Origin of the sequence: Streptomyces sp. NPDC046870 (assembly GCF_040704595.1) — a bacterium.
Taxonomy (GTDB): Bacteria; Actinomycetota; Actinomycetes; order Streptomycetales; family Streptomycetaceae; genus Streptomyces; species Streptomyces argyrophylli.
In genome coordinates, this window is the sequence record NZ_JBEYXM010000001.1 from 683,201 (window position 1) to 739,858 (window position 56,658).

A 56,658-nucleotide genomic window follows, 5' to 3' on the forward strand; every position below is an offset into this window, starting at 1 on the left:
CGGCGCGGCGAGCAGATAGCGCAGCGAGGACCAGCTCGCCTCCGAGGCGACCGTGTCCCCGCAGAACAGGGCGACCGGGATCACCAGCAGGAAGCCCGCCGAGACGAACAGGTTGACGGCGGCGAAGTTGGCCCCGGAGGCGGTGGCCGTGTCCATCAGGGTGACCTGGTTGTTGCGGCCGCCCGGGTCGCCGCCGATCGCGAAGGCGATCAGCAGCACGAACGGCAGTACGGCCAGGACGGCGCCCATGACCAGCGTGCGGCGCCGCTTGAGCTGGCGGGCCAGCTCGACCCGCAGCGGCAGGGTGCGCCCCGCCTGATAGCCGGAGGCGACCTCGGTGAGCGTGCTCATGCGGAACCTCCGATCAGGGTGAGGAAGGCGTCTTCCAGGCGCCGGTGCGGGCCGACGGAGGTGACCGGCACCTCCAGCCGCACCAGCTCCACGACCAGCCGCTCGGCGGTGCCGCCGGGGTCCAGCCGGATGAGCAGCCCGTCGTCGGTGCGCACGGCGGAGGCGACGCCGTCCAGCGCGCCCACCTTCTCCACCACCGGCTCCTGCACCGGTACGGCGGTGCCGACCAGCAGGGTGTCGCCGGAGCCGACGATCTCCCGGACCGGGCCCGCCTGCACCAGCCGGCCGCGGTCCATCACGACCAGGTGGGTGCAGGACTGCTCCACCTCGGCGAGGAGATGGCTGGAGACGATCACCGTGCGGCCGCCGGCCGCGTAGCGGATCATCACCTCGCGCATCTCGCGGATCTGGGGCGGGTCCAGGCCGTTGGTGGGCTCGTCGAGGATGAGCAGGTCGGGCAGGCCCAGCATGGCCTGTGCGATGGCGAGGCGCTGCCGCATGCCCTGCGAGTACGTGCGGACCGCGCGGGCGAGCGCGTCGCCGAGTCCGGCGATCTCCAGGGCCTCGTCCAGGTGGGCGTCCTCGGGCGGGCGGCCGGTGGCCCGCCAGTACAGCTCCAGGTTCTCCCGGCCGGACAGGTGGGGCAGGAAGCCGGCGCCCTCGACGAACGCGCCGACGCGGGAGAGCACGGACGCGCCGGGCCGGATGGTGTGGCCGAAGACGCGGATCTCGCCGGCGTCCGGCCGGATGAGGCCCATCAGCATGCGCAGGGTGGTGGTCTTGCCCGCGCCGTTCGGTCCGAGCAGACCGAGGACCTGGCCCTTCTCCACGCGGAAGGAGAGGTCCCGGACGGCGTACCGGTCGGTGGCCCCGGCGTACCGCTTGCTCAGACCGGTGATCATCAGCGGGACCTCGGCCAGCCCGGGGTCGGGAGCGGGGGCGGACGTCCGGCGGCGGGTGGTGAGCAGCAGGGCGAGGGCGGCGACCGCGCCGGCCGCGGGCAGCCACCAGACCCAGGCCGGCAGGGCCGCGGCGGCGGTGGTGACGGAGGGGGCCGTCGGCACGCTCAGGCTCCCCTTCAGGGAGACGGTGTAGGTGGCCGGGGCGGCCGGGGAGGCGTAGCCGAGGTCGGTGGAGGCGAGGACCAGGCGGAGCCGGTGGCCCTTCTGCACCTCGTGGTCGATCGCCGGGAGCGTGACGGTGACGTCCTTGCCCGCCTTGGCGCCGGTCACCCGGAAGGGGGCGACGAGCCGGGCGGGCAGCACCTGCCGCCTTCCGTCGGGGCCGACGTCGTAGACCTTGCCGAACAGGACGGCGTCGTCGCGGGTGGAGGTGATGTGCACGGTGGCGGTCGGGGTGCCGGTGACGCGCAGGTCGCGGGTGAGGGGCGCGGAGTCGAACCGGGCGTACTGGCCGGGGAAGTCCAGGGAGACGCCGACGCCGAGCGCGGAGAGCTGCGCGAGGCCGCCGGAGCCGCCGAGGCCGGGCAGCGCGGAGACGCCGGGCGGGCTGGCCCCGGCCGGGTTGGCGACGCGCTGGGTGCCGCCGGTGAGGGCGACGGGGCGCGGATGGTCGCGCAGGCCGGGGTAGGCGGCGGCACTCGCGCCGCGCAGTCGGGCGGTGCCGTCGGTGGAGTCGACGCCGCCGGTGCGGGTGACGCGGAAGGCCGGGCCGGTTTCGGTGCCCTCGTCGCCCTTCAGGTAGCGGTCGAACCACGCACGCACGCGTGCCTCGATCCGGCTCGTCTCCATGTCGCCGCCGTCGTGCCCGCCGGCGATCCAGTCGACGTCGACGGGGGCGCCGTTCGCGCGGATCGCCTTCGCGGCGGCGTCGGCCTGGCCGAGGGGGAACAGGGAGTCCGTCTGCCCCTGCACCAGCAGCGTGGGCACCTTGATCCGGTCGCCGACGGCGGACGGTGAGCGTTCCTCCAGCAGCTTCCGGGCGGCGGGGTCCGGGGTGCCGGACTCGGCGACCCGCTCGTACATCCGGCACAGCGTGGGCTGGAACCTCGCGCAGCCCCCGCCGGTGTTGACGAAGACGCCGGCCCACAGCTTCTTGAACACGCCGTCCGGGAACAGGGCGTCCGCGAGGTTCCAGTAGGTGATGGCCGGGGCGATGGCGTCGACCCGGTGGTCGTACCCGGCGGCGAGCAGGGAGATCGCGCCGCCGTAGGAGCCGCCGGCCACGCCGACGCGCGGGTCGCCCGGCTTGTCGAGCCGCACCTGGGGCTGCCGGGCCAGCCAGTCGATGAGCCGGGAGACGTCGGCGACCTCGCCCTGGGGGTCGTTGAGGCCGATCTTCCCGGTCGAGCCGCCGAAACCTCGCGCGGACCAGGTCAGGACCGCGTACCCGTCCCGGGCCAGGTCCTCGGCCTGCCGGCGCATGTCGTCCTTGCTGCCGCCGAAGCCGTGCGCGAGCAGGACGGCGGGGTGCCGGCCGGAGCCGGCCGGGGTGAAGTACGAGGTGTCCAGGCGCACCCCGTCGACCGCCATGACCTGGTCGCTGCGGCGCACGGCCCGCGGGTCGTCGGAGGCGACGGCCGCCGTCCACGTCCCGGCGCCGGCGAGCACCACGACGGCGGCCCCGGCGGCCAGGAGCCGACGGGGCCGCCGCAGCAGGCCGCGCAGGGCGGGCAGTCGAAGATCCATGCGTCAACGGTACGGGGCGGTGCCGACAGCCGCTGCCGACCTGGGGTTGAACGGCGGACCCTCCCCGGGGAGTACGGGTCCGCCGTCTCCTACCGCGACCGTGGTACGCGCGGCGGCCGGGTCGCTCCGGTCCTCGGCGCGCGTGATCAGGCCTGCGCGTCCTCCGGGATCGACACCAGCCAGTGGGTGTCGCGGCGCGGACGCAGGTACAGGGCCCAGTAGAGGGTGGCCGCGGCGGTGATGCCGCCGGTCCACAGGAGGTAGCTCGTCTCCTGCTGGGTCAGGATGTAGGCCAGGACGGCGATGAGCAGGACCGGCACCGCGGGCCACAGCGGCATCCGCCAGGCGGGGGTGTGCTGGTGGGAGCCGCGGCGGGCGAGCAGGGCGGCGACCGCGACGAGCAGGTACATGCCGGTCACCGAGACGCCGGTGACGCCGTACAGGGTGTCGAGGTTGACGAAGCAGAGCACCGCGCCGGGGACGCCGACCGCGAGGGTGGCGACCCAGGGGGAGCCGAAGCGGCCGAGCTTGGAGAAGACGGCGTTGACCGGGCCGGGCCAGGCCTTGTCGCGGGCCGAGGCGAACAGGACGCGGGAGTTCTGGATGACCATGACGATGCCCGCGTTGATGATCGCGAGGGCCACGCACAGGCTGACGAAGGTGCCGACCGCGGAGTTGGACCAGGCGGTGACCATGGAGCTGATGTCGCCGCCGGTCAGTTCCTTGAGGTCGGAGGCGCCCATGGTGATGGCGGCGACCGGCACCAGGATGACCACGGTGGAGATGGCGAGGGTGGCGAGGACCGTCCGGGCGACGTTGCGGCGCGGGTTCTCCAGTTCCTCGGAGAGGTAGACGGCGGTGGAGAAGCCCTGGGTGACGAAGAGGGCGATGGCGAGGCCGGAGACCACCAGCATGGCCGTCACGGTGTCGGTGTGGCCGTTCGCGCCCGCCACCTGCATCGAGACGAGGCTGCCCACCCCGCGGTGGCTGTGCGAGAAGCCCAGCAGGGCGACGACCCCGGCGGCGATGACCTCCAGGACGAGGAAGATGCCGGTGATCCAGGCGTTGGCGCGCAGGTCCAGCAGGCCGGCGAGGGTGGCCAGCAGCATCACTCCGGCGCCCGTCAGGGACGGGTCCAGGTGGACGATGGGGGCGAGGTAGTCCGCGGTGCCCATCGCGATCACCGGGGGCACGATCATCACGACCAGCAGGGAGAGCACGAAGACCAGCCAGCCCGCCAGCCGTCCGGCCATCGTGGAGACCATGGCGTACTCGCCGCCCGCGCTGGGGATCAGGGTGCCCAGCTCGGAGTAGCAGAACGCCACGGCGATACAGAGGAGGGAGCCGATGGCGATCGTCAGGGCGGTGGCGGTGCCGAGGGAACCGAACAGGTCGGGGACGACGACGAAGAGCGTGGAGGCGGGCGTGACGCACGACAGCGTCAGCAGCGTGCCGCCGACGACACCGATGGAACGCTTCAGCCCCGGTGCGGGGGCCGTCGCGGTGTCTACCACGGACTTCTGGAGCGTGTCGGTCATACGGCGGTTCCGTTCGACGTGAGCGGCTGGGTGGGGGTCGGGAGCGCTATCGCCTCCGGCGGATCGTCGTACGTTCGTCTCGTCCGCTCCCGGCGCTGCATAGCGAACCCCGACGAAAACCACCACGTCAATGGCCGTTTACCTTCGGAATCCGCACCTCCGGACGACTGTGCGCCGCATCACTTTCCCAGGCTGTGACGCCCGGTAGATGCATCCATCAAGCCTGTAGCCCATATGACCTTGCTTTCGAAGGCCATCTTGTGGCAACCCCTTCGCCACCCGTTTCGTCCGACCTGAACGGGAACCGCAGCCAAGGTTTCAAAAAAATGTCAGCCGTCCGGTATCCGGACCGGTAAACCGGTCGCGTCCATGTCAGAGGTGGCCGATAGAGTGCGCCCCGCACGACAGACATACTGCTTGGGGTGGGGACATGAGGAAGAGGCACACCGCCGCCTGGGTGGCGTTCACGGCGGCGGCGCTGGTGGCGGCCTCCGGCTGCGGCACGGAGAGCGCCAGGACGGCCGTCAAGGCGGTCGACAGGGCCGACCAGGCGATGGCCGCGCTGACCAGGGCGACGGACCGGACGGAACAGCTGGGCTCCGCCGAGGTGCGGATGACGACCGATACCGGCACCAGCGGCCCGATCTCCATGAAGGGCACCTACTCCTGGGGCGGCTCGTACGCCTTCGACGTGGAGATGGACACCAAGGCCGCGAACATGCAGGCCATGAACCACTCCCCCACGACGCACGTCCTGTTCGTCGACGGCGTCTACTACTACGACGTCGACCCCTTCCGCTCCGGCCCGTACCAGGGCAAGGACTGGATCAGGATCGACAGCTCGGTCCTCTTCGGGGAGAAGGGCGCCCAGGCCCTCAGCGGGGACAACGGCAGCCCCTCCGCCTCCATGAAGGGCCTGAAGTACGCCAAGGACGCGCAGAACCTCGGCACGCAGACCGTGAACGGCAAGCGCACCACGCACTACCGGGGCGTCATCGACAGCGCGCGCATGGGCAAGCTCAAGGACGTCTACGGCGAGGGCAGCCCCATGAGCAAGGTGACCGGCGCGAAGTCGATCCTCATGGACGTGTGGGTCGGCCCCGACGACCTGCCGGTCAGGCTCAGGGAGAAGATCGGCGTCATGACCATCAGCATGGACTTCGACAAGTTCGGCAGGACGGCCACCGTGAAGGCCCCGCCCGCCGGGCGCGTCGCCGACCTCACCGACGTGGTCCGCAAGCAGCAGAGCCGGCGGAGCTGAACGCACCGGTGCCCCGCCCTCCCGCACGGGGGCGGGGCACCGTGCCGTCCGGCTCAGTGGTTGCGCGGGAAGCCCAGGTCCACGCCCGCCGGGGCGTCGGCCGGGTCGGGCCAGCGCGTGGTGACGACCTTGCCGCGGGTGTAGAAGTGCGTGCCGTCGTTGCCGTAGACGTGGTGGTCGCCGAAGAGCGAGTCCTTCCAGCCGCCGAAGGAGTGGTAGCCCACCGGCACCGGGATCGGCACGTTCACACCGACCATGCCGGCCTCGATCTCCAGCTGGAAGCGGCGGGCGGCGCCCCCGTCCCGGGTGAAGATCGCGGTGCCGTTGCCGAACGGCGAGGCGTTGATGAGCGCCACGCCCTCCTCGTAGGTCTCGGCGCGCAGCACGCACAGCACCGGGCCGAAGATCTCGTCCTGGTACGCCTTCGCGCCGGTCGGCACCTTGTCCAGCAGCGAGATCCCGATCCAGTGGCCGTCCTCGAAGCCCTCGACGGTGTAGCCGGTGCCGTCGAGCACCACCTCGGCGCCCTCGGCGGCGGCGCCCTCCACGTACGAGGCCACCTTGTCGCGGTGCGCCTTGGTGATCAGCGGGCCCATCTCGGACGCCGGGTCGTTGCCCGGACCGATCTTGATCTTCTCGGCGCGCTCGCGGATCTTCTCCACCAGCGTGTCGCCGATGGCGCCCACCGCCACGACCGCCGAGATGGCCATGCAGCGCTCGCCCGCGGAGCCGTAGGCGGCGCTGACCGCCGCGTCGGCCGCCGCGTCCAGGTCGGCGTCCGGCAGCACCAGCATGTGGTTCTTGGCGCCGCCGAGGGCCTGCACGCGCTTGCCGTTGGCGGAGGCGGTGGCGTGGATGTAGCGGGCGATCGGGGTCGAGCCGACGAAGGAGACGGCCTTGACGTCCGGGTGCTCCAGCAGGCGGTCGACGGCCACCTTGTCGCCGTGCACGACGTTGAAGACACCGTCGGGCAGGCCGGCCTCGGCCAGCAGCTCGGCGAGGCGGACGGACGCCGACGGGTCCTTCTCGCTCGGCTTCAGCACGAAGGTGTTGCCGCACGCGATGGCGATCGGGAACATCCACATCGGGACCATCGCCGGGAAGTTGAACGGCGTGATGCCGGCGACGACACCGAGCGGCTGGCGGATCGCGGCCACGTCCACCCGGCTCGCGACCTGCGTGGACAGCTCGCCCTTCAGCTGGACGTTGATCCCGCAGGCCAGGTCCACGATCTCCAGGCCGCGCGCGACCTCGCCGAGCGCGTCCGAGTGCACCTTGCCGTGCTCGGCGGTGATCAGCTCGGCGATCTCGTCCCGGTGCGCGTCGAGCAGCGCCCGGAACCTGAACAGGATGGACGTGCGCTGCGCCAGCGAGGACTGGCCCCAGGTCAGGTAGGCGTCCTTGGCCGCCGCGACGGCCGCGTCCACCTCCTCCACCGACGCGAACGCGACCTTCGTGGTGACCGCGCCGGTCGCCGGGTCGGTGACCGGCCCGAACTCACCCGACGCGCCTTCGACGGTCTTCCCGCCGATCCAGTGGTTGACGATCTTCGTCATGTCCGGGGACTCCTTCTCACAGATGGCGGCGTCGGGTCGAGACGTGCCGTTCGTACAGCTCACGTGCCTTGACCGCGGGAGGTCGGGTCGCGGTCTCGGCCACAGGAACATCCCACCAGGCCTGCGCCGGAGGCGCCCCCGACACAGTGTCGGACGTTTCCGTCTCCACGTAGACACATGTGGGTGTGTCGGCCGCACGCGCCTCCGCGAGCGCCGCGCGCAGGTCCCGTACCGTCTTCGCGCGCAGCACCCGCATGCCGAGGCTGGCCGCGTTGGCGGCGAGGTCGACCGGGAGCGGGGCGCCGGTGAAGGTGCCGTCCTCGGCGGTGTAGCGGTAGGCCGTGCCGAACCGCTCGCCGCCCACCGAGTCGGAGAGCCCGCCGATCGAGGCGTACCCGTGGTTCTGCACCAGCAGGACCTTGATCGCGATGCCCTCCTGCACCGCGGTCACGATCTCCGTCGGCATCATCAGGTAGGTGCCGTCGCCGACCAGTGCCCACACGTTCCGCTCGGGCGCGGCGAGCTTCACCCCCAGGGCGGCCGGGATCTCGTAGCCCATGCAGGAGTAGCCGTACTCCAGGTGGTACTGGTCGCAGGACCGCGCCCGCCACAGCTTGTGCAGGTCGCCCGGGAGCGAGCCGGCCGCGTTGATGATGACGTCCGACTCGTCCACCAGCGCGTCCAGGGCGCCGATGACCTGGGTCTGGCTCGGCCGTGCGTCCGTCTCGCCGGCCTCGAAGCAGGCGTCGACGCGCTGCTCCCAGCGCTCCTTGTCCTCGGTGTACTCGCGGACGTAGGAGTCGGCGACGCGGTGGCCGTGCATGGCCAGTGCCTCGGTCAGCTCGCCCAGACCGCTGCGGGCGTCGGCGACCAGCGGCAGCCCGGCCAGCTTGTGACCGTCGAAGGGCGCGATGTTGAGGTTCAGGAAGCGGACGGCCGGATTCTCGAAGAGGGTGCCGGAGGCCGTGGTGAAGTCGGTGTACCGGGTGCCGACACCGATGACGAGGTCGGCGGTGCGGGCCAGCTCGTCGGCGGTCGCGGTGCCGGTGTGGCCGACCCCGCCGACGTCCTGCGGATGGTCGTACCGCAGTGAGCCCTTCCCGGCCTGGGTGGAGGCGACCGGGATGCGCGTCGCCGCCGCGAACTCGGCGAGGGCCTCCTCCGCGCGGCTGTGGTGGACCCCGCCGCCGGCGATGACGAGGGGCCGGGCGGCGGAGCGGATCGCCCGGACCGCCTCCGCCAGCTCGGTCGGGTCCGCTCCCGGCCGCCGTACGGTCCACACCCGCGTCGAGAAGAACTCCTCCGGCCAGTCGAAGGCCTCCGCCTGCACGTCCTGCGGCAGGGCGAGCGTGACCGCGCCGGTCTCGACGGGGTCGGTGAGGACCCGCACGGCCTGGAGGGCGCTCGGGATCAGGGCTTCCGGGCGGGTGACGCGGTCGAAGTACTTCGACACCGGGCGCAGGGTGTCGTTGACCGACACATCGCCCGCGTACGGCAGCTCCAGCTGCTGGAGGACCGGGTCGGCGGGGCGGGTGGCGAAGACGTCACCGGGCAGGAGCAGCACCGGGAGGTGGTTGATGGTCGCGAGGGCGGCGCCGGTGACGAGGTTCGTGGCGCCGGGGCCGATCGACGTCGTGACCGCGTGCGTGGACAGGCGGTTCGACTGGCGGGCGTAGCCGACCGCCGCGTGCACCATGGACTGCTCGTTGCGGCCCTGGTGATACGGCATCACGTCCGCGTACTCGACCAGCGCCTGGCCGATGCCGGCGACGTTGCCGTGTCCGAAGATGCCCCAGGTGGCGCCGATCAGCCGCTGCCGCCGGCCGTCCCGCTCGGTGTACTGGGCGGCGAGGAAGCGGACGAGTGCCTGGGCGACGGTCAGCCGGATCGTCATCGGTAGCCCCCTGTGCTCTCTACGTGGTCGGGGTGGAAACAGATCCGCCATTCCCGGGTCTGCCCCGGGCCCGCCATGACGTTCAGGTAGTACATGTCGTGGCCGGGCTGGGCGATGGACGGGCCGTGCCAGCCGTCGGGGACGAGGACGGCGTCGCCGGAGCGCACCTCGGCGAGGACGTCCGAACCGCCCGCCCGCGAGGGGAACACCCGCTGGTAGCCGAGCCCGTTCGGGCCGTCGATCTCGAAGTAGTAGATCTCCTCCAGCTCGGACTCCTCGCCCGGCCGGTGCTCGTCGTGCTTGTGCGGCGGGTACGAGGACCAGTGGCCGCCCGGCGTGATCACCTCTACGGCGATCAGCTTGTCGCAGGCGAAGGAGTCGGCGGAGGCGAAGTTGCGCACCCGGCGGGCGCAGGTGCCGCTGCCGCGCTCCTCGACGGGGACCTCCGGCGCGGGGCCGTAGCGGGCGGGGAGTCGTCGCTCGCACTTCGCTCCTGCCAGGGCGAAGCGGCCTCCCGCGCCGGAGGCGATCAGGACCTGGGCGTCCCGGGGCACGTACGCGAAGTCGGAGACGTCCGCGAACACGCTTTCCCGGCCCAGGAGTTGGAACTCGTTCTGCTCCATATGTACGGTACATCCGCCTTCCAGCGGAAGCACGATCCACTCACTGTCCCCGGTGCTGAACGTATGGCTGCCACCGGGACCCAGCTCGACGACACGCAGACTGCTGTGCGTCCAGCCGGCCGACTTGGGACCGATGTCGACGGCGTAGTCGGCGTTCGCGGCGGCGCCCCGGGGAAGATGCAGGTCGATGCTGGTCATGCGGCCCTCACAGCAGTCCTACGGCGGTGTCCACGGCGGCGGCCACATCGCCGTCCGCCGGGTACAGCAGCGAGCGGCCTACCACCAGGCCGCGCACGGTGGGGAGTCGGAGCGCGCCGCGCCACTTCTCGTACGCGGCGACCTGGTCCTCGGGCGAGTCGCCGATGTCCCCGCCGAGCAGCACGGCGGGCAGGGTGGAGGTCTCCATGACCCGGGCCATGTCGTCGGGGTTCTCGGTGACCGGCACCTTCAGCCAGGTGTAGGCGGAGGAGCCGCCGAGGCCGGAGGCGATGGCGATGGACCGGGTGACCGCTTCGGCGGACAGGTCGTTCTTCACCTTCCCCTCGGGGGTACGGCGGCTGATGAACGGCTCCACGAACACCGGCAGCCGGCGCTCGGCCATCGCGTCGATGGCGCGGGCCGTGGACTCCAGGGTGCGCAGGGAGCCGGGGTCGCTGTAGTCGACGCGCAGCAGCAGCTTGCCGGCGTCGAAGCCGAGGCGCTCGATGTCCTGCGGGCGGTGGCCGGTGAACCGGTCGTCCAGCTCGAAGCTGGCCCCTTGCAGACCGCCGCGGTTCATGGAGCCCATGACGACCTTGTGGTCCAGGGCGCCGAGCAGGAGCAGGTCGTCCAGGATGTCGGCGGTGGCGAGGACGCCGTCGACGCCGGGCCGGGACAGCGCGAGGCAGAGGCGTTCGAGCAGGTCGGCACGGTTGGCCATGGCGAGCTTGCGGTCACCGACGCCGAGCGCGCCACGGGCCGGGTGGTCGGCGGCGACGATCATCAGCCGCCCGTTCTCGTTCAGCAGCGGTCTGCGGGCCCGCCGGGCGGCGGCCTCCGCGATCGCCTCGGGATGCCGGGTGCGGGTCCGGACGAGTTCCCCCACGTCGACACCCCGGCGCGGGGTGCCTGCGGCGCCTTCGCGGGAAGCGTCTGCCGGGGTACCGGAGCCGGAGCCGCCCTCGGGGTGCGTGCCTGTGACGCGGCCGGCCCTCACAGCACCGCTCCGGCCTCGAGCGCGGCGGCCACCTCGTCCGGGGTCGGCATCGCGGAGGAGCACTCCAGGCGGGAGGCGACGATGGCGCCGGCCGCGTTGGCGTGCCGCATGATCGTCTCCAGGTCCCAGCCGGCCAGCAGGCCGTGGCAGAGGGAGCCGCCGAAGGCGTCCCCCGCGCCGAGTCCGTTCAGGACGGTGACGGGCAGGGGCGGGACCTCGGCCGACTCGCCCTTCCGGTTGACGGCCAGTACCCCCTTGGGCCCTTGTTTGACGACGGCCAGATCGACCCCGGCGTCCAGCAGGGCGCGGGCGGCGGCGTGCGGCTCGCGCACTCCGGTCGCGACCTCGACCTCGTCCAGGTTGCCGACGGCGACGGTGGCGTGGCGCAGGGCCTCGGCGTAGAAGGGGCGGGCGGCGCCGGGGTCCGACCAGAACATGGGGCGCCAGTCGAGGTCGAAGACGGTGCTGCCCGCCTTGGCGCGGTGGGCGAGGGCCGCCAGGGTCGCCGTACGGCTCGGCTCCTCGCTCAGGCCGGTGCCGGTGACCCAGAAGATCCGGGCCTCGCGGATGGCGTCCAGGTCCAGCTCGTGGGCGTCGATCTCCAGGTCGGGGGCCTTGGGCTGCCGGTAGAAGTAGAGCGGGAAGTCGTCCGGCGGGAAGACCTCGCAGAAGGTGACGGGAGTCGGCAGGCCGGGGACGGGGGTGACCCAGCGGTCGTCGACGCCGAAGCCGCGCAGCGCCTCGTGCAGGTAGGTGCCGAACGGGTCGTCGCCGGTGCGGGTGATCACGGCGGTGCGCCGGCCGAGGCGGGCCGCGGCGACCGCCACGTTCGTCGCCGACCCGCCGAGGAACTTGCCGAAGGACGACACCTGGGCGAGCGGGACACCGGTCTGCAGCGGGTAGAGGTCCACCCCGATCCGCCCCATGGTGATCAGGTCGTAGGCCATCGGCTTCCCTTCGTCATGGCTCTCCCCGGCTTTCTAGTCCCGCAGGCCGAGCCATGTCAATGTTTTGTCCAGACATTCGGACTAGTCCCCGTCCGGGGGCGGCGTCACCGGGGCGCCTTGTGTGGCCGTCGTGTCACAAAGACCGCCCTCCTGTCACACATGTCACGTGCACGCGGGTTCTCGGTCACACCCGGTCGACAGGGAGGCCCCGTCGGTCACGCAGCGTCGTTCACCAGGCGCAGGTTTGTGATCAGCGCAGCGCCCGGTCCCCCCGGTGGCCCTTCCCGGTCGCCGCCGTGGTGCGCGCGGGGAGGTGCAACGCATGGCCGACCGAAGGCTCTGGTCCTACAAGGAGATCGCGGCGCACATCCGGGTGCAGCCGGACACCGTACGGTCCTACCGCAAGCACGGGCTGCTGCCCCCGCCCGACCACGTCGAGGGCGGCAAGCCCTACTGGTACGCCGACACCGTCCGCGCCTGGGTCGCCTCCCGTCCCGGCAACCGCGGCCGCAGAGAGGACTGAGGCGCTCCCGCGGACACGGTGCCGGGCAGCGGTGAAGCCGGGGGCGCCGGGCTCTCAGCTCCAGGGCTCGATGACCGTGACGCCCGCGCCCGGCGCCGTGTCCATCGCCGCGAGCGCCGCCGGAGCCGCGTCGAGAGGGATCCTCCGGGTCACCAGGAGGTCCGGGCGCAGCACGCCGGCGCGCACCAGGTGCAGCATGCCGGGATAGGCGTGGGCGGCCATGCCGTGACTGCCGAGGAGCTCCAGCTCCAGGGCTGTCGCGCGGGCCAGCGGGACCGGGGTGGTGCCGTCGGGCGAGGGCAGCAGGCCGACCTGGACGTGCCGGCCGCGGCGGCGCAGACCGTTCACGGAGGCGGCGCAGGTGGCCGGCGAGCCGAGGGCGTCGAGGGAGAGGTGCGCGCCGCCGCCGGTCAGCTCCCGGACGACGGCGGCCGGGTCGGACACGCCGGTCGCGTCCAGGCACTCGGCGGCGCCGAACGTCCGCGCCAGCTCCAGCGCCCGGGGAGACACGTCGACCGCGACCACCCGGGCCCCCGAGGCCGCCGCGATCATCACCGCCGACAGACCGACCCCGCCGCAGCCGTGCACCGCGACCCACTCCCCCGCCGCCACCCGGCCCTGCTGCACCACGGCCCGGAACGCGGTGGCGAAGCGGCAGCCGAGGGCGGCGGCGGTGGCGTACGCCATGTCGTCCGGCAGCGCGACGAGATTGACGTCGGCGTGGTCGAGCGCGACGTACTCGGCGAAGGAGCCCCAGTGGTGGAACCCGGGCTGGGTCTGGCGCTCGCACACCTGCTGGTCGCCCGCCGCGCAGGACGGGCAGCCGCCGCAGGCGCAGACGAACGGCACGGTGACCCGGTCGCCGGGCCGCCGGCCGGTCACCCGCGCGCCCACCGCCTCGACCACACCGGCGAGTTCGTGCCCCGGCACGTGCGGCAGCGTGATGTCCGGGTCGTGCCCCATCCAGCCGTGCCAGTCGCTGCGGCACAGTCCGGTGGCCTCGACGCGGACGACCACCCCGTGCTCCGCGGGCTCCGGGTCGGGCACCTCCCGCACCTCGGCCGGCTTTCCGAACTCCTCGAACACCACGGCTCGCATACACGCTCCTTCCGGGAACCTGTGCGAAGGCTAGGACGTCCGGCCACCGCCGCTGAAAGTCGCGATGCCGACGGCGAGTTCGCACGACCGCGGTCGCGGACCACGGTTCCGACGGCGAACACCGGTCGCGGGCCGGTCCCCGCCGGGAAGAGGGCTCGCTTCGCCGTTCGAGGCGTCACACATCCCGCTGAAAAGCCCGCGACACAACGGCCACCGCTCGCGCACGGCTCCCCCTTGATCAAGCTGGTGTCTTCTGCGAAGGAGACGCCACTGTGCGAATTTCTGACATCCAGCGCTGCGAGGTCCGGCCCGGACGGCTCGTCGAGTGGACGTTCAGCCCGGCGACCATCACGGCGGCGTCTGCACTGCCCACGGACCCGCGGCCGCCGGCGTACATCCAGGAGTCACACGTCAGGACGGCACGGTCGGTACGCGCGGACGGACTGTTCGTACCGACGTGGCTGGGCACGGCCTTCGACCTGCCGGGCCGGGCCGACCTCGACGTGCTGGAACGGGCGTTGCGTCACTGGACGGTGCGGCACGAGACGCTGCGCAGCGGCTTCCGGTGGGCCGGCGACGAACTGCGCCGGTTCACGCTCGCCGAGAAGGACGTGGCACTGCACCGTGAGGTGATCGGCGACTTCACCGACGCGAACGCGCTGGTCCGGTACATGCAGGACCGGTTCGACGTCGCGGCGGACGCGCTCGGTTGGCCGAACCTCATCTACGCGGCCGTCGTCCGTGACGACGCCACCAGCGTGTACGCGGTCTTCGACCACACCAATGTCGACGCCTACTCCCTCCAGCGCATCCCGGAAGAGATCCACGAACTGTACACAGCGGGCGTCACGGGTCGGCCCACCACCGCTGCGGCTGTGGGGAGTTACGTGGACTTCAGCGAGCAGGAGCGTGCGAACGCGGACGGGATCGACGACACCCACGCGATCGTCGCGCGCTGGCGGGCGTTCATCAGCCGGTGCGACGGAAGGCTGCCGGAGTTCCCCGTCGACCTCGGTCTGCGACCCGGCACCGCACTGCCCGCCCAGAAGCTGATGTGCGAGCCGCTCCTCGACGCGGACGCGGCCGCCGCCTTCGAGAAGCGCTGCCGGCCCCACGGCGGCAGCCTGGTGGGCCTGCTGGCCGCGACCAGCCTGATCGTCCACGAGCTCGGTGGGCACCCGTACTACCGCACGGTCGTCCCGTTCCACACCCGGCTGAAGCGCGCATGGTCGGACTCCGTGGGCTGGTACGTCGGCGGCGCGCCGATCGAGGTGCCTGCCACACGGGACTTCGACGAGGCGCTCACCGCCGTCCGCGCCGAGCTGCGGGCGAACCGGTCGCTCGCGCGCATCCCGCTGGCCCGCGTACTGCGCCTGCTCGGCGCGGACTTCCGCCCCACATCGCCCGACATGTACTCGATCGTGTCGTACGTGGACGCCCGCCCCACTCCCGGCTCGGCCCGCTGGACCGAGAGGAAGGCGTACGGACTGATCCGGGTGTCCTACGGCGACCAGGTGTGCGTCTGGGTCAACCGGCTGCACGAAGGACTGTGGCTCGCCTGCCGTTACCCGGACACCGACGTCGCCCACGAGAACGTACGACGGTATGTCGAGGGGCTGCGGGACCTGATCACCTCCGCGTCGGCACGCGATGACCTGCGCGTCGCGGAGCCGGTGTTCTCCTGACGCAACCACCCGTCGTCCTCCGCGTGTTGACGCGCGCACCGCGTCCCGCCCGTACGGCCCCACGCGGCATGGCGTCTCACCGCGAGCGCCAACGCACTTACGGCTCGGGCATTTGGCGAACACGTCGCCGTCCGGGTCCCCGCCCCCTCGGGACACAGCCGTCCAGCACGGAACAACCCGTTTGTTACTGCTAGTATCTGGACGGTCACACTAGGCAACTTAGCCTCAACGAACAAGCAAAGAACCGAGGGTTCCATGCGCAAGTTTCAGCAGGTCGTGTTCGCAGCAGTGGCGGCCGGCGGCCTGTCGGCCATCGGCGCCGGCACCGCCATTGCCGACACCTCCGGCGGAGGGCTGCAGGTCAACGACCTCTACCGCCCCTACCAGGAGTGCAGCCCGCAGACGGTGTCCGAGAACGACATCCCGGTCGCCGTCCTCGGTCTCGCCGACACCATGGACACCACCTGCGGCCAGTACAACAACGCTTTCACCGGCTGAGCCCGGAGCCATCCGAGCGTCGAAGACAGAACCCGGCGCGGCCGGTGCCCGGGGCCCACGGTGCCCGGCCACCCGGGCACCCTGACAGAGGGAAAACGCATCACATGTTCAGCACGAAGAAGATCGTGGCCGTCTCGGGGCTGCTCGGGGGCCTCGCCCTGACCGTCGCCGGCGCCGCCCAGGCGTACGCCGGGACCGGCCCGGGGACCTGCACGCGGGACCTCCTGGGGACCCTCACCTGCACCCAGCGGATCACCGGCGAGGTCCCCGAGGACGGTGACATCCCCCACCAGGAGAACTGCCAGAAGGTGGAACCCCTGACCCTGCCCGCCGCCCTGGGCAACGGCCAGACGCGGCTCGGACCCGAGGTGACCTGCGACCCCACGACACGGGGAGTGCCCGAGACCGAGAAGACCGACGGCCGGCCGGAGTCGCCCGCCCTGTGGCGCTGACCCCGGAACCCGCCGCTTCCCGGCCGACGCCTCACGGTGCCCCTACGGCATAAGAGGGACTACCGCGACATGTGGAGTGTAGATCCTGAATTACTACTCTGCGTGCGCATAAGCTCACCGCGAGTAGTCAAGCCGGGCATCGTGCCTGGGTCAGAAAGGGTCAAACATGCGTACGTTTCAGCGCGCTGCAATCGTAGCGGCGGCGGTTATGGGACTGTCCACCCTCGGCGCCGGGGTCGGCTTCGCCTACGGCGGCGACGACTCGGCTCCCGAGGTCACCGCCGTGGCCAACTCGTCGGCGAACGCCGTGGCCGTCGGTGGCGGCTACTACGTGCAGCCGCAGGACAAGCAGGAGGCCCAGCCGGAGGAGCAGAGGTACGCCGAGCCCGAGCAGGGCTACGGGGAGCACGAGGGCGACCACGAGGGCGACCACGAGGGCGAGTGAGGACCTAACGGGGCCTGTCGTCTCGGCGCCACGGCAACGGGCGCATCGACCTTCTCCGGAAGCCTGATGCACAACGCACGAACCCGACGTTCCGGTCCTGCACCGGCTCGATCCGTTCGACGGTGTGCCGAGTGACACCCCAGCACCACCTCAGCCCGGACGCGCGGCGAAGCGCGCGTCCGGGCTGCCGCCGTCCCGCCTACGCGTCCGGTTCGCGACGCACCAGGCACAGGGATGGCCTGTTCCGACCTTCTCGGGCCCGGGCGCACGCCGGTGAACGGCACAGGCGCCCGGGCCTCCGTCGTAAAGGAGAACAACACATGTTCAGTCTGCAGAAGATCGCCACCGTCTCCGGGCTCGTCGGCGGTCTCGCCCTGGTGTGCGTCGGCGGCGCACACGCGCACGCGGACGCGCGGCCAGGTGGCTGCGAGACCACCGCGCAGGGGGGCACCGTCTGCGTTCGCAAGAACGAGACCCGGACCGACAAGGACGGCGACCACACCCTCAATCAGGAGCAGAACTGCTCGACGGCCGACCGGCCGCGCGTGGTGTTCCCGGAGGACGAACTGACGAGCGGTGGGTCCGCCAGCGTCGGACAGGTGGTCGACTGCTCCAACAGGGCGGAGCTGCCCAAGGGCTTCAAGAAGCCGCACGTCGAGTTCTGAGGAACGCCGGCGCGTTCCGGGCCGGGAGCGACCCCGGCCCGGCATTTCGGTTTCCGCGGACGTACGTTGTCCGCACCTACGGCCGCACACGCGCCGGACACAGCAGATTCCCGGTACCCCGGCCGATGGCCGGGGCACCGGGAATCGAGGTCCGCTCCACTAACCGCCGAAGCTGTTGTTGCAGCCCATCGTCGAGCCGAGGTGGGTGGCCTGCGCTCCCGGGTTGCCCTCGCCGTTCGCCAGGTTGCCGCCCAGGCCGTTGCCGATGCCGACCTCGCCGAGGATGTCGAGGTTCAGGTCGTGCGACCTACAGGTGCTGCGCTGCTCGACGTCGAACTTGTCGCCGCCCTTGCCCCAGCCCTGGCCTGCGTGGGCGGCGCCGGTGCCCAGGAGCCCGACGCTTCCGATTGCGGCGACCAGGACGGCAGCCATGCGGATCTTGTGCATGTCATCTCCCGTGAAGTGAGGGTGGATCGCGATCTGCGAAAGACCGGCTTTCATGCGTTCGTGAAGACTGGTACGTCGATGGTCCCGGCACCCTGCATGACGCTCGGTTGCCGGGACCATTGATCGTCCGGCGCCTGCCGCGCCGGACAGGCTCTTAGAAGGCGCTGTTGTTGCAGCCCATCGTCGAGCCGATGTTGGTGGCCTGGGCGCCCGGGTTGCCCTCACCGTTCAGCGCGTTGCCCAGGACGCCGTCGAGCAGACCGACCTCACCGAGGACGTCGAGGTTCAGGTCGTGCGACTTGCACTGCGAGCTCTGCGAGATCTTGAACTTGTCGCCGTGGTCACCGCCCTTGCCGCCACCCTCGCCCGCGTGGGCGGTGCCGCTCATGAGTCCGATGGTGCCGAGCGCGGCGACCAGGACGGCAACGTTGCGAAGCTTGCGCATGTCATCTCCGAGTGGATGTGGGTGAGTGCGATCTGCGTTCGATCGACTCGTCTCAGTTACGGGAGACTAATACGAAGTATCCCAAAACGGACATCGACGCGCCGAATTCGCAAGCTCGCAACAGCAATGACCCGAAAGGCCGTACGGGCAGCGCTACTGCCGCATCGCGGTCGCGCTGGCGAGGGAGTTCGCCTGGCTGTTGGCCTGCGTGCAGTCGACGCCGCGCGTCTCGGACGCCGCGAGCAGGGCGACCGGGACGTTCGCGTCGAGCAACGACTGCGGGCTGCACTCCTGGTACGGACGGAACAGGTTGTTCTGGTGTACCGGGGCGCCCTGTTGCGACTGCGGGGCCTGCGGGGTGACTTGCGGACTGATCTGCGGGTTCAGCTGCGGGTTGATCTGCGGGGCGATCTCGGTGCCCCGCTGAGGGGGCGCCTGCCGCTGGGCCGGTGAGCCGTACGTCTGCGCGGTCGCCTGGGACGAGGTGGCCGCGGCGGCCTGGGCGTCCGGCTGCGAAACGGGTGGCGGCGCGGCCCCGTTGTAGGCGGCGGGAGTGGCGGCGGAGCTGGGGCCGGCGCCGACGGCGGACAGACCACCGGCTGCTGCGACGACGAGCGCGACGTGCTGAAGCTTGCGCATGGAATCCTCGGCCCTTCATTGACCTGTGCACGGAACCTGGTGAAATGCCGATACGGCAGCCCAGTTGTCGCTGTTCTTGCTGCCCTCGGTGCGGCGGCGATGGAGCATCCCGCTCGGCGTCTGAGGAACGAGTCGGGAGCGGGCTCAGATACGGCACCCCTTCGGGGGTCACCCGTTTGACCCAAGGCCCGTGGCACTAAGCGCCGCCCGTCGGCGGGCAAACGGGTGACGGCTCTCAAGGCCCGTGACCACAGCGAGGAGTCGTCGTTCCAACGGGGAGAGGGGCAGCGGCCGTCAGCCCGAAGAGGGACGCGGGGATTCGCTGTCGGCTCCGACGCGAAGTCCGCGTGCTGATCAGCATCACCGGCTGACCGTGCAGCGCGAATGCCGCACCCGCCGCACGCGACCGCGCTGAATGCAATGTTTCAGGTATCGAAGGGCCGAGGGTTTCATGCGCAAGCTTCACAAGGCCGCGCTCGTTGTAGCGGCGGCCGGCGGTCTGTCCGCCATCGGCGTCGGCGTCGGCCACGCCGACACGCTCGTCGCGCCTGGCAGTCCGTCTCCGGCGCCGGCTCCCGAGTATCCGGCGTACCAGGCCCCGCCACCGCAGTACGCACAGCCCGCGCCGGCCCCACAGCAGGCCCCGCCTCCCCAGTACGCACAGCCAGCACCGCAGTACGCACAGCCCGCACCCGCACCCCAGCAGGCCCCGCCGCCGCAGTACGCGCAGCCCGCGCCGGCACCCCAGTACGCACCGCCGGCGCCGGCCCCACAGCAGGCCCCGCCTCCCCAGTACGCACAGCCGGCACCGCAGTACGCCCAGCCCGCACCCGCACCCCAGCAGGCCCCGCCTCCCCAGTACGCGCAGCCCGCGCCGGCACCCCAGTACGCGCCGCCGGCGCCGCAGCAGCCGACCGGTTACGCCACGGCCTCGGCCACGTCGCTCGGAACGGCACAGGCTTCCACCACGCCTTACCCGCAGCAGGCCGCTCCCCCGCAGCCGGTCCAAGCCGCTCCCCCGCAGCGGGCGCAGGTGGTGCCCCAGGTCATGCCTCAGGTCATGCCGCAGGTCGCCCCGCAGGTGGCGGTGCCCCAGACGTTCGCCCCGGAGCCTCCGGCCCACGTCGCCCCGCAGGTGAACCCGCAGGTGAACCCTCAGATCAACCCGCTCCTCAACCCGCAGATCACGCCGGGGAGCGTGCCGGAACTGGCTCCGGTCGGCCTCGGGCAGGTCGCGGCGCCACCCGTCGGCCAGCTGGGGCTCCCCCGGCTCGGCTGACAGCCTCACCGAAACCCCGACCCGATCTGGTGCAGATCGCGTCCTCTCAACCAACGGAGAACCCATGCGCACGTTTCACAAGGCGGTCCTCGTGGGCGCCGTCCTCGGCAGTGTCGGCTCCTTCGGCGGCGGCGTCGCCTCCGCCCATGGTGAGCCGGGCCACGACATCGACATCACGCAGGGCGTCGAGTGCCGCTCGCACGACATGAACATCGAGGTGATCGGCAGCATCGGTGCGATCACCGGCCTGGCGGGCAACCTGCTGAACGGTGAAGGCAACCCCGGCGCGCAGCAGAGCCACCTCGGTTCGGACATGGGCTGCAACAACCAGGCGTTCTGACGCCGCGCTCGGCCGCGGGCACGCACGGACCCTTCCGTCGAGACCACGCCCATGCCCTCGCATGCGGCGTGTCTCGGGGTCTGTGCGTGCCCTTTGCCATGCGATGCCGCCGCCGGACGGGGATGCGCCTTCGGGCTCCGTGTGCACCTGGTCACCGGCTGCCTCTCCGCATGACGCGGCGGAGTTCCGCGGTTCCCGGACCGGTCGGAACATGTCACGGGCCCCGGAAGTTCTTCGCCTGACTTCCGGGGCCCTGACCGAAGGGAACGCACTCCTTCAACGACACGGCGCATCCGGAGTCACGCGCCGGTTCTCGCCCGGCCTGCGCGGCCCGCCGGCTGGTGGGCCGGAAGCAGGGACGGCGGATGCTTCGCGAGGGCCGCGTGGGCACACGCGGCCCTCGGTCCCGCGGGACGGGGCCGGTGCGGGACCGACGCGTCGCCGGTCCAGCGCTGCGGGCCCGGAGGAGGACACGGTGGGCCCGCAGCGCCTGTCCGACCGAAGGACACCCGGCGGACGCGTGAGCCGCCTCAGCGGGCGTGGGCCCCGCTGAAGCGGCGGTACAGAATGCCGCCCGTGACGATGAGCGCGACGCCGCCCGCCAGGGCGGGAGCCGTGAGGTCCGCTCCGGTGTGGGCCAGCGAGGACGCCACGGGACGCGGGGCGGGGTGGTACGGGACGGAAGCCGGAGGCTTGTGAGCCCGCGGCTTCGGGACAGCGGTGTGCGGGGTCCGGACGGAGTGATCGCCGGATTCGTTGACCGAGTGGTTGCCGAACACGGGGTTGCCCACACCGACCACGTTGACACTGTTCCCGGAGACGTTCACCGGCACGTCCACCGGAAGCTGCAGGCCGTTGCCCGACAGCAGTCCCGGCGAGTCCGCGGTGCTGCCGTGGGCCCACGCCCCACCGGACGCGACCGATGCGCCGGTGTCGCCCGCCCCGCCGGCTTTCGCCGCGCCACCGGTCCCGGCGGCGCCGGTCTTCGCCGTGCCGCTCTTCCCGGCACCGGCGGCCTTCGCCACGCCGCCGTTCACGCAGGTGTTCCCCGCGGCCGGATTGAGCAGCCCCACTACGTCAACGGTGTTGCCGCAGATGTTCACCGGCACGTGCACCGGGATCTGGACGTTGTTGCCGGAGAGCACCCCGGGCGAGCCGGCCGCCGTTGCCTCGGCACCGGCCCCGTCGGCCGCGAAGGCGGCGGACACCGGGAACGCCACGACCATCGCGCCGGACGCGGCGGCGACGGCGAACACACCGTTTCGGGTAGTCCGTCTCATTGGTTTCCTGCCTTCCTGACATCATCGCGGGCACTTACCCGCACCCACATAAAACGGACGTGCCCCGTGCGGAGTTATGGCGTGCCGCCCGCGAGTTGCTCCGGCCGGGCCCGCGACCCCTCCCGCGCGAAGGGGATGTCACGCTGGCTCCATACCCCCTAGGGGTATACTATGGCCACGCCGGGGAACCCCCCAAGGACCCCACTGGCCCCGAACACCTCGACGAGGAGTAACGACATGACCGCTCAGACCGACATCACGGGCTCCGTCACCACCGTCTACAAGGTGACCGGCATGAGCTGTGGCCACTGCGAGGGCTCCGTGTCCGGCGAGATCTCCCAGATCCCGGGCGTCAGCTCGGTGAAGGCCGTCGCGTCGACCGGCGAGGTGACCGTCGTCTCCGAGGCCCCGCTGGACGAGGAGGCCGTGCGCGCCGCCGTGGACGAGGCCGGTTTCGAGCTGGCCGGCCAGGCCTGAGGAAGACCTTCCCGTTCCCCGACCCGGACCGTGCCGACCAGCTCATACTGGATCCGTACGGTCCGGTCCGATGTCTGGAGTCCGGACATGACCAGCACCACCGCAGAAGCCGCTCGCACAGCCGCGGCCACGGGCACCACCTCCGAGGTCGAGCTGCTCATCGGCGGGATGACCTGTGCCTCCTGCGCCGCCCGGGTGGAGAAGAAGCTCAACCGGATGGACGGCGTCAGCGCCACCGTCAACTTCGCCACCGAGAAGGCCAAGGTCGCCTTCGCCGACGGCGTCCGGGTCGCCGACCTGATCGCCACCGTGGAGAAGACCGGCTACACCGCCGAGGAGCCGCCGCCGCCCCGGCCCGCGCCCGCGACGGAACCGGACACCCCCGCACCGGACGCCGAACCGGGGGCCCTGCGCCACCGCCTGCTCGTCTCCGTGCTGCTCGCCGCCCCCGTGGTCCTGCTCTCGATGATCCCGGCGCTCCAGTTCGACAACTGGCAGTGGCTCTCGCTCACCCTCGCCGCGCCGGTCGTCGTCTGGGGCGGCGCCCCCTTCCACCGGGCCGCCTGGACCAACCTCCGGCACGGCGCCGCCACCATGGACACGCTCGTCTCGGTCGGCACGCTGGCCGCGTTCGGCTGGTCGCTGTGGGCCCTGTTCTTCGGCGACGCCGGCATGCCCGGCATGCACGACGAGTTCCGTCTCACCGTCTCCCGCATGGACGGCGCCTCCACGATCTACCTCGAGGTGGCCGCCGGAGTCGTCGCGCTGATCCTGCTCGGCCGCTATCTGGAGGCCCGCTCCAAGCGCCGCGCCGGCGCCGCCCTGAAGGCGCTGATGGAGCTGGGCGCCAAGGACGTGGCCGTGCTGCGCGAGGGCCGCGAGGTACGGATACCGGTGTCGTCCCTGGCCGTCGGCGACCGGTTCGTCGTCCGCCCCGGCGAGAAGATCGCCACCGACGGCACGGTCGTGGAGGGCGTCTCCGCGGTGGACGCCGCGATGCTGACCGGCGAGTCGGTGCCGGTGGACGTCGGCCCGGGCGACCGGGTCACCGGCGCCACGGTCAACGCGGGCGGCCGGCTGGTCGTGGAGGCCACCCGGGTCGGCGCGGACACCCAGCTCGCCCGGATGGCGAAGCTGGTCGAGGACGCGCAGAACGGCAAGGCCGAGGTGCAGCGGCTCGCCGACCGGATCTCCGCCGTCTTCGTGCCCGTGGTCATCCTCCTCGCGCTCGGCACCTTCGGCGTCTGGCTGGGCGTCACCGGCGACACCGCGGCCGCGTTCACCGCCGCCGTCGCCGTGCTGATCATCGCCTGCCCCTGCGCCCTCGGCCTGGCCACCCCGACCGCGCTGATGGTCGGCACCGGGCGCGGAGCCCAGCTCGGCATCCTCATCAAGGGCCCCGAGGTGCTGGAGTCCACCCGCCGCGTGGACACGGTCGTCCTGGACAAGACCGGCACGGTCACCACCGGCCGGATGCGCCTCCAGGCGGTCTACGTCGCCGAGGGCGAGGACGACAAGGAGCTGCTGCGGCTCGCGGGCGCCCTGGAGCACGCCTCCGAGCACCCCGTGGCCCGTGCCGTAGCCGCCGGCGCCCAGGAACGCGCGGGAGCGCTGCCGCCGGTCGAACACTTCGAGAACGTGCCCGGCCGGGGCGTGCGCGGGCGTGTGGACGGCCGTGAGGTGGCCGTGGGGCGCCTCTACGACGACCTCCCGCAGGAGTTGGCCCGCGCGGCCCGGGAGGCCGAGCAGGAGGGTCGTACGGCCGTCGTGGCGGGCTGGGACGGACGGGCCCGCGGGGTCCTCGCCGTCGCCGACGCGGTCAAGGAGACCAGCGCCGAGGCGATCCGTGAGCTGCGGGCGCTGGGACTGACGCCGGTGCTGCTCACCGGGGACAACCGGACCGTCGCCGAGGCGGTCGCGCGCACGGTCGGCATCGACCCCGCGCACGTCCACGCCGAGGTGCTGCCCGAGGACAAGGTGGACGTCGTACGACGGCTCCAGCGCGAGGGACGGGCCGTGGCCATGGTCGGCGACGGCGTGAACGACGCCGCCGCGCTCGCCACGGCGGACCTGGCCCTGGCCATGGGCACCGGCACGGACGCGGCGATCGAGGCCGGCGACCTGACGCTGGTGCGCGGGGACCTGCGGGTGGCGGCGGACGCGATCCGGCTGTCGAGGCGGACGCTGGCCACCATCAAGGGCAACCTGGTGTGGGCCTTCGGCTACAACGTCGCCGCGTTGCCGCTGGCCGCCGCGGGGCTGCTCAACCCGATGATCGCGGGGGCGGCGATGGCCTTCTCCTCGGTGTTCGTGGTGACCAACAGCCTGCGGCTGCGGGCCTTCCGGTAGGGCGGCGGCAATTGCCGGGGCGGATGTCCCGGTCCCCCTGGAGTCCGGCGCGAGCCTCACATAAGCTCTTCACAAGGCTCGCGCATCATCCTTACGCTTGAGCCCCGATCGCCGTATCGGGGCTCTTGCGCACCTAAAGGACATATGCAAGAGACGCAGATCACAGTGATGCGAACGTAACCCTCGAAGGGGTTCGAGGGTCTAAGTTGGCGGTGTCAGACCAGCGTCTTGGGGGGCGCTGACTGGCATCTGGGGATGTCTTGGGGGACTTCCTCAGAGATGCGTTGCCGGGGCACGTACACCGGGAAGCTTTGAGCGGCCCTTCCGGCGTGCGTTGTCCCGGCAGATCGCACCGCGTCACTGGAGCAGGCCGAGTTGTGCTCGTTCTGCTCACCGACAGCGATTCAGGCGCTGTCCTCTCCAGCGCCCGGCCGGATCCCGTGGGGGGAATCCGCACCGGGACATGGGAAGGCGCCCTGGTCGTCGGCCCGTGGGGGGACCGGCGTCTCAGGGCGCCTTCCGCTTTTGCGCTGTGGCGACTTCGTGCCGACGGCCTCTCGGCGGGCACGGCCCGTCAGGCGGACCAAGGGGCGCGGACAACCGCACGGCCGGCCACCAACCGGCCCACAGCCGCCCCCGGCACCAGGCCGGCAAGGGGACGCCACCACAGCGGCGCCCCTTCACCGGCAGGTGTCAGCGCTCCTCGACCGGAACGAAGTCGCGCTCCACCACGCCCGTGTAGATCTGGCGCGGGCGGCCGATGCGGGAGCCCGGCTCCTTGATCATCTCGGTCCACTGGGCGATCCAGCCCGGCAGCCGGCCGAGGGCGAACAGGACCGTGAACATCTCGGTCGGGAAGCCCATGGCGCGGTAGATCAGGCCGGTGTAGAAGTCCACGTTCGGGTACAGCTTGCGCTCGACGAAGTAGTCGTCGGACAGCGCGTGCTCCTCCAGCTTGAGGGCGATGTCGAGGAGCTCGTCCTCCTTGCCCAGCGCGGAGAGCACGTCGTGCGCGGCGGCCTTGATGATCTTGGCGCGCGGGTCGAAGTTCTTGTAGACCCGGTGGCCGAAGCCCATCAGGCGGACGCCGTCCTCCTTGTTCTTCACCTTGCGGATGAAGGTGTCGACGTCGGAGCCCGAGTCGCGGATGCCCTCCAGCATCTCCAGCACGGACTGGTTGGCACCGCCGTGCAGCGGGCCCCACAGGGCGCTGATGCCCGCCGAGATCGACGCGAACATGTTGGCCTGCGAGGAACCGACCAGGCGGACCGTGGAGGTCGAACAGTTCTGCTCGTGGTCGGCGTGCAGGATCAGCAGCTTGTCCAGCGCCCCGACGACGACCGGGTCCAGCTCGAACTCCTGCGCCGGCACCGAGAAGGTCATGCGCAGGAAGTTCTCGACGTAACCGAGGTCGTTGCGCGGGTAGACGAACGGGTGGCCGATCGACTTCTTGTACGCGTAGGCCGCGATCGTCGGGAGCTTGGCGAGCAGCCGGATCGTGGAGAGGTCGCGCTGCGTCTCGTCGAACGGGTTGTGGCTGTCCTGGTAGAACGTGGACAGCGCCGAGACGACCGACGACAGCATGGCCATCGGGTGCGCGTCGCGCGGGAAGCCCCTGTAGAAGTTCTTGACGTCCTCGTGCAGCAGCGTGTGCCGCGTGATGTCGTTCTGGAACGACGTCAGCTGGTCGACGGTGGGCAGCTCGCCGTTGATCAGCAGGTACGCCACCTCAAGGAAGGTGGAGCGCTCGGCCAGCTGCTCGATGGGGTAGCCGCGGTAGCGGAGGATGCCCGCCTCGCCGTCGAGGTAGGTGATCGCGGATTTGTAGGCGGCGGTGTTGCCGTAACCGCTGTCCAGAGTCACCAGACCGGTCTGGGCGCGGAGCTTCCCGATGTCGAAGCCCTTGTCACCGACGGTGCTGTCGACCACCGGGTAGGTGTACTCGCCGTCGCCGTACCGCAGTACTACAGAGTTGTCGCTCACGTCTTCCCTCACCGACGTAGTGCCTCATCTTCGAGGTGCCCTGACTGTCTCTACCATCCCCCATTTGGCTCAGGAGAGTGCACTCGGGGTCGACCATTGGGCCTATTGGCGGCACTCAGTGCCGTCAACCTGCTCATCCTGCCCCCTCGGAGGGGTAACCGGAAGTGCTCTGTGACCTTCACGACTCGTTTGATCGATCATTTTGGCCGCGAGGCCGGATTCCGTGCCGCCACGGTGACTTCGGGGCCACCGCCCGTGACTTCAGGACCCGCCGCCGAGGGGCCGGGACCCCAGTCTGAAGTCCAGGGCCGTGCAGCGCCGCCCGGCCGACACCGTGCGCACCGCCTGCCCGATCGCCTTGCGTGAACCGACGAGAACGACCAGCTGACGGGCCCGGGTGACCGCCGTGTAGAGCAGGTTCCGCTGGAGCATCATCCATGCTCCCGTGGTGACGGGAATCACCACGGCGGGATATTCACTGCCCTGTGAACGGTGGATGGTCACCGCGTAGGCGTGGGCCAGTTCGTCCAGTTCGTCGAACTCGTACGGAACCTCCTCATCCTCGTCCGTCAGCACGGTCAGGCGCTGGTCGACCGGGTCGAGCGAGGTGACGACACCCACGGTGCCGTTGAACACACCGTTCTTCCCTTTCTCGTAATTGTTACGAATCTGGGTGACCTTGTCGCCGACGCGGAAGACCCGGCCACCGAACCGCTTCTCCGCGAGATCGGGCCGCCCGGGGGTGATGGCCTGCTGGAGCAGCCCGTTGAGCGTGCCCGCACCGGCCGGCCCCCGGTGCATCGGCGCGAGCACCTGCACGTCCCGGCGCGGGTCCAGCCCGAACCTGGCCGGGATCCGCCGCGCGGCCACGTCCACGGTGAGCCGGCCGGCGGCCTCCGTGTCGTCCTCCACGAAGAGGAAGAAGTCCTTCAGCCCGTCGGTGAGCGGATGCTGCCCCGCGTTGATGCGGTGCGCGTTGGTGACGACACCGGACTGCTGGGCCTGCCGGAAGACCCGGGTGAGCCGGACGGCCGGGACGGGGCTGCCGTCGGCGAGGAGATCGCGCAGGACCTCCCCCGCGCCCACGCTGGGCAGCTGGTCCACGTCCCCCACGAAGAGCAGATGGGCCCCCGGCGGTACGGCCTTCACGAGCTTGTTGGCGAGCAGCAGGTCCAGCATGGACGCCTCGTCCACGACCACCAGGTCGGCGTCGAGCGGCCGGTCCCGGTCGTAGGCGGCGTCCCCTCCGGGCTTCAGCTCCAGCAGCCGGTGCACGGTGGACGCCTCGGCTCCGGTCAGCTCGGCCAGCCGCTTGGCGGCCCGGCCGGTCGGGGCGGCGAGCAGCACCTTGGCACGCCGGGCCCGGGCCAGCTCCACGATCGAGCGCACGGTGAACGACTTGCCGCAGCCGGGCCCGCCGGTGAGGACGGCGACCTTCTCGGTCAGCGCGAGCTTCACGGCCGCCTCCTGCTCGGGCGCGAGGTCGGCGCCGGTGCGGGATCCCAGCCACCCGAGCGCCTTGCCCCAGTCGACGTCCCGGAACCCGGGCATCCGGTCCTCGTCCGTGCGCAGGAGCCGCAGCAGCTGGGCGGAGAGGGAGAGTTCGGCGCGGTGGAAGGGGACGAGGTACACGGCGCTGACCGGCTCGTCGCCGCCGCCGTCGGGTCCGGGCACCTTCTCCCGGACGACCCCCGGATCGCCTCCGTCCTCCGGCACCCGGCCCAGCTCGCCCAGACACTCGATGACCAGTCCGGTGTCCACCTGGAGCAGCTTCACGGCATCGGCGATCAGCCGCTCCTCCGGCAGGAAGCAGTGCCCCTGGTCGGCGGACTGCGACAGTGCGTACTGCAGGCCGGCCTTCACGCGCTCGGGACTGTCGTGCGGGATCCCGACCGACTGCGCGATCTTGTCGGCGGTGAGGAAACCGATGCCCCAGACGTCGGCGGCGAGCTGGTAGGGGCGTTCCCTCACGACGGAGATCGACGCGTCACCGTACTTCTTGTAGATCCGCACGGCGATGGAGGTGGACACCTCGACGGTCTGCAGGAAGAGCATGACCTCCTTGATCGCCTTCTGTTCCTCCCAGGCGTCGGCGATCTTCCTGGTGCGTTTGGGGCCGAGTCCGGGGACCTCGACGAGGCGCTTGGGCTCCTCCTCGATGATCCTCAGGGTGTCGACGCCGAAGTGCTGGGTGATGCGGTCGGCGAAGACCGGCCCGATGCCCTTGACCAGGCCGGACCCCAGATAGCGCCGGATGCCCTGGACGGTGGCCGGCAGTACGGTCGTGTAGTTCTCGACGTGGAACTGCTTGCCGTACTGCGGGTGCGACCCCCAGCGGCCCTCCATCCGCAGGGATTCACCGACCTGGGCACCGAGGAGCGCGCCGACCACCGTGAGGAGGTCCCCGGCGCCTCTGCCGGTGTCGACCCGGGCGACCGTGTACCCGTTCTCCTCGTTGGCGTACGTGATCCGCTCCAGCACACCTTCGACCACGGCAAGACGCCGCTCACCGGTCTGGGTCCCCGCCTGTCGAGCCATGATCCGACGGTACCGGGGTGGTCTGACAGAGGCCCACCTGTGTTTGCCCTCAGAGGGGGTTGAGGCGGGCCTTGAGCAGGCAGAACTCATTGCCCTCGGGGTCGGCGAGAACATGCCAGGGCTCGTCGCCGGTCTGACCGATGTCGGCCGGGCGTGCCCCGAGCTTCAACAGGCGTTCCAGCTCGGCGTCCTGATCGCGGTCCGTGGCGTTGACGTCGATGTGCAGCCGCGGCTTCCCCGGCTCCGGCTCGTCCCTGCGGCTGAGGATGAGTGTCGGCTGCGCGCCGCCGAAGCCTTCTCGTGGGCCGATCTCGATGCTGCCGTCCTCTTCGCGCCCGAGCACCACGAAGTCCAGGACCTCGCACCAGAACCGCGCCAGCACCTCGGGTTCGCGGCAACCGAGCACGAGCTCACTGATACGACATGCCATGGGCGCAACCTGCTCTCGACGTGGATCGGCCGGTAGGGCCGCGCGGAGCGGGCGGGCTCCGCGCGGTGGGAACACGCCGGAGACCGTACCGGGCGAAGGGAGCGGGTGCGAAGGGTTTCGGGCGCTGGGGGCGGGCCTGGGGTTCGCAGCTCGCGGGTGGAGCGGATCTGCCTGTCGGTTGTCGGGGGAGTCGCCGGGCCTTTGGTCATCGGCGGTGGCGGGGCTTGTCCTGGCGTGGGGGGAGCGTCAACGTGATCTGACGGACCAGTTGCTGGAAGCACGCCAGGGACGCGCACGCGGGGAGGGCGGCGCCGGCGATTCCGGTGATCGTCCGGTCGGCCTGGGCCACGCACAGCATCATGGCCACGGACGAGAACAGCAGGACGATGAACCACGAGTGCAGGGCCCGGCGCTGGTGCAGGGCGCTTCGTAGGATGGAGAGGGAAGCCACCATCCAGGGGCCGTACACCAGAATGGGCCACCAGGCGAACATCTCGCCGCTCGTGCCCGACGTGATGTTGCGCAGTGGCCCGTAGGCCGCCATTCCGCCGAATACGCTGACCATCGCCACGATGACGGCAACAAATGCGGCGATCACGAAGCTGCTGGTCTGCATCCATTTGACGCGGATTCTTCGGACCCGGCTCTTGCGGTGTCCGGGCCCGGCGGAGGGACGGCGGATGGGCGGCAGTTGCGCGGTGATCCGGGCGAGGTTCTCCATCGGGTCGGCGTAGTCGACGGGAGGTGACGGCTCGTTGCGCGGGGGCGGGACCACGGCCGGCTGCTCGGCCGGGATGGCCTCCTGCAGGAGGTAGGCGAGTTCCTCGGCCGGGTCCCAGCCCGAGTCGGGGGGCACCAGGAGAGCCTCTGCGTCGAGGGCGTCGACGGGGCTGCCGTGCCAGACGGTGCCCACCGTGTAAGGGGGCGTGTCCGCATACCGTTCACGCCGGGCGAAGGAGGAACCCGCATAGTCGTGATTCATGGAGATCCGCCCCCGTCACACGCGATCCGCGCGACAGTCAGAGTTCGCCTGGTCGGTCCACCGTTGATTGAGTTCCTCCTGCACCGCTTCCAATAGCGTGAGGAACTCGCGGAGCAGCGATTCGGTGGCCTGGGGCTCGACGCGTACGCCGTCCCCGCGCAAGGTGCCACGCGCCTCCAGCGAGCGTGCAACACCAGGTGTATAAATATACTTTGCCACCGTCGCCACACGACTCGCAGACAGACTGTCTTTCCTCGCGTCGCGGTGAGGCAAGCCATGGAACCGTGCTGTCGTCATATTCGAGCTAACGCAGCCCCCTCTCCTCCAGATGCGCGGCAAATGAGTGAACATCGCGCAGAGGAAACGTTGGAAGTGCGTTTTTTCATTTGTGTCATTCGCTTTTCAGCGGCCAGTTCGTGGGCCGAGTGGTTTGTATTCTGAGAACCCTCCCGGTCTGATCGTCCGTCCCGCGCCGGGCGGCCCGTCCGGCCCCGGGGGCGGGTCTGCCGGGCCACCCCCGGTCACGATTGGGTCTCGGCCACCCGGCGCCCCTTGTCTCCCGCCCGTGTAATCGATTCCAATCCTCCCTACGGCATCGATGTAATCGATTCCACGAGTCCACGAGGAGGTGGGGCCGGCGATGGCGAGCATCAAGGACGTGGCCGCTGCGGCGGGTGTGTCCGTGGCCACCGTGTCGCGCGTGCTGAACGGGCATCCGTCCGTCAGCGCCGACGCGCGGGCGCGGGTGATGGAGGCCGTGGACGCCCTGGGGTACCGGCCCAACGCCGTCGCCCGGTCCCTGCGGACGGACCAGACCCACACGCTCGGACTGGTCATCAGCGACGTGCTGAACCCCTACTTCACCGAGCTGGCCCGTTCCGTCGAGGAAGAGGCCCGCGCGCTCGGCTACAGCGTGATCATCGGGAACGCCGACGAGCGGCCCGAACTCCAGGACCACCACGTACGGAACCTGCTCGACCGGCGGATCGACGGACTGCTCGTCTCCCCCACCGACGGCGGTTCGCCCCTGATGCTGGACGCCGCCCGGGCGGGGACACCCATGGTGTTCGTCGACCGGTGGATCCCCGGCGTGGACGTGCCGGTCGTGCGCGCCGACGGACAGGCGGCCGTGCGGGATCTCGTCGCCCACCTCCACCGGCTCGGACACCGCCGGCTCGCCATCATCGCCGGGCCCGCCGCCACCACCACCGGCAGTGAGCGCGTGGAGGCGTTCCGGGCCGCGCTCGCCGAGTACGGGCTCCCGCTCCCGGACGCCTACACCGGGCAGGGCGACTTCCAGGCCGAGAGCGGGCGGCGGGTCACCGAGGGGTTCCTCGATCTCCCGCGGCCGCCCGAGGTCGTCTTCGCCGCCGACAACCTGATGGCGCTCGGCGCGCTGGACGCCGTACGCGCGCGCGGGCTGCGGGTGCCCGACGACATCGCGCTGGCCGCGTTCGACGACATCCCGTGGTTCGTGCACACCGATCCGCCGGTCACCGCCATCGCCCAGCCGACCGGTGAGCTGGGGCGAGCCGCCGTACGGGCCCTGGTCGACCGGATCGAGGGGCGCACCCCGCGCTCCGTCACCCTGCCCGCGCGGCTCGTCGTACGCCGCTCCTGCGGAGAGGCGCACGTGCCCTCCCAGACCCCCGCACCCCCCACGCAGTCCCCCTCCCCAGTGCAAAGGAGCACGTCGTGAGCAACCCGGACGAGTTGCTGCGCATCGAGGGCATACGCAAGACCTTCCCCGGCGTGGTCGCGCTCGACGGCGTCGACTTCGACCTGCGCCGGGGCGAGGTCCATGTACTGCTCGGTGAGAACGGCGCCGGCAAGAGCACCCTCATCAAGATGCTCTCCGGTGCCTACACCCCCGATGCCGGCCGGATCCTCGTAGGCGGTGAGGAGGTGCGCATCCACGGTGCGCAGGACTCCGAGCGCCTCGGGATCGCCACCATCTACCAGGAGTTCAACCTGGTTCCCGATCTGACCGTCGCCGAGAACATCTTCCTGGGGCGGCAGCCGCGCCGGCTGGGGATGATCGACCGGAAGCGGATGGAGGCCGAGGCCGCGACGCTGCTGGAGCGTGTCGGGGTCGACGTCTCGCCACGGGCGCGGGTGCGGGAACTCGGCATCGCGCGGCTTCAGATGGTCGAGATCGCCAAGGCGCTCAGCCTGGACGCGCGCGTGCTCATCATGGACGAGCCGACCGCCGTGCTCACCTCGGAGGAGGTGGAGAAGCTCTTCGCCATCGTGCGGTCGCTGCGCGAGGACGGCGTGGGGATCGTCTTCATCACCCACCACCTGGAGGAGATCGCCGCCCTGGGGGACCGGGTGACCGTCATCCGGGACGGGCGGAGCGTCGGGCAGGTGCCCGCCTCGACGCCCGAGGACGAGCTCGTACGGCTGATGGTGGGGCGCTCCATCGAGCAGCAGTACCCGCGGCAGCGGCCGGAGAAGGGTGCCGCGCTGCTGTCCGTCGAGGGGCTCGGCCGTGCCGGCGTGTTCCACGACGTGAGCTTCGAGGTGCACGCCGGCGAGGTCGTCGGTATCGCGGGGCTCGTCGGGGCCGGCCGTACGGAGGTCGTCCGGGCGGTGTTCGGCGCCGACCCGTACGACCACGGGGTCGTGCGGGTCTCGGGTGCCGAACTCAAGCGGCACGACGTGAACGCGGCGATGGCGGCCGGCATCGGGCTGGTGCCGGAGGACCGCAAGGGCCAGGGGCTGGTCCTGGACGCCTCCGTCGCGGAGAACCTGGGGCTGGTGACCCTCCGGTCGGCCACCCGGGCCGGGCTGGTGGACCGCAAGGCGCAGTACTCGGCCGCCGAGCGGATCGCCGGGCAGCTGGGCGTGCGCATGGCGGGCCTCGGGCAGCACGTGCGGACCCTGTCCGGCGGCAACCAGCAGAAGGTCGTCATCGGCAAGTGGCTGCTGGCCGAGACCAAGGTGCTGATCCTGGACGAGCCGACACGCGGTATCGACGTCGGCGCCAAGGTCGAGATCTACCAGCTGATCAACGAGCTGACGGCCGCCGGTGCCGCCGTGCTGATGATCTCCAGCGATCTGCCGGAGGTGCTCGGCATGAGCGACCGGGTGCTGGTGATGGCCCAGGGCCGGATCGCCGGTGAACTCCCGGCCGACGAGGCCACCCAGGACGCCGTCATGGCGCTCGCCGTCTCCACCCCGACCGCCGGCCCGGACTCCGCCGCCGGCTCCACCCCCACCACCGACAAGGAGGCCCCCCGTGGCCACTGACACGCTCAAGAGGCCGGCGGGCGCGAGTGGCGCCCCGGGCGGCCTGCGCCGGCTGCTCCTCGACAACGGCGCGCTCACCGCGCTGATCGTCCTGGTCATCGCCCTGTCGGCGCTGTCCGGCGACTTCCTGACGACGGACAACCTGCTGAACATCGGCGTCCAGGCGGCCGTGACGGCGATCCTCGCCTTCGGTGTGACCTTCGTGATCGTCTCGGCGGGCATCGACCTGTCGGTCGGCTCGGTGGCGGCGCTGTCGGCGACCGTGCTGGCCTGGAGCGCCACCTCCCACGGGGTGCCGGTCGTGCTGGCGGTGCTGATGGCGGTCGCCACCGGCATCGTCGCCGGTCTGGTGAACGGTTTCCTCATCGCCTACGGCAAGCTGCCGCCGTTCATCGCGACGCTGGCCATGCTGTCGGTGGGCCGCGGTCTGGCCCTGGTGATCTCGCAGGGCTCGCCCATCGCCTTCCCGGACTCGGTCTCCCACCTCGGGGACACCCTCGGCGGCTGGCTGCCGGTGCCGGTGCTGGTCATGGTGGTGATGGGGCTGATCGCCGCGTTCGTGCTGGGACGCACGTACATCGGCCGCTCCATGTACGCGATCGGCGGCAACGAGGAGGCCGCGCGGCTGTCCGGTCTCCGGGTGCAGCGCCAGAAGCTCGCGATCTACGCCCTGTCCGGGCTGTTCGCCGCGGCGGCGGGCATCGTGCTCGCGTCCCGGCTGTCCTCGGCGCAGCCGCAGGCCGCCGACGGTTACGAGCTGGACGCCATCGCGGCGGTCGTCATCGGCGGCGCCTCGCTGGCGGGCGGCACCGGCAAGGCGTCCGGCACGCTGATCGGCGCGCTGATCCTGGCGGTGCTCCGCAACGGCCTCAACCTGCTGTCGGTGTCCGCGTTCTGGCAGCAGGTCGTGATCGGTGTCGTGATCGCGCTGGCGGTGCTGCTGGACACCGTGCGCCGCAAGGCCGGCGCGACCCCGGTGGCCGCCGGCACGGGCGGGCCGAAGGGCAAGCAGGCGGCGACGTACGCGCTCGCCGCCGTGGTGACCGTCGCCATCGTCGGCGCGACCTCCTTCCTGCACGGCGGTTCCTCGTCGTCCACCACCCCGAAGATGGGTCTGTCCCTGTCCACGCTCAACAACCCCTTCTTCGTGCAGATCCGGTCGGGTGCCCAGGCCGAGGCGAAGAAGCTGGGCGTGGACCTGACCGTCACCGACGCGCAGAACGACGCCTCGCAGCAGGCCAACCAGCTCCAGAACTTCACCAGTTCGAGCCTGGGCGCGATCATCGTCAACCCGGTGGACTCGGACGCGGCGAGCAACTCGGTGAAGGCCGCCGACAAGGCGAGGATCCCGGTGATCGCCGTGGACCGCGGGGTCAATCACGCCTCCGTGGACGCGCTGGTGGCCTCGGACAACGTCGCCGGTGGTGAGCTGGCCGCGAAGACGATCGCCGAGAAGCTGGGCGGCAAGGGCAGGATCGTCATCCTCCAGGGCCAGGCGGGCACGTCGGCGGCCCGGGAGCGGGCGGCCGGATTCGCCCGGGGACTCAAGGCCTACCCGGGCATCCGGGTGCTGGCGCAGCAGCCCGCGGACTTCGACCGCACCAAGGGCCTCGACGTGATGTCGAACCTGCTCCAGGCCCACCCGGACGTGCAGGGCGTCATCGCCGCCAACGACGAGATGGCCCTGGGCGCGATCAAGGCGCTCGGCTCCAAGGCCGGCAGGTCCGTGCAGGTGGTCGGCTTCGACGGCACCCCGGACGGCCTGACCGCGGTCAAGAACGGCACGCTGTACGCGTCCGTCGCCCAGCAGCCCTCGCAGCTGGGGAAGATCGCCGTGGACAACGCCCTCAAGGCGGTCAGGGGCGACAAGGTGGACCCGACGGTGAAGGTGCCGGTGAAGGTGGTCACGAAGGACAACGTGGCCGGCTTCACGGGCTGACAACAGGCGGCTCGGGCGGGCGGCCCCGGGCACTTCCGGGGCCGCCCGCCCGGCGTCATCTCTCAGGGGAGTCAACTGATGTACGACTACGACCTTCTGGTCGTGGGATCGGCCAACGCCGACCTGGTGATCGGCGTCGAGCGGCGGCCGGCCGCCGGCGAGACGGTGCTCGGCGGTGATCTGGCCGTGCACCCGGGCGGCAAGGGCGCCAACCAGGCGGTCGCGGCGGCCCGGCTCGGTGCCGCCACGGCCCTGCTGGCGCGGGTCGGCGACGACGGCCACGGCCGGCTGCTGCTCGACTCCCTGCGCGCGGCCGGGGTCGACCCGGTGGGCGTGCTGGTGGGCGGGGCCCCGACGGGGGTCGCGCTGATCACCGTCGACCCGTCCGGTGACAACAGCATCGTGGTGTCGCCGGGCGCCAACTCCCGCCTGCTGCCGGCGGACGTCCGGGCGGCGGCGGGCGTGCTGCGCGCCTCCCGGGTGGTGTCGGCGCAGCTGGAGATCCCGCTGGAGACGGTCGTGGAGGTCGTACGGAACCTGGCGCCGGGCAGTCGCTTCGTGCTGAACCCGTCCCCGCCGCGTGAGCTGCCGGCGGAGGTGCTGGCGGCGTGCGACCCGCTGATCCTGAACGAGCACGAGGCACGGGTGGTCCTCGGGGACGCCTGCACGAGCGACGACCCCGAGGACTGGGCCCGGCTGCTGCTGGCCAGGGGCCCCCGCTCGGTGGTGGTGACGCTGGGCGCGGAGGGGGCGCTGGTGGCCGACGGCTCGGGGACGGCCCGGGTGCCGTCGGTGAAGGTGGACGCGGTGGACACCACGGGTGCCGGGGACGCGTTCACCGCGGCCCTCGCCTGGAGGCTGGGGGCCGGTGCGGGCCTGGCGGACGCGGCGGCCTACGCGGCCCGGGTCGGCGCGGCGGCCGTGACCAGGCGGGGCGCGCAGGAGTCGTATCCGACGGCGGAGGAGGTCGAGGCCCTGTGAAGAAGGCGGGGATCCTCAACCGTCATCTCTCGGGTGCCCTGGCCGAGCTGGGCCACGGGCACGGGGTGCTGGTCTGTGACGCGGGCATGCCGATACCCGACGGGCCCCGGGTGGTGGACCTGGCCTTCCGTGCCGGTGTGCCGCCCTTCGCCGAGGTGCTGGACGGCCTGCTGGCCGAGCTGGTGGTGGAGGGCGCCACGGCGGCGCAGGAGGTGGAGGCGGCCAATCCGGCGGCGGCCGGGCTGCTGCGGACCCGTTTCCCGGAGCTGTCCCTCGTCCCGCACGAGCGGCTGAAGGAACTGTCGGCCGGGGCCCGGCTGATCGTCCGCACCGGTGAGGCCCGCCCTTACGCGAACGTCCTGCTGCGCTGCGGGGTGTTCTTCTAGGGTCTTTCGTTCGGATCAGGCCGTATCGGGGAGCGGGGTCCGGTGCCGTGCATCGCAAGGCGACCGGGCCGTCCGGCACGTTTCGAGGGGGCGTCCCCGGCCCGCAGGCCCGGGACGCCCCCTCGGTGTTTCCCCTCCCTCGCCGGAACCCGATTCCCCCCCCGGGGTCCCCCGTGGTTCCGACGACAGGTACGACACGGCGGGCGACGGAATGGTTGCACCCGCTTCTGGAATTCCTCCGCGCGGGTGAGCTAGCGGATCACGTGCTCCACGAACCGCTCCGCCGTCTCCGCCAGCACCTCGCGCCCGTCCCGCGCCCACAGCCGCTCGTTGAACAGCTCGACCTCGATGGGGCCGGAGTACCCGGCGGCCTCCACCCGGCCCTTCCACTCCCGCATGTCGATCGCTCCGTCGCCGAGCTGGCCGCGGCCGTTGAGGACGCCCTCGGGCAGGGGGGTGGTCCAGTCGGCGAGCTGGAAGGCGTGGATGCGGCCCGCCGCGCCCGCGCGGGCGATCTGCGCGGGCGCCTGGTCGTCCCACCAGACGTGGTAGGTGTCCACGGTCACCCCGACCTGGTGTGCGGGGAAGCGTTCGGCGAGGTCCAGGGCCTGGGCGAGGGTGGAGACCACACAGCGGTCGGACGCGTACATCGGGTGCAGCGGCTCGACGGCGAGACGTACGCCGCGTTCGGCCGCGTAGGGGGCGAGGACGGCCAGGGCGTCGGCGATGCGCTCGCGGGCGCCGCGCAGGTCCTTGCTGCCGGCGGGGAGTCCGCCGGAGACCAGGACCAGGGTGTCGGTGCCGAGGGTGGCGGCCTCGTCGATCGCCGCGTGGTTGTCGCCCAGCGCCCCGGCCCGCTCGACGGGGTCGGTGGCGGTGAGGAAGCCGCCCCGGCACAGGGTCGTCACCGTCAGGCCCGCGTCCCGCACCAGCTTGGCCGCGGCCCGCACGCCGTACCGCCGCACCGGCTCCCGCCACAGGCCCACACCGGGGACGCCCAGCGCGGCACAGGCGTCGGCCAGTTCGGGGAGGGACAGCTGCCTGACCGTCATCTGGTTGACGGAGAAACGCGCGAGTTCCGCCGTGTTCACCGGTCCACCCCGTACAGCGACAGAAGGATCTTCATCCGTTCCTCGGCGAGCTTCGGGTCAGTGAACAGGCCGAGGCCGTCGGCGAGTTCGTAGGCGCGGGCGAAGTGCGGCAGGGAGCGGGCCGACTGGAGGCCACCGAGCATGGCGAAGTGGCTCTGGTGGCCGGCGAGCCAGGCGAGGAACACCACCCCCGTCTTGTAGAAGCGGGTGGGCGGCTGGAACAGGTGGCGGGACAACTCCACCGTGGGGTCGAGGAGTTCACGGAAGCCCTGGACGTCGCCCGTGTCCAGGACCCGTACCGCCGCGGCCGCGAGCGGGCCCAGCGGGTCGAAGACGCCGAGCAGGGCGTGGCTGAAGCCCCGGTCGTCGCCCGCGATCAGCTCCGGGTAGTGGAAGTCGTCGCCGGTGTAGCAGCGCACGCCCTGCGGCAGCCGCCGTCTGAGGGCGGCCTCGCGCCGGGCGTCCAGCAGGGAGACCTTGACGCCGTCGACCTTGCCGGGGTGGGCGGCGATCACCTCCAGGAGGGTCCCGGTGGCGGCGTCCGGGTCGGACGAGCCCCAGTAGCCCTCCAGGGCCGGGTCGAACATCGGGCCGAGCCAGTGCAGGATCACCGGTTCGGCGGACTGGCGCAGGAGGTGGCCGTAGACCTCCAGGTAGTCCTCGGGGCCCTGCGCCGTCGCGGCCAGCGCCCGGGAGGCCATGAGGACGGCCTGGGCGCCCGCCTCCTCCACGACCGCGAGCTGCTCCTCGTACGCGGCCCGGATCTGCGCGAGGGTGCCCTCGGTGAGCTGGTCCGTGCCGGCACCGCAGGCGATGCGGCCGCCGGCCGAGCGCGCCTCGGCGGCGCTGCGCCGGATCAGTTCGGCGGCGCCCGCCCAGTCCAGGCCCATCCCCCGCTGGGCGGTGTCCATGGCCTCGGCGACACCGAGCCCGTGGGACCACAGGTGGCGGCGGAAGGCGAGGGTGGCGTCCCAGTCGACGGCGGCGGGCGCGCCGGGCGGGACGTCGGCGAACGGGTCGGCGACGACATGGGCCGCCGCGAGGACCGTGCGGGAGGTCAAGGGAGTGCCGGGGGCGAGGGAGAGGGGCGCGGTGCGCGGCTCGTACGGGTGCAGGGTGCCGTCGGCCGCGGGGAGTCGGAGGGTCACAGGGAGATCTCCGGTACGTCGATGCGGCGGCCCTCGGCGGAGGACTTCAGGCCCAGTTCGGCGAGCTGGACGCCCCGGGCACCGGCCAGCAGGTCCCAGGGGTAGGGGGCGTCGGCGTGGACGTGCTTGAGGAACAGCTCCCACTGGGCCTTGAAGCCGTTGTCGAACTCGGCGTTGTCGGGCACCTCCTGCCACTGGTCGCGGAAGGCGTCGGTGGCGGGGACGTCCGGGTTCCACACCGGCCTGGGGGTGGCGCTGCGGTGCTGGACACGGCATCCGCGCAGGCCGGCGACGGCCGATCCCTCGGTGCCGTCGACCTGGAACTCGACCAGTTCGTCGCGGTGGACGCGGACCGCCCAGGAGGAGTTGATCTGGGCGACGGCGCCGCCTTCCAGCTCGAAGACGCCGTAGGCGGCGTCGTCGGCGGTGGCGTCGTAGGGCTTGCCGTTCTCGTCCCAGCGCCGGGGGACGTGGGTGGTGGCGAGGGCCTGCACGGAGGTGACCCGGCCGAACAGTTCGTGCAGGACGTACTCCCAGTGCGGGAACATGTCGACGACGATGCCACCGCCGTCCTCGGCGCGGTAGTTCCAGGAGGGGCGCTGGGCGGGCTGCCAGTCGCCCTCGAAGACCCAGTAGCCGAACTCCCCGCGCACGGAGAGGATCCGGCCGAAGAAGCCGCTGTCGACGAGGCGCTTCAGCTTCAGCAGGCCCGGCAGGAAGATCTTGTCCTGGACGACGCCGTGCTTGACGCCCTTGTCGTGGGCGAGGCGGGCGAGGGCGAGGGCGCCTGCGAGACCGGTGGCGGTGGGTTTCTCGGTGTAGACGTGCTTGCCGGCCGTGATCGCCTTCGTGAGGGCCTCCTCGCGGGCGGAGGTGACCTGGGAGTCGAAGTAGATGTCGACGGACGGGTCGGCGAGGACGGCGTCCACGTCGGTGGAGACCTGGTCCAGTCCGTGCCGCTCGGCGATCTCCCGCAGGGCGTGCTCGCGGCGGCCGAGCAGGATCGGTTCGGGCCAGAGCACGGTGCCGTCGCCGAGGCCGAGGCCGCCCTGGTCGCGCAGGGCGAGGATCGACCGGACGAGGTGCTGACGGTAACCCATGCGTCCGGTCACGCCGTTCATGGCGATACGCACCGTCTTGCGTGTCACGTGAGTCCCCTTCGCGGGCCGGTGGAGCAAGCAGTTCGACCATCGGGCAGCAAGCGCTTTCCAAACGGGGAAAGCTAGCCTCTGGACGCGGTCTGTACAAGACCGCGTCCACTCCGAGTTGTTCGAAGGGTCGAACAACCACGGGTCGTGGCCTTAAGGTCTGCTCGGAACCAGGACGGGTGCCCGGCTGTCTACGAGGGCGTACCGACGACGCGTGACCGGAGGACGACGAGATGACGGTGACCCTGGCGGACGTGGCGGCCCGCGCCCAGGTCTCCCCCGCGACGGTGTCGCGCGTGCTGAACGGCAACTACCCGGTCGCCGCGTCCACCCGCGAACGGGTGCTGCGCGCGGTGGACGAGCTGGACTACGTCCTCAACGGCCCCGCCAGCGCCCTCGCCGCCGCCACCTCCGACCTGGTCGGCATCCTCGTCAACGACATCGCCGACCCGTTCTTCGGGATCATGGCGAGCGCGATCCAGGCGGAGATCGGCGGTCCGGGCGGGCGCGCGGGCGGCGAACGCCTCGCGGTCGTCTGCAACACGGGCGGTTCCCCCGAGCGCGAGCTGACGTACCTGACCCTGCTCCAGCGGCAGCGGGCCGCCGCCGTCGTGCTGACCGGCGGCGCCGTGGAGGACGCGCCGCACGCGGCCGCGGTCGCGGCCAAGCTGCGGAAGCTGGCGGACGCCGGGACGCGAGTGGTGCTGTGCGGGCGCCCGCCGGCGCCGGACACCGGGGCCGTCGCGCTGACCTTCGACAACCGGGGCGGCGCCCGCGCGCTGACCGACCACCTCATCGGCCTCGGCCACCGCCGGCTCGGCTACATCGCCGGCCCCGGGGAACGCACGACCACCCGGCACCGCCTGGAGGGCCACCGCGCGGCGCTCGCGGCGGCGGGCGTCGAGGAGGACCCGCGCTGGACCGTCCACGGCCGCTACGACCGCCGGTCCGGTCACGAGGCCACGCTGGAACTGCTGCGCCGCGACCCCTCGTTGACGGCGATCGTGGCCGCGAACGACTCCGTCGCCCTCGGTGCCTGCGCCGCGCTGCGGGAGTCCGGGCTGCGCATCCCCGAGGACGTCTCGGTGGCCGGCTTCGACGACCTGCCGTTCAGCATCGACGCGGTGCCGTCCCTCACGACGGTCCGGCTGCCGCTGGCGGAGGCGGGAGCGCGGGCCGGGCGCATCGCGATGGGGCGGGAGGAGCCGCCGCCCGGGGGGATCGCCCCGGTGCGGGGGGAGCTGATGGTGCGGGGGTCCTCCGGGGTTCCGCGGGAGTGAGGTGCGGGGCCCCTGCGGGGTTCTGCCCGGGGCCGGGGGTGCGGGGTGCCGGGGCGGCCGGCCGGTCCGCCGCTTCCGGACAGCACCGGCACCACCGGCGGCACCGATGAGTTTTCGGGGTGCCGGGCGTCTTCACCGTCGTAAGCAACGGACACATGCCGAGGAGCGGAACCATGCGGGTCGTCGTCACCGAGTTCATCAGCCTTGACGGAGTCGTACAGGCCCCGGGCGGGCCCGAGGAGGACACCGACGGGGGGTTCGCGCACGGTGGGTGGTCGCACCCGTTCTTCGATCCGGAGGTGGTGGGCGGGGCCTTCGCCGCGGGGCTGGAGAAGGCCGAGGCGCTGCTGTACGGGCGGCGGACGTATCTGACGATGGCCGCCGCGTGGCCGGAGCGGGCGGGGGACCCGTTCGCCGACCGGCTGAACTCCATGAGGAAGTACGTCGTGACCGACACGCTCGGCGAGTCCGAGCTGAGCTGGGAGAACACCGTGCGGATCCCGGGGGCGCGGGCCCTGGACACGGTACGGGAGCTGCGGGCCGCCGAGGGCGGGGACCTGGCGATGATGGGCAGCCCCACGCTGGTGCGGGCGCTGATCCCGGCGGGGCTCGTGGACGAGCTGCGGCTCGTGGTCATGCCCGTGCTGCTCGGCGGCGGGAAGTCGGTCTTCCCGGCCGACGGGGGGCTGCGCAGCTGGGAGCTGGTGTCGTCGGCCACCGCGAAGACCGGGGCGCAGGTGAACGTGTACCGGCCGGCCGGGCGGTCGTAGGCGTGGACGGGGGCGCGGGGGCGTCCTAGGCTCGAGGGGCAGGATCTCTGACTGGGTCAAGCATCCGGGGGCGATCGTGACCGTCCAGGACGTCCGCGCTTTCAACCGGTTCTACACGGGTGTGATCGGCGCCCTCGACTACGAGCGCCACCTGTACGCCCCGTACACCCTGACCGAGGCCCGTGTGCTGTACGAACTCGCGCACGCGCCGTATCTCGACGCGGCCGACCTGCGCGGTTCGCTGGGGCTGGACGCCGGGTACCTGAGCCGGATCCTGAACCGTTTCGAGGAGGACGGGCTGATCCGGCGGGAGCCGTCGCAGGACGACCCGCGGCGGCGCCGGATCACGCCGACCGCGCGCGGGCGTGAGACCGCCGCGCTGCTGGACGAGCGGGCCCGGGAGTCCGTCCGGGCGCTGCTCGACGGTGTCGCTCCGGCGGACCGGGACCGGCTGGCCGAGGCGATGCGGACCATCCGGGAGATCCTGGGCGGGCGGAGGCGGGCCGCGGACGTGGTGGTGCGGGAGCCGCGGGCCGGGGAGCTGGGATGGATCGTGCAGCGCAACGGCGCGCTGTACGCGGCCGAGTTCGGGTGGAACACCGAGTACGAGGGGCTTGTCGCCCGGATCGTCGCCGACTACGCGGAGGATCACGATCCGCGTCTGGAGCGGGTGTGGATCGCGGAGCTGGCCGGGCGGCCCGTGGGCTGTGTGATGTGCGTACGGGACGACGCGCCCGGCACCGCGCGGCTGCGGCTGCTGCTCGTGGAGCCCGACGCGCGCGGGCACGGCGTCGGCGACCGGCTGGTGCGGGCCGTGATCGACTTCGCCCGCGGGGCCGGCTACCGGGACCTGGTGCTGTGGACCAACGACGTGCTCGGCAGCGCCCGCCGCCTCTACCAGCGGCACGGGTTCGTCCTGGTCGCCGAGCGGCCCCACCGTTCCTTCGGCAAGGACCTGGTCGGCCAGGACTGGAGCCTGGCGCTGCGCGGACCGGGCGAGTGACGGCGTCGCCCGCGCCGCGGGTGACGGTTCCTGCCGGCCGGGACCGGGTACGCGCACCGCTCGCGCCAGGCGAGGCGCACGACCTCCCGGGCACCGGCCGGCCAGGCGCGGTGGCTCCCTCAGCCGGGATCAGGTACGTGTACGGCCCGCCGTGAGCGAGCGGCACACGGTCCCCGCCACCGCCCTCAGGCGAGCCACGCCCAGCCGCCCTCCCTCACCTCCCCCGGCCCCCGGTCGGCCGAGTGCGGTGGGTCGTGTCGTGTGGCGGGTGGGGCGGGTAGGGTCCCTGAGCATGAAGCTGGCGTTCTCCACTCTCGGTGTCCCCGGCCTGCCCGTCCCGGAGGTCCTCGCGCTCGCGACCGCGCACGGCTACAACGGTGTCGAACTGCGCGCCCATCCCGAGGAACCGGTGCACCCCGGCCTGAGTCCCGCCCGACGAGCCGAGACCGCGGCCCTGTTCCGGGATTCCGGGGTCGAGGTGCTGGGCCTCGCCGGGTACGCGCGCGTCGCGGCCCCGGGCGACGACGCGCCCGTGCTGGAGGAGATCAGGGAGCTCCTGGGGCTGGCCCACGACCTGGGCGCGCCGTTCGTCCGGGTCCTGCCCGGGGCCGACCCGGACCGCCCCCGCGAGGAGTCGGACGCGATCGCCGCCCGGCGGCTCGGCACCGCCGCCGAGGACGCCGCCGCCCTGGGCGTCCGGATCCTGCTGGAGACCCACGACTCGCACCCCACCGGCGCCGACGCGATCCGGATCCTCGGCCCGGTCGGGCACCGGCAGGTGGGGGCGCTGTGGGACGTGATGCACACCTGGCTGGGCGGTGAGCAGCCGTCGGACACGTACGCGGCCCTCGCCCCGCACCTGGGCTACGTCCAGGTCAAGGACATCGCCTCGGCCGAGGACACCACCCCGTTGCCGCTCGGCGCCGGGGTGCTGCCGCTGAGCGAGTGCGTGGACGTGCTGTCCCGGAACCACTGGGACGGCTGGCTGTGCTGGGAGTACGAGAAGCGCTGGTACGAGGAGGCCGCGCCGCTCGCGGATCTGCTCGCCGGCGGTCGCGAGCATCTGCTGAGGGCGCTGGGGGAAGCGGCCTAGGGTCTTTCGTTTGGATCAGGCCGGATCAGGGAGCGGGGTCTGGTGCCGTGCGTCGCAAGGCGGAGGAGGGCGCCATGGCGGAGCCATGGCAACCGACGACAACGCGGCGAGGCGCGGTGCCAGGGCCCGCGAGCCCGGCATGATCCAGACGAGAGGCCCTAGACCCTCGCCGCCCCCTTCGCGGACAGCCGCCTCCCGCCTAATTCGCTGGCCGGGGCGTCGGCGTGCGGTTACCCTCCCCCGGTGATGCAGCCACCGGGGCCGTGCGCCCGCTTTCGCTCATGAGCCTCACCCGCTCGCTCGTCGACGTACGCCCCCTGCGCACCTCACCCGTCTTCCGGCGGCTGCTGATCGGCCGGACCGTGTCCGTGCTCGGCGGGTTCATGACCATGGTGACGGTGATGTACCAGGTCTGGGACCAGACCGGCAGCACCGCGTGGACCGGGGCCGTCGGGCTGGCCCAGGCGCTGCCGCTGGTGGTGTTCGGGCTGTTCGCCGGGGCGTGGGTGGACCGGGCCGACCGGCGCCGCGTCTACCTCGCGGCGACCGTCGGCCAGGCGGCCTGCTCGCTCCTGCTCGCCGTGCAGGGCTTCACCGGGCACGTGCCGCCGGCGGCCGTCCTGCTGCTCGTCGCCGTGCAGTCGGGCTTCGGCGCGCTGGGCGCCCCGGCCGCCGGGGTGTTCGTGCCACGGCTGCTGCCCAAGGAGCAGGTGGCCGCCGGGCTGGCGCTCCAGCAGGTGACCGGTCAGTCGATGATGCTGATCGGCCCCGCCCTGGCCGGGCTGCTGCTGGGCTGGTTCGGCATCGGCGTCTGCTACCTGCTGGACGCCCTCAGCTTCGGCCTCGCCTTCTACGGCGCCCGCGGGCTGCCCGCGCTGCCGCCGCAGGGCGAGCCGTCGCGGGCCGGGCTGCACGGGGTGCTGGACGGGCTGCGGTTCCTGGCCGGGCACCGGGTGGTGCGGGGCGCGCTGGTCACCGACCTCGCCGCGACCGTGCTGTCGTTCCCGGTGAGCCTGTTCCCGCTGGTGAACGCCGAGCGGTTCGGGGACGATCCGCGCACCCTCGGCCTGTTCCTGTCGGCGCTGGCGGTGGGCGGGGTCGCCGCGACCGCGCTGTCCGGCCCGCTGACCCGGCTGGCCCGGCCCGGCCCGGTGATGCTGTGCGCGTCCGCCACCTGGGGCGCGGCCCTGGCGCTGTTCGGCCTGGCCGGCGACCCCTGGCTGGGCCTGGCCCTGCTCGCGCTGGCCGGCGCGGCCGACGCCACGGCCGTGGTCTCGCGTTCCACGATCGTGCAGACCCGCACCCCGGACGCGCTGCTCGGCCGGGTCACGGCGGCCGAGCAGATCGTCGGGCAGGCGGGTCCCAGCCTCGGCAACGCGCGCGGCGGTCTGCTCGCCGGCTGGACGTCGGGCACGACCGCCCTGATCAGCGGCGGCCTGCTGTGCGTGCTGGCGGTGGCGGCGGTCGCGACGACGACACCCGAACTGCGGGACGGGGCTAGCGCGGTGCCGGACGTGCCGTGAGCGGCGTGGTGCCGCCGACGCACCAGTCCAGGACCGCGGGCCAGGGACCGTACCCGGCGTCCAGGTCGAGGTGGGCGGCGCCGGGCAGGATGTCGGCGGGGATCCCGAGCGGCTCGGCGAAGACCGTGTCCGCGCCCCCGGGGCAGTAGGGGTCGTCGTCGCCCGCGACCAGCCGCGTCGGCCCGGGCAGCGTGAAGCCGGGCGCGGGCGGGGCGAAGGCGGCCACCTCCGGGTACCGGGCGAGGACGGGACCGGACGGCGGGGAGACGAGCAGCACCCGGTCCGCGTACCGCTGCTGCTTCATGCCCCGGGCGGCGGCGTGCAGCCAGAGCACGGCGGACAGGCTGTGGGCCACCACGACCCGCTCCTCCGGTCCGTTCAGTTCCTCCAGGTGGCGGGCGAGTTCGCCGAGCCAGACGTCCAGGTCGGGGTCGTCGGCGTCGGGCAGTTGCGGGTAGCCGACCCGGTGGCCGAGGGCGGTGAGCCGGTCGGCGAGCCAGTGCTGCCAGTGCTCCGGCGGGCGGTGGTTCTGCCAGCCGTGCAGGATCAGGTACGCGCGTGTGGTCATGCGGGTGATCCTCCACGGCGGGTGTTCCACCGGTCCAGCGAGCCCCCCCGGAAGCCGGTGGAACACCCGGACGCGCGCCGCGCGTGCGCGGTCGGCCGCCCCTTGGTGGTTACTGTGCATTCCCTTGACGGAAAGAAACTTCCCGGATATTGGTGACTCCTCGGAAGTTTCCTTCAGCGGTTCTCCTCGGGAAGGAGCGCACGTGCACCACACCAGCACGTCAAGCGGCACCGGCATGGGAAGCGACGCCGGCACGGAGAACTCCGCGAGTGCCGGCAGACGCACCGCACGGCCGTCCAGACGCGCCGTCCTCGCCGCGACCGCGGGCCTCACCGCCGCGCTGACCGTACCGACGACCGCCCGTGCCGCCACCCCCGACGACGCTCGGCTGCGCGCCCTGATCTCCCGCATGACGCTGGAGGAGAAGGTCGGCCAGCTCTTCGTGATGCGGGTCTACGGCCACTCCGCCACCGCCCCCGACCAGGCGGACGTCGACGCCAACCTCCAGGAGATCGGTGTCCGCACCGCCGCCGAGCTGATCGCCAAGTACCGGGTCGGCGGCATCATCTACTTCGCCTGGGCGCACAACACCCGCGACCCGCACCAGATCGCCGACCTCTCCAACGGCATCCAGCGGGCCTCCCTGGACCAGCCGCGCGGTCTGCCGGTGCTCATCGCCACCGACCAGGAGCACGGCGCGGTGTGCCGGATCGGCAAGCCCGCCACCCTCTTTCCCGGCGCCATGGCGATCGGCGCGGGCGGCTCCCGCTCCGACGCCCGCGCCCTCGGCCGGATCTCCGGTGCCGAACTGCGCGCGATGGGCGTCAACCAGGACTACTCCCCCGACGCCGACGTGAACGTCAACCCGGCCAACCCGGTCATCGGCGTCCGCTCCTTCGGCGCCGACCCGCAGGCCGTGGCCGCCCTGGTCGCCGCCGAGGTGAAGGGCTACCAGGCCGCGGGGGTCGCCGCGACCGCCAAGCACTTCCCGGGCCACGGGGACACCGCCGTCGACAGCCACTACGGCTTCCCGGTCATCACCCACAGCCGCGAACTGTGGGAGGAGCTGGACGCCGTACCCTTCCGGGCCGCGATCCGGGCGGGCATCGACTCGATCATGACCGCGCACATCCAGTTCCCGGCGCTGGACGACTCCGGCGACCCGGCGACCCTCTCCCGCCCGATCCTGACCGGCATCCTGCGCGGGGAACTCGGCTACGACGGTGTGGTGATCACCGACTCGCTCGGCATGCAGGGCGTGCGCACCAAGTACGGCGACGACCGGGTGCCGGTGCTCGCGCTGAAGGCCGGCGTGGACCAGCTGCTCAACCCGCCGTCGCTGGACGTCGCCTGGAACGCGGTGCTGAAGGCCGTGCGAGAGGGCGAGCTGACCGAGGCCCGCCTGGACGAATCGATCCTGCGCATCCTGCGCCTGAAGGCCCGGCGCGGACTCTTCGACCGCCCCTGGGCCGACCGGGCGGACGTCGACCGCACGGTGGGCACCAAGGCCCACCTGGCCGTCGCCGACCGCATCGCCGAACGCACCACCACCCTGCTGGTGAACGAGGACGCCACCCTGCCCCTCGACCGCCGCACCCGGCGCAGGCTCCTGGTCGTCGGCGCCGACCCCGCCTCCCCCTCCGGCACCACGGGCCCGCCCACCGGCGTCCTGGCCGCCGCCCTGACCGAACTGGGCTTCACCGCCACGGCCCTGTCCACCGGCACGTCGCCCTCCGCCGCGGTCATCGACCAGGCGGTCACCGCCGCGCGGGACGCGGACGCGGTGATCGTGGCCACCTACAACGTGACGGCGTCCAGCACCCAGCGCACGCTGGTCGACCGCCTGCTGGCCACGGGCACGCCGGTGGTCGCGCTGGCCGTCCGCAACCCGTACGACGTCGCACAGCTCCCGTCCGTCCGCGCCTGCCTGGCCACGTACTGCTGGACGGACGTCGAACTGCGCGCCGCCGCACGGGTGATCGCGGGCCGGGTGAGACCGCGCGGGAAGCTGCCGGTGCCGGTGCAGCGGGCGGACGACCCCACGCGGGTGCTGTACCCGATCGGCCATGGGCTGACCTACTGAGGCCGTGTGTCGGAAGCGGCCGGCCTGGGCAACCGGCCGCGGGCGGACACTGATCGACCGGCGTCCGCGTCTGCCCGCCAACCGGACCGACGACCGTGAAAGGAGCCGCCGGGCCGGGCCGGCGGTCGGAGCCGGAGCGGGCGGACGTCTTCCACGTCATGCCCACCACCCGGCACGACACCGTGGTCGCGGGGCGGTCCTCCCAGCTCATCCACCTCGGCCCCGCCGGGATGCGGGGGCTGATCACCCACCCGCACCGGCCGCCGCCCCGCACCCGGATTGCAGGCGGCCGACGAGGTGCCCAGGCTGGAAGGAGCGAGGCCGGGAAGTGGTCGCCGGCCGGCGATCGGCTGCTCACCGTGACGGTGCGACGTCCCGGCGCGGCAGCGACGACACGCTCGAGGTGCCTCATGACATCAGCGACGACGAGCGACGCGGCGGAGGAGTTCCGTCGGCTGAGCGACGACGATCCGGAACTGCAGGCCCACGGCACGTACTACTCGTGCAGCTTCCTGCTGGACATGGACCCCCACCGGTTCCTCGTGCGGATGCACAAGGGAAAGGTGGACGAACTGATCACCGATCCCGAGCCGTTGGCGGCCTACGACTTCGCTATCCGCGCGGACGCGGAGACATGGCAGGGCTTCTGCAGCGAGACGCCTCCGCCGATGTGCCACGGCATCTGGGCGGCCACGTTCCGGCGGGGCATGCGCCTGGAGGGCGACCTGCTCGTGCTCATGCAGAACCTGCGCTGCGTGACCCGGCAGCTGGAGCTGCTGCGCGTCACAGGCCCCCTCGGGCCGGCGGACGAGGCCGGGCCCGCCCCATCCTCTCGTGAGACATAGGAGCCCGCCATGGTCAGCGGCAGGATCTCTCCGGTCACCGGCCACTACGTCACCATCGACGTGGAGGACGCGCAGTACAGGGTGTTCTACCTGGAGAACGGGCAGGGCACGCCTCTGGTGTGCCAGCACACAGCGGGCTGCCACAACCACCAGTGGCGGGGCCTCCTCGAGGACGAGGAGATCACCGGCCGCTACCGGGTGATCGCCTACGACCTCGCCCGGCACGGCAAGTCGGACCCGCCGTGGAACCAGGAGTGGTGGAAGGAGGAGTACCGGCTCACCGCGGACCACTTCACGTCCTTCATCGTCGCCTTCTGCGACGCCCTCGAACTGGAGGACCCGATCTTCATGGGGTCGTCGTTCGGGGGGAACGTGGCCCTGCAACTCGCCCTGCGGTACCCGGACCGGTTCAAAGCGGTGATCCCCGTCGAGGGCGCGGACTACTCACCCGGCTTCTACCTCGACTGGTGGCAGCATCCCCACGCCAACGCCGCCCAGGTGTGCGCCAGCGGCGTGTGGGACCTCATGGCACCGCAGTCCCCGGAGCAGGACCGCTGGGCGACCTGGTTCTACTACACCCAGGGATCGGAGGCGTTCAAGGGCGACCTGTACTTCTACTCGGTCGACCACGATCTGAGGGACCGGCTGGACGACATCGACGGCGAGCGGTGTCCCGTGATCATGCTGACCGGCGAGTACGACTACCTCACCACCCCCGAGGACGGGCGCCGTACCGCAGAGGCCATCCGCGGGGCGGAGTTCATCGAGATGAAGGAGATCGGCCACTTCCCGATGAGCGAGAACTACCCGCGCTTCGCCCAGTACCTGGGGCAGGCCCTGGAACGGATCGAGAAGCGGACCGGCTCCTGAGGCAAGTACCTCCGGGGCGGCCCCGGTGTCTGTCGAGGCGGTCGATCCCGCACCCGGCCGCGGGCCGCCCGCGGCAGTCGGCCGGGGCTACGGCCGCAACGCCGGTTCCCTCTCCGTGTCCCGTACGTCCAGCTTCGCGTCGTACCCGGCCAGTGGCCTCGCCGCGGCCACGGTGGCCGGTGAGGCGCCCGCCCACTTCAGGATGCGGGCCGTGGCCAGGGACTTCTCGTCGGGGTTCAGACCCGCCACGTTCGCGCCGTGGTTCGCGCCGGGTGCCGTGAGGACGTACGCGTCACGGGCACCCGCGCCGAGGCGGAAGCGTTCCGAGCCCCAGGGGTCGTTCTGGCCGTAGACGAAGAGCATGTGGGCGGCGTGGTGGCGCACCCACGTGTCCACGTCCCGCATGGCGTCCGGCTGGAAGCGCATGGGGATGGAGCGGGGGACGAAGTTGCGCGGGGGCTGGTAGCCGTAGCGGATCAGCTTCCGCTCGATGTGGGGGAAGTGGATCGTCGGGGCGCCCAGCTGCGTGCCCGCCTGGTAGTAGTACGGGGTGTACGTCTCCAGGCCCTGGTCGGTGTAGGCGGAGAAGCCGGAGATCGTGTCGATCGAGTTCCAGATCTCCTCGTCGGTCGCGGTCGCGGCGTCCGCCGGAATGGTGCCGCAGTCCTTCAGCAGGCTGTACTGCCAGAAGCCCCAGACGTAGTCGAGGACGACCGCCTCGTAGGCCTTGTCGAGGCTGCCGACGGTGGTGAAGGTGTAGCCGTTCTCGGCGGCGTACGCGGCGTACTTCTCCTCCAGCGGCCCGCGCCGCACCAGCGCCTCGCGCTGGACGGCGTTCAGCCGGTCCCGGCACTCCTTGGTGCCGACCCGCTCGAAGAACCGGTCGTACGCCGAGTCCTCCTTGTTCACGACGTCGTTGGGGGCGACGTAGGCCACCACGCCGTCCATGTCACGGGGGTAGAAGCGCTCGTAGTACGTGGCGGTCATGCCGCCCTTGGAGCCGCCGGTGGCCAGCCAGTTGGCGGAGTAGAGGGGCTTGAGCGCCTCGTACACGCGGTGCTGGTCGCTCGCCGCCTGCCAGATGTCCAGCGTGGACCAGTCGGCGGGGGCCGGGCGGGACGGGGTGAAGAAGCGGTACTCCAGGGAGACCTGGTTGCCGTCCACGATCTGGGTGGGCTCGCGGCGCGAGGGGGTCGTGGAGACGTTGTATCCGCTGGTGTAGAAGACCGTGGGGCGGCTGGTGTCCCTGTGGAGCACGGTGATGCGCTGCTGGAAGGTGCCCCGGCCGGGGTGGCGGTGGTCGACCGGCTGGGTGTAGTTCAGCACGAAGTAGCGGTAGCCGGGGTACGGCTTCTCCTGGATCAGGCTCATGCCGGGTATCGACAGGAGCCGGTCCTTGATGTCGGTGGGCTCGGGCTCGGCGGCGGTGGCCGCGCCGGCCGCCGCGCTCAGGGTTCCCATGAACACCGTGAGCGCCAGCAGCCATCTGAGCGCCTTGCGCATGCGCACTCTCCCCTGTGAGACAGATGTGCGCCGGAAGCTATCCCAGCAACTGCCGTCCCACCAGAGGGAATTGAGCGCTCCGGATCAGCCGGGCCCCGGGGCCGCGCTCAGCACAGGATCCAGCCCGAGCTGACGGAGTACTTGCCCACCGAGCCCTTGATCCACACGCAGCGGTGGCCGGCGTGCACGGTCACCGGGCCGGCGTGGTGCCGGTAGCGGCCCTTGTCGACGACCGGCCGGTTGCCGCGGGCCTGCACGCTGACCGACATGGTCCGGGCGGGCCCGGGCTGTCTGGCGACGGTGACGGCGCAGACGTAGCCGTCGCGCTTGTAGACGTGGGTGATCCCGGACGCGAACGGGAGCGTCCGCACCTCGCGCCCGGCGCAGCCGCTCGCCGACTCGGCCCGCGCGGTCCCCGTCGCCGTCAGCCCGAGCACCCCGGACGCGGCCAGCACGGCCGCGACGAGCACCAGCCGCCGGCGCGGGTGCCGGCGTATCGCACCACTGTCCACTGTCGTCCTCCCCGTCCCGGTCACACACCGCGTGTCCGTACTGATGTACGGACGCACGGGTGTGTCGGATGGTTGCACGACCGTCAGGGAGACGACCCGGCGGGAGGCGTCAGCGGGAGGCGCCGACCGGCTCCTCCGGCTCGGCCTGGCCGACGAAGGTCCGCCACAGCTCGGCGTACCGGCCGCCGCGGGCCAGCAGCTCCTCGTGGGTGCCGTCCTCCGCGACCCGGCCGTGGTCCATCACCACCACCCGGTCCGCGCGGGCGGCGGTGGTCAGCCGGTGGGCGACCACCAGGGTCGTACGACGGCCCGCCAGCCGGTCGGTGGCCTGGTTGACCTGTGCCTCGGTGGCCAGGTCCAGGGCCGCCGTGGCCTCGTCCAGGAGCAGGATGTCCGGGTCGACCAGTTCCGCGCGGGCGAGGGCGATCAGCTGGCGCTGGCCCGCCGAGAGGTTCCGGCCTCGCTCGGCCACCTCGTGCAGGTAGCCGCCCTCCAGCGTGGCGATCATCTCGTGCGCGCCGACCGCGCGGGCCGCGGCCTCCACCTCGGCGTCGGTGGCGTCGGGACGGCCGTAGGCGATGGCGTCGCGGACGGTGCCCGGGAAGAGGTAGGCCTCCTGCGGGACGACCCCGAGCCGGTGGCGGTAGGACGTGAGGTCCAGGGCCCGCAGATCCGTGCCGTCGACCGTCACCCGGCCCTGTGTCGGGTCGTAGAACCGGGCCACCAGCTTCACCAGCGTCGACTTGCCCGCGCCCGTCTCGCCGACGAACGCGACCGTCTGCCCGGCCGGGATCGTCAGGTCGATGCCGGACAGCGCCTCCTCCTCGTCGCCGTACGCGAAGCGCACGCCCTCGAAGGCGATCTCTCCGCGCAGGGACCGCACGCCGAGGGGTTCGTCGGCGGTCCGCGTGGACGTCGGCTCGCGCAGCAGCTCCTGGATGCGGCCCAGCGAGACCGTGGCCTGCTGGTAGCCGTCGAAGACCTGGGAGAGCTGCTGGACGGGCGCGAAGAACAGGTCGATGTAGAGCAGGTACGCCACCAGGGCGCCGGTGGTCAGCGTGGCCGCCTCCACCCGGCCCGCACCCGCGATCAGCACGGCCGCCGCGGCCACCGAGGACAGCAGCTGCACGAACGGGAAGTAGACGGATATCAGCCGCTGGCCGCGGACGCGGGCGCTGCGGTAGGCGTCACTGCGCTCGGCGAACCGCCGCCCGCCGTCCCGCTCCCGCCGGAAGGCCTGCACGATGCGCAGCCCGGCCACGGTCTCCTGGAGGTCGGCGTTCACCGTCGACACCCGCTCGCGGGCGAGTTCGTACGCCTTCACGCTCGCCCGGCGGAAGAAGAAGGTGGCCACGAACAGCGGGGGCAGGGTGGCGAAGACGACGAGCGCGAGCTGGAGGTCGAGCACCAGCAGCGCGACCATGATCCCGAAGAAGGTGACGACCGAGACGAACGCCGTGACCAGGCCGGTCTGCAGGAACGTGGACAGCGCGTCGACGTCCGTCGTCATCCGGGTCATGATCCGGCCGGTCAGCTCGCGCTCGTAGTAGTCCAGGCCGAGCCGCTGGAGCTGGGCGAAGATCTTCAGCCGCAGCGTGTACAGCACGCGCTCGCCGGTGCGGCCGGTCATCCGGGTCTCGCCGGTCTGCGCGGCCCACTGGACGAGCACGGTCAGCAGGCCGAGCAGCGCCGCCGACCAGACCGCGCCGATCGCCATCTTGGTGACGCCCGAGTCGATGCCGTGCCGGATCAGCACCGGCAGCAGCAGGCCGGCGCCGGCGTCGACGGCGACCAGCAGCAGGCTGGCGATCAGGGGCAGGCGGAAGCCGCGCAGCAGGCGGCGCAGGCCGTAGGAGTCCTCGGGCAGGACGGCGCGGGACTCGTCGATGTCCGGGGTGTCGGTGGCCGGGGGCAGGGCCTCGACCTGGGCGAGCAGCTCCGGGGTGGCCGGGGTGCCGGCCAGCGCCTGGTCCTTGGGCTCGCGGTCGCCCGTCCACAGTCGCGGGGTGACGCCCCGCTCGGCGTCGAACTCGGCCTCCAGCTCGTCGCGGACGGAGGTGTCCTCGCGGCGCTCGGCGGGCAGGGCGCGGCCCGGGGAGACCCCGCCGAGCTCGTCCGGGTCGGTGAGCAGACGGCGGTAGAGGGCGGAGCGCTCCTGGAGCTCCTCGTGGGTGCCGACGTCGGCGAGCCGGCCGCCGTCGAGCACGGCGATGCGGTCGGCGAGGTTGAGGGTGGAACGGCGGTGGGCGATGAGCAGGGTCGTACGGCCCTCCATCACGTGCTTCAGCGCCTCGTGGATCTCGTGCTCGACGCGGGTGTCCACGGCCGAGGTGGCGTCGTCCAGGACCAGCAGGCGCGGGTCGGTGAGCAGGGCGCGGGCGAGGGCGACGCGCTGGCGCTGACCGCCGGAGAGGGTGAGGCCCTGCTCGCCGACCTTGGTGTCGTAGCCGTCGGGCAGCTCCCTGATGAAGCGGTCCGCCTGCGCGGCGCGGGCGGCGGCCTCGATCTCCTCCCGGGTCGCGTCCGGGCGGCCGTAGGCGATGTTCTCGCGGACCGTGTCGGAGAAGAGGAACGAGTCCTCCGGGACCAGTCCGATCGCGGCCCGCAGCGAGTCCAGGGTCAGCTCGCGGACGTCGTGGCCGCCGATCAGGACGGCGCCGTGGGTGACGTCGTAGAAGCGCGGCAGGAGCAGGGAGAGGGTGGACTTGCCGGAGCCGGAGGAGCCGACGACGGCGAGGGTCTCGCCGGGACGGATCTCGAAGCTCAGCCCTTCCAGCACGGGACGCTCCCGGTCGTAGCCGAAGGACACGTCGTCGAACTCGACGGTCGCGGGCGCGTCGGGCGGGAGGGTCTTGGTGCCGTCCCGGAGGGTCGGCTCGGTGTCGATCAGCTCCAGGACGCGCTCGGTGCCGGCGCGGGCCTGCTGGGCGACGGTGAGGAACATCGCGAGCATGCGGACCGGGCCGACGAGCTGGGCCAGGTAGGTGGAGAAGGCCACGAAGGTGCCGAGCGTGATGTGGCCGTGTACGGCGAGCCAGCCGCCGAGGGCCAGCATGGCGACCTGGCCGAGCGCGGGCACGGCCTGGAGTGCCGGGGTGTACCTGCTGTTCAGGCGGACCGTGCGCAGGCGTCCCGCGAACAGCCGGCGGCCGACCTCGCGCAGCTTGTCCGTCTCCTGGTCCTCCTGCCCGAACCCCTTCACCACGCGGACGCCGCTCACCGCGCCGTCCACCACACCGGCCACGGCGGCGGCCTGGGCCTGCGCGTACCAGGTGGCCGGGTGCAGCCTGCTGCGGCTGCGTCTGGCGATCCAGCCGAGGGCGGGCGCGACGGCCAGGGCGACCAGGGTCAGCGGCAGCGACAGCCACGCCATGATCACCAGGGAGAGCAGGAAGAGCACGACGTTCCCGATGGTCATCGGGAGCATGAAGAGCAGGCCCTGGATCAGCTGGAGGTCGCTGGTGGCACGGCCGACGACCTGCCCGGTGGACAGCTCGTCCTGGCGGCGGCCGTCCAGCCGGGTGATCGTGCCGTACATCTCGGTCCGCAGGTCGTACTGGACGTCGAGGGCGAGCCGGCCGCCGTAGAAGCGGCGGATGTAGGTGAGCGCGTAGACGAGGACGGCGGCGCCCACGAGCGCGCCGGCCCAGGGGGCCATGGCGCGGGTGTGGGCGCCGATCACGTCGTCGATGATCACCTTGGTGATCAGCGGGACGGCGGCCAGCACGGCCATGCCGGCGAGCGAGGAGCCGAGGGCGAGGACGACGTCCTTCGGATACCGCCAGGCGTACCCGGCCAGACGTCGTGTCCATCCCCGTTGCGCTGCCACGCCGGTGCCTCCTGGTTGCGGCCGTGCTCTACCAGAAGACGTCAACGCCGGACGATGCGGATTTCATCCCTCCGTAACAAAACGCGGACCGCGGTCAGACACGTACCCGCAGGTAGTAGAACCTGGTCGTCTGGGCCGCGTTCTGGTTGTCGTCGCTCACCAGGAACACCGTCAGGCGGCCGGCGCGGTCGCGGCCCGTGACCGTCATTCCCTCGATGTTGTCCAGGAGGGGGTTGGGCTGGGGCTGCTTCGCCGTGGCGCCGAGC

49 protein-coding genes and 1 pseudogene (2 of these 50 only partly in view) are annotated in these 56,658 nt (G+C 71.9%); 25 read left to right on the forward strand and 25 right to left on the reverse strand.

Annotated features, from left to right (window positions below; translation table 11 throughout):
• The 3 genes from AB0946_RS03055 to AB0946_RS03065 all read right to left on the reverse strand — a co-directional run.
• Positions 1-351 carry the beginning of an ABC transporter permease gene (locus tag AB0946_RS03055; protein WP_366758869.1) on the reverse strand. 504 nt of this gene lie to the left of the window's left edge, so 351 of the gene's 855 nt are visible here — the first part of the coding sequence; the start codon lies at positions 349-351; the stop codon falls past the left edge of the window.
• On the reverse strand, positions 348-2,999 hold the full coding sequence (locus AB0946_RS03060; RefSeq protein WP_366758870.1) for a CocE/NonD family hydrolase: 2,652 nt from the start codon (positions 2,997-2,999) through the stop codon (positions 348-350). The genes AB0946_RS03055 and AB0946_RS03060 overlap by 4 nt, the downstream gene beginning before the upstream one ends.
• Before the next feature lie 146 nt (positions 3,000-3,145).
• Complete coding sequence (locus AB0946_RS03065) at positions 3,146-4,537, reverse strand: APC family permease (protein ID WP_366758871.1); 1,392 nt, start codon at positions 4,535-4,537, stop codon at positions 3,146-3,148.
• A 430-nt stretch (positions 4,538-4,967) separates the two neighbouring features.
• Here AB0946_RS03065 and AB0946_RS03070 point away from each other — a divergent pair, with 430 nt between their 5' ends.
• Positions 4,968-5,798 carry a hypothetical protein gene (locus tag AB0946_RS03070; RefSeq protein ID WP_366758872.1) on the forward strand — a complete coding sequence of 277 codons (831 nt, stop codon included), beginning with the start codon at positions 4,968-4,970 and terminating at the stop codon, positions 5,796-5,798.
• Between the two features lie 53 nt (positions 5,799-5,851).
• Here the strand turns inward: AB0946_RS03070 and mmsA are convergent, their stop codons facing one another.
• From mmsA to iolC, 5 genes are all read right to left on the reverse strand, one after another.
• On the reverse strand, positions 5,852-7,354 hold the full coding sequence (gene mmsA / locus AB0946_RS03075) for a CoA-acylating methylmalonate-semialdehyde dehydrogenase (RefSeq protein ID WP_366758873.1): 1,503 nt from the start codon (positions 7,352-7,354) through the stop codon (positions 5,852-5,854).
• 16 nt (positions 7,355-7,370) lie between these two features.
• Positions 7,371-9,248 carry a 3D-(3,5/4)-trihydroxycyclohexane-1,2-dione acylhydrolase (decyclizing) gene (gene iolD, locus AB0946_RS03080; RefSeq protein WP_366758874.1) on the reverse strand — a complete coding sequence of 626 codons (1,878 nt, stop codon included), beginning with the start codon at positions 9,246-9,248 and terminating at the stop codon, positions 7,371-7,373.
• A complete protein-coding gene (gene iolB, locus AB0946_RS03085) occupies positions 9,245-10,069 on the reverse strand; it encodes a 5-deoxy-glucuronate isomerase (protein ID WP_366758875.1) in 825 nt (274 codons plus the stop codon). Before iolB ends, iolD begins: the two co-directional genes overlap by 4 nt.
• A gap of 7 nt (positions 10,070-10,076) precedes the next feature.
• Positions 10,077-10,955, reverse strand: a complete 879-nt coding sequence (locus AB0946_RS03090; protein ID WP_366758876.1) for a deoxyribose-phosphate aldolase — start codon at positions 10,953-10,955, stop codon at positions 10,077-10,079.
• A 107-nt stretch (positions 10,956-11,062) separates the two neighbouring features.
• Entirely contained in the window at positions 11,063-12,013 is a 951-nt protein-coding gene (gene iolC, locus AB0946_RS03095; protein ID WP_366758877.1) for a 5-dehydro-2-deoxygluconokinase, read from the reverse strand.
• Positions 12,014-12,335: 322 nt separating this feature from the next.
• Here iolC and AB0946_RS03100 point away from each other — a divergent pair, with 322 nt between their 5' ends.
• Positions 12,336-12,536, forward strand: a complete 201-nt coding sequence (locus AB0946_RS03100; protein WP_103810279.1) for a MerR family transcriptional regulator — start codon at positions 12,336-12,338, stop codon at positions 12,534-12,536.
• A 54-nt stretch (positions 12,537-12,590) separates the two neighbouring features.
• Here AB0946_RS03100 and AB0946_RS03105 read toward each other — a convergent pair whose 3' ends face one another.
• A complete protein-coding gene (locus tag AB0946_RS03105; RefSeq protein ID WP_366758878.1) occupies positions 12,591-13,634 on the reverse strand; it encodes a zinc-dependent alcohol dehydrogenase family protein in 1,044 nt (347 codons plus the stop codon).
• 272 nt (positions 13,635-13,906) lie between these two features.
• On the opposite strand from AB0946_RS03105, the gene AB0946_RS03110 reads away from it, so the two are divergent.
• From AB0946_RS03110 to AB0946_RS03130, 5 genes are all read left to right on the forward strand, one after another.
• A complete protein-coding gene (locus tag AB0946_RS03110; protein ID WP_366758879.1) occupies positions 13,907-15,319 on the forward strand; it encodes a condensation domain-containing protein in 1,413 nt (470 codons plus the stop codon).
• Between the two features lie 255 nt (positions 15,320-15,574).
• Positions 15,575-15,817 (forward strand): hypothetical protein, encoded by a 243-nt coding sequence (locus AB0946_RS03115; RefSeq protein ID WP_366758880.1) that lies wholly within the window; start codon positions 15,575-15,577, stop codon positions 15,815-15,817.
• 104 nt (positions 15,818-15,921) lie between these two features.
• Positions 15,922-16,269 (forward strand): hypothetical protein, encoded by a 348-nt coding sequence (locus AB0946_RS03120; RefSeq protein WP_366758881.1) that lies wholly within the window; start codon positions 15,922-15,924, stop codon positions 16,267-16,269.
• Between the two features lie 208 nt (positions 16,270-16,477).
• Entirely contained in the window at positions 16,478-16,714 is a 237-nt protein-coding gene (locus tag AB0946_RS03125) for a hypothetical protein (protein ID WP_366758882.1), read from the forward strand.
• Positions 16,715-17,034: 320 nt separating this feature from the next.
• On the forward strand, positions 17,035-17,379 hold the full coding sequence (locus AB0946_RS03130) for a hypothetical protein (RefSeq protein WP_366758883.1): 345 nt from the start codon (positions 17,035-17,037) through the stop codon (positions 17,377-17,379).
• Between the two features lie 159 nt (positions 17,380-17,538).
• Here AB0946_RS03130 and AB0946_RS03135 read toward each other — a convergent pair whose 3' ends face one another.
• The 3 genes from AB0946_RS03135 to AB0946_RS03145 form a co-directional block, all read right to left on the reverse strand.
• Positions 17,539-17,826, reverse strand: coding sequence for a hypothetical protein (locus tag AB0946_RS03135; RefSeq protein ID WP_366758884.1), 288 nt, complete (start codon positions 17,824-17,826; stop codon positions 17,539-17,541).
• 154 nt (positions 17,827-17,980) lie between these two features.
• A complete protein-coding gene (locus AB0946_RS03140; RefSeq protein ID WP_366758885.1) occupies positions 17,981-18,271 on the reverse strand; it encodes a hypothetical protein in 291 nt (96 codons plus the stop codon).
• 153 nt (positions 18,272-18,424) lie between these two features.
• Entirely contained in the window at positions 18,425-18,910 is a 486-nt protein-coding gene (locus tag AB0946_RS03145; RefSeq protein ID WP_366758886.1) for a hypothetical protein, read from the reverse strand.
• A 451-nt stretch (positions 18,911-19,361) separates the two neighbouring features.
• On the opposite strand from AB0946_RS03145, the gene AB0946_RS03150 reads away from it, so the two are divergent.
• Both AB0946_RS03150 and AB0946_RS03155 read left to right on the forward strand, forming a co-directional pair.
• Positions 19,362-20,189: a hypothetical protein gene (locus tag AB0946_RS03150; RefSeq protein ID WP_366758887.1), complete on the forward strand. Its 828-nt coding sequence runs from the start codon at positions 19,362-19,364 to the stop codon at positions 20,187-20,189.
• Between the two features lie 64 nt (positions 20,190-20,253).
• A complete protein-coding gene (locus AB0946_RS03155; protein ID WP_366758888.1) occupies positions 20,254-20,529 on the forward strand; it encodes a hypothetical protein in 276 nt (91 codons plus the stop codon).
• Between the two features lie 530 nt (positions 20,530-21,059).
• Here AB0946_RS03155 and AB0946_RS03160 read toward each other — a convergent pair.
• Positions 21,060-21,809: a chaplin gene (locus tag AB0946_RS03160; RefSeq protein WP_366758889.1), complete on the reverse strand. Its 750-nt coding sequence runs from the start codon at positions 21,807-21,809 to the stop codon at positions 21,060-21,062.
• Between the two features lie 237 nt (positions 21,810-22,046).
• Between AB0946_RS03160 and AB0946_RS03165 the strand changes: the two genes are divergently transcribed.
• On the forward strand, positions 22,047-22,286 hold the full coding sequence (locus AB0946_RS03165; protein ID WP_366758890.1) for a heavy-metal-associated domain-containing protein: 240 nt from the start codon (positions 22,047-22,049) through the stop codon (positions 22,284-22,286).
• Between the two features lie 87 nt (positions 22,287-22,373).
• The gene (locus AB0946_RS03170) at positions 22,374-24,635 is read left to right on the forward strand and encodes a heavy metal translocating P-type ATPase (RefSeq protein WP_366758891.1); all 2,262 of its coding nucleotides are present in this window, start codon (positions 22,374-22,376) and stop codon (positions 24,633-24,635) included.
• 693 nt (positions 24,636-25,328) lie between these two features.
• Here the strand turns inward: AB0946_RS03170 and AB0946_RS03175 are convergent.
• The 4 genes from AB0946_RS03175 to AB0946_RS03190 form a co-directional block, all read right to left on the reverse strand.
• Positions 25,329-26,618, reverse strand: a complete 1,290-nt coding sequence (locus AB0946_RS03175) for a citrate synthase (protein WP_366758892.1) — start codon at positions 26,616-26,618, stop codon at positions 25,329-25,331.
• Positions 26,619-26,879: 261 nt separating this feature from the next.
• The gene (locus AB0946_RS03180; RefSeq protein WP_366758893.1) at positions 26,880-29,156 is read right to left on the reverse strand and encodes an ATP-dependent RecD-like DNA helicase; all 2,277 of its coding nucleotides are present in this window, start codon (positions 29,154-29,156) and stop codon (positions 26,880-26,882) included.
• A gap of 49 nt (positions 29,157-29,205) precedes the next feature.
• Positions 29,206-29,586, reverse strand: a complete 381-nt coding sequence (locus AB0946_RS03185) for a VOC family protein (protein WP_366758894.1) — start codon at positions 29,584-29,586, stop codon at positions 29,206-29,208.
• 205 nt (positions 29,587-29,791) lie between these two features.
• Positions 29,792-30,499 carry a DUF2637 domain-containing protein gene (locus tag AB0946_RS03190; RefSeq protein ID WP_366759134.1) on the reverse strand — a complete coding sequence of 236 codons (708 nt, stop codon included), beginning with the start codon at positions 30,497-30,499 and terminating at the stop codon, positions 29,792-29,794.
• A gap of 709 nt (positions 30,500-31,208) precedes the next feature.
• Between AB0946_RS03190 and AB0946_RS03195 the strand changes: the two genes are divergently transcribed.
• The 5 genes from AB0946_RS03195 to rbsD all read left to right on the forward strand — a co-directional run bounded on the left by AB0946_RS03195 (position 31,209) and on the right by rbsD (position 37,126).
• Positions 31,209-32,267 carry a LacI family DNA-binding transcriptional regulator gene (locus AB0946_RS03195; protein WP_366758895.1) on the forward strand — a complete coding sequence of 353 codons (1,059 nt, stop codon included), beginning with the start codon at positions 31,209-31,211 and terminating at the stop codon, positions 32,265-32,267.
• Positions 32,264-33,820, forward strand: a complete 1,557-nt coding sequence (locus AB0946_RS03200; RefSeq protein ID WP_366758896.1) for a sugar ABC transporter ATP-binding protein — start codon at positions 32,264-32,266, stop codon at positions 33,818-33,820. The genes AB0946_RS03195 and AB0946_RS03200 overlap by 4 nt, the downstream gene beginning before the upstream one ends.
• Positions 33,810-35,759 (forward strand): substrate-binding domain-containing protein, encoded by a 1,950-nt coding sequence (locus tag AB0946_RS03205; RefSeq protein ID WP_366758897.1) that lies wholly within the window; start codon positions 33,810-33,812, stop codon positions 35,757-35,759. Before AB0946_RS03200 ends, AB0946_RS03205 begins: the two co-directional genes overlap by 11 nt.
• A gap of 78 nt (positions 35,760-35,837) precedes the next feature.
• The gene (locus AB0946_RS03210) at positions 35,838-36,740 is read left to right on the forward strand and encodes a ribokinase (protein WP_366758898.1); all 903 of its coding nucleotides are present in this window, start codon (positions 35,838-35,840) and stop codon (positions 36,738-36,740) included.
• Entirely contained in the window at positions 36,737-37,126 is a 390-nt protein-coding gene (rbsD, locus tag AB0946_RS03215; protein WP_366758899.1) for a D-ribose pyranase, read from the forward strand. The genes AB0946_RS03210 and rbsD overlap by 4 nt, the downstream gene beginning before the upstream one ends.
• A 251-nt stretch (positions 37,127-37,377) precedes the next feature.
• Here the strand turns inward: rbsD and AB0946_RS03220 are convergent, their stop codons facing one another.
• From AB0946_RS03220 to AB0946_RS03230, 3 genes are read right to left on the reverse strand one after another with little or no spacing between them, the layout of a single operon-like run.
• Positions 37,378-38,217: a sugar phosphate isomerase/epimerase family protein gene (locus AB0946_RS03220; protein ID WP_366758900.1), complete on the reverse strand. Its 840-nt coding sequence runs from the start codon at positions 38,215-38,217 to the stop codon at positions 37,378-37,380.
• Positions 38,214-39,365, reverse strand: coding sequence for a dihydrodipicolinate synthase family protein (locus tag AB0946_RS03225; RefSeq protein WP_366758901.1), 1,152 nt, complete (start codon positions 39,363-39,365; stop codon positions 38,214-38,216). The genes AB0946_RS03220 and AB0946_RS03225 overlap by 4 nt, the downstream gene beginning before the upstream one ends.
• Entirely contained in the window at positions 39,362-40,513 is a 1,152-nt protein-coding gene (locus AB0946_RS03230) for a Gfo/Idh/MocA family oxidoreductase (RefSeq protein WP_366758902.1), read from the reverse strand. Before AB0946_RS03230 ends, AB0946_RS03225 begins: the two co-directional genes overlap by 4 nt.
• A gap of 233 nt (positions 40,514-40,746) precedes the next feature.
• Between AB0946_RS03230 and AB0946_RS03235 the strand changes: the two genes are divergently transcribed.
• The 5 genes from AB0946_RS03235 (at position 40,747) to AB0946_RS03255 (ending at position 46,182) form a co-directional block, all read left to right on the forward strand.
• Positions 40,747-41,793, forward strand: coding sequence for a LacI family DNA-binding transcriptional regulator (locus AB0946_RS03235; RefSeq protein ID WP_366758903.1), 1,047 nt, complete (start codon positions 40,747-40,749; stop codon positions 41,791-41,793).
• A 173-nt stretch (positions 41,794-41,966) separates the two neighbouring features.
• Positions 41,967-42,563, forward strand: a complete 597-nt coding sequence (locus AB0946_RS03240) for a dihydrofolate reductase family protein (RefSeq protein ID WP_366758904.1) — start codon at positions 41,967-41,969, stop codon at positions 42,561-42,563.
• Positions 42,564-42,639: 76 nt separating this feature from the next.
• Positions 42,640-43,566, forward strand: a complete 927-nt coding sequence (locus AB0946_RS03245; protein WP_366758905.1) for a bifunctional helix-turn-helix transcriptional regulator/GNAT family N-acetyltransferase — start codon at positions 42,640-42,642, stop codon at positions 43,564-43,566.
• A gap of 292 nt (positions 43,567-43,858) precedes the next feature.
• Complete coding sequence (locus tag AB0946_RS03250) at positions 43,859-44,659, forward strand: sugar phosphate isomerase/epimerase family protein (RefSeq protein WP_366758906.1); 801 nt, start codon at positions 43,859-43,861, stop codon at positions 44,657-44,659.
• 281 nt (positions 44,660-44,940) lie between these two features.
• The gene (locus tag AB0946_RS03255) at positions 44,941-46,182 is read left to right on the forward strand and encodes an MFS transporter (RefSeq protein ID WP_366758907.1); all 1,242 of its coding nucleotides are present in this window, start codon (positions 44,941-44,943) and stop codon (positions 46,180-46,182) included.
• On the opposite strand, the gene AB0946_RS03260 is transcribed toward AB0946_RS03255, so the two are convergent.
• Positions 46,157-46,750: an alpha/beta hydrolase gene (locus tag AB0946_RS03260; RefSeq protein ID WP_366758908.1), complete on the reverse strand. Its 594-nt coding sequence runs from the start codon at positions 46,748-46,750 to the stop codon at positions 46,157-46,159. The two genes, AB0946_RS03255 and AB0946_RS03260, sit on opposite strands and share 26 nt — an antisense overlap.
• Positions 46,751-46,985: 235 nt before the next feature.
• Here AB0946_RS03260 and AB0946_RS03265 point away from each other — a divergent pair, with 235 nt between their 5' ends.
• The 4 genes and pseudogenes from AB0946_RS03265 (at position 46,986) to AB0946_RS03280 (ending at position 50,548) form a co-directional block, all read left to right on the forward strand.
• On the forward strand, positions 46,986-48,833 hold the full coding sequence (locus AB0946_RS03265; protein ID WP_366759135.1) for a glycoside hydrolase family 3 protein: 1,848 nt from the start codon (positions 46,986-46,988) through the stop codon (positions 48,831-48,833).
• A gap of 22 nt (positions 48,834-48,855) precedes the next feature.
• A pseudogene (locus AB0946_RS03270) lies at positions 48,856-49,021 on the forward strand (IS701 family transposase); the annotation flags it as partial.
• A gap of 222 nt (positions 49,022-49,243) precedes the next feature.
• On the forward strand, positions 49,244-49,678 hold the full coding sequence (locus AB0946_RS03275) for a hypothetical protein (protein ID WP_366759136.1): 435 nt from the start codon (positions 49,244-49,246) through the stop codon (positions 49,676-49,678).
• Between the two features lie 9 nt (positions 49,679-49,687).
• Entirely contained in the window at positions 49,688-50,548 is an 861-nt protein-coding gene (locus AB0946_RS03280) for an alpha/beta hydrolase (RefSeq protein ID WP_366758909.1), read from the forward strand.
• A gap of 87 nt (positions 50,549-50,635) precedes the next feature.
• Here the strand turns inward: AB0946_RS03280 and AB0946_RS03285 are convergent, their stop codons facing one another.
• The 4 genes from AB0946_RS03285 to AB0946_RS03300 form a co-directional block, all read right to left on the reverse strand.
• Positions 50,636-52,051, reverse strand: a complete 1,416-nt coding sequence (locus AB0946_RS03285) for a S28 family serine protease (RefSeq protein ID WP_366758910.1) — start codon at positions 52,049-52,051, stop codon at positions 50,636-50,638.
• Positions 52,052-52,158: 107 nt separating this feature from the next.
• On the reverse strand, positions 52,159-52,563 hold the full coding sequence (locus tag AB0946_RS03290) for a hypothetical protein (protein WP_366758911.1): 405 nt from the start codon (positions 52,561-52,563) through the stop codon (positions 52,159-52,161).
• A gap of 109 nt (positions 52,564-52,672) precedes the next feature.
• On the reverse strand, positions 52,673-56,392 hold the full coding sequence (locus tag AB0946_RS03295; protein WP_366758912.1) for an ABC transporter ATP-binding protein: 3,720 nt from the start codon (positions 56,390-56,392) through the stop codon (positions 52,673-52,675).
• A gap of 94 nt (positions 56,393-56,486) precedes the next feature.
• Positions 56,487-56,658, reverse strand: partial view of an esterase-like activity of phytase family protein gene (locus AB0946_RS03300; RefSeq protein ID WP_366758913.1) — the 3' portion only. It continues 866 nt past the right edge of the window; the window shows 172 of its 1,038 coding nt (coding positions 867-1,038); its start codon lies beyond the right edge, outside the window — the gene reads right to left on this strand; its stop codon occupies positions 56,487-56,489.

What these genes read in the sequence shown, in the direction of transcription:
- AB0946_RS03070 (WP_366758872.1), top strand. Translation starts at nt 4,968, where the DNA reads ATGAGGAAGAGGCACACCGCCGCCTGGGTGGCGTTCACGGCGGCGGCG.
- AB0946_RS03170 (WP_366758891.1), top strand. Translation starts at nt 22,374, where the DNA reads ATGACCAGCACCACCGCAGAAGCCGCTCGCACAGCCGCGGCCACGGGC.
- AB0946_RS03135 (WP_366758884.1), bottom strand. Translation starts at nt 17,826, where the DNA reads ATGCACAAGATCCGCATGGCTGCCGTCCTGGTCGCCGCAATCGGAAGC.
- AB0946_RS03105 (WP_366758878.1), bottom strand. Translation starts at nt 13,634, where the DNA reads ATGCGAGCCGTGGTGTTCGAGGAGTTCGGAAAGCCGGCCGAGGTGCGG.
- AB0946_RS03285 (WP_366758910.1), bottom strand. Translation starts at nt 52,051, where the DNA reads ATGCGCAAGGCGCTCAGATGGCTGCTGGCGCTCACGGTGTTCATGGGA.
- AB0946_RS03100 (WP_103810279.1), top strand. Translation starts at nt 12,336, where the DNA reads ATGGCCGACCGAAGGCTCTGGTCCTACAAGGAGATCGCGGCGCACATC.
- AB0946_RS03255 (WP_366758907.1), top strand. Translation starts at nt 44,941, where the DNA reads ATGAGCCTCACCCGCTCGCTCGTCGACGTACGCCCCCTGCGCACCTCA.
- AB0946_RS03240 (WP_366758904.1), top strand. Translation starts at nt 41,967, where the DNA reads ATGCGGGTCGTCGTCACCGAGTTCATCAGCCTTGACGGAGTCGTACAG.
- iolD (WP_366758874.1), bottom strand. Translation starts at nt 9,248, where the DNA reads ATGACGATCCGGCTGACCGTCGCCCAGGCACTCGTCCGCTTCCTCGCC.
- mmsA (WP_366758873.1), bottom strand. Translation starts at nt 7,354, where the DNA reads ATGACGAAGATCGTCAACCACTGGATCGGCGGGAAGACCGTCGAAGGC.
- AB0946_RS03130 (WP_366758883.1), top strand. Translation starts at nt 17,035, where the DNA reads ATGTTCAGTCTGCAGAAGATCGCCACCGTCTCCGGGCTCGTCGGCGGT.
- AB0946_RS03180 (WP_366758893.1), bottom strand. Translation starts at nt 29,156, where the DNA reads ATGGCTCGACAGGCGGGGACCCAGACCGGTGAGCGGCGTCTTGCCGTG.
- AB0946_RS03140 (WP_366758885.1), bottom strand. Translation starts at nt 18,271, where the DNA reads ATGCGCAAGCTTCGCAACGTTGCCGTCCTGGTCGCCGCGCTCGGCACC.
- AB0946_RS03185 (WP_366758894.1), bottom strand. Translation starts at nt 29,586, where the DNA reads ATGGCATGTCGTATCAGTGAGCTCGTGCTCGGTTGCCGCGAACCCGAG.
- iolB (WP_366758875.1), bottom strand. Translation starts at nt 10,069, where the DNA reads ATGACCAGCATCGACCTGCATCTTCCCCGGGGCGCCGCCGCGAACGCC.
- AB0946_RS03235 (WP_366758903.1), top strand. Translation starts at nt 40,747, where the DNA reads ATGACGGTGACCCTGGCGGACGTGGCGGCCCGCGCCCAGGTCTCCCCC.
- AB0946_RS03260 (WP_366758908.1), bottom strand. Translation starts at nt 46,750, where the DNA reads ATGACCACACGCGCGTACCTGATCCTGCACGGCTGGCAGAACCACCGC.
- AB0946_RS03155 (WP_366758888.1), top strand. Translation starts at nt 20,254, where the DNA reads ATGCGCACGTTTCACAAGGCGGTCCTCGTGGGCGCCGTCCTCGGCAGT.
- AB0946_RS03065 (WP_366758871.1), bottom strand. Translation starts at nt 4,537, where the DNA reads ATGACCGACACGCTCCAGAAGTCCGTGGTAGACACCGCGACGGCCCCC.
- AB0946_RS03195 (WP_366758895.1), top strand. Translation starts at nt 31,209, where the DNA reads ATGGCGAGCATCAAGGACGTGGCCGCTGCGGCGGGTGTGTCCGTGGCC.
- AB0946_RS03165 (WP_366758890.1), top strand. Translation starts at nt 22,047, where the DNA reads ATGACCGCTCAGACCGACATCACGGGCTCCGTCACCACCGTCTACAAG.
- AB0946_RS03280 (WP_366758909.1), top strand. Translation starts at nt 49,688, where the DNA reads ATGGTCAGCGGCAGGATCTCTCCGGTCACCGGCCACTACGTCACCATC.
- AB0946_RS03160 (WP_366758889.1), bottom strand. Translation starts at nt 21,809, where the DNA reads ATGAGACGGACTACCCGAAACGGTGTGTTCGCCGTCGCCGCCGCGTCC.
- iolC (WP_366758877.1), bottom strand. Translation starts at nt 12,013, where the DNA reads ATGGCCTACGACCTGATCACCATGGGGCGGATCGGGGTGGACCTCTAC.
- AB0946_RS03115 (WP_366758880.1), top strand. Translation starts at nt 15,575, where the DNA reads ATGCGCAAGTTTCAGCAGGTCGTGTTCGCAGCAGTGGCGGCCGGCGGC.
- AB0946_RS03150 (WP_366758887.1), top strand. Translation starts at nt 19,362, where the DNA reads ATGCGCAAGCTTCACAAGGCCGCGCTCGTTGTAGCGGCGGCCGGCGGT.
- AB0946_RS03265 (WP_366759135.1), top strand. Translation starts at nt 46,986, where the DNA reads ATGGGAAGCGACGCCGGCACGGAGAACTCCGCGAGTGCCGGCAGACGC.
- AB0946_RS03060 (WP_366758870.1), bottom strand. Translation starts at nt 2,999, where the DNA reads ATGGATCTTCGACTGCCCGCCCTGCGCGGCCTGCTGCGGCGGCCCCGT.
- AB0946_RS03210 (WP_366758898.1), top strand. Translation starts at nt 35,838, where the DNA reads ATGTACGACTACGACCTTCTGGTCGTGGGATCGGCCAACGCCGACCTG.
- AB0946_RS03250 (WP_366758906.1), top strand. Translation starts at nt 43,859, where the DNA reads ATGAAGCTGGCGTTCTCCACTCTCGGTGTCCCCGGCCTGCCCGTCCCG.
- AB0946_RS03120 (WP_366758881.1), top strand. Translation starts at nt 15,922, where the DNA reads ATGTTCAGCACGAAGAAGATCGTGGCCGTCTCGGGGCTGCTCGGGGGC.
- AB0946_RS03145 (WP_366758886.1), bottom strand. Translation starts at nt 18,910, where the DNA reads ATGCGCAAGCTTCAGCACGTCGCGCTCGTCGTCGCAGCAGCCGGTGGT.
- AB0946_RS03125 (WP_366758882.1), top strand. Translation starts at nt 16,478, where the DNA reads ATGGGACTGTCCACCCTCGGCGCCGGGGTCGGCTTCGCCTACGGCGGC.
- AB0946_RS03275 (WP_366759136.1), top strand. Translation starts at nt 49,244, where the DNA reads ATGACATCAGCGACGACGAGCGACGCGGCGGAGGAGTTCCGTCGGCTG.